Raw genomic sequence first — 54,871 nt, forward strand, 5'->3', positions numbered from 1 at the left:
GTGGTGCTGTACGGCGTCTACACCATCTATCCGATCATCGCGAGCTATTGGTACTCCCTGGTCGAGTGGAACGGTTTCGACTCCGGTCAACAGTTCGTCGGAGTGAGCAACTATCGCGAGGTCTTCGCCGATCCGCTGTTCTGGAACTCGTTCAAGGTCACGTTGCTCTTCATGGTGCTGGTGGTGCCGGCCCGGGTGCTGCTCACGCTGCTGGTGGCGATGGTCCTCAACTCCCCGAAGCTGCCGTTGATCGGGGTCCTGCGATCGGCGTTCTTCATCCCGGTGGTGACCACGACGGCGATCATCGGCGTGGTGATGCGCTTCGTCCTGGATCCGGGCACCGGACCGATCAACACCCTGTTGATGAAGCTCGGCTTCGGCGGCGTCGACTTCCTGGGTGATCAGCACCTGGCGCTGCCGACGGCAGCCGTGCTGTACATCTGGAAGTTCTTCGGCGTCACGATGATCTACTGGCTCGCGGCGCTGCAGACCATCCCGTACGAGTTGTACGAGGCGGCTCGGATCGACGGCGCCGGCACCTGGCAGCTCTTCCGGTACATCACGGTGCCGATGCTCAAGCCGTTCCTGATCATCATCACCGTGCTGACGGTCGAGGAGACCTTCCACAACTTCGATCTGATGTACACGCTGACCGCGGGTGGGCCGTACTTCCACACCGAGATCATCGAGATCTACATCTACCGGTGGGCGTTCGCCGCCCCGATCCCCCAACTCGGGCACGCGTCCGCGGCCGCTGTGGTCTTCGGGCTGCTGGTCGCGATCGTCGGCGCCATCCAGTTGTGGGGCGTGTACGCCGGCCGCCGGCTGAGAGGAGAACAGCGATGACCGCGGAACTGGCCGTACGCACGGACCGGCAGCGGCGCTTGTTGAGTCGACTGCCCTGGTGGATCGCCGCGCTCTTCCTGGTGGGTATCGCGGTGCTGTGGATCTTTCCGTTCCTGTGGATGCTGTCGGCATCGCTCAAGGACAACATGGAGATGTTCACCGGCGGCCTCAAGCTGTGGCCGGACAAGTTCGTCTGGGACAACTACGCGCGGGCGTGGAACGACGCGCACTTCGGCCGGTACCTGATCAACACCGTACTGGTCACCGTGTTCACCGTCGTGATCGTCACCATCCGCTGCGCGACCGCCGGCTATGTCCTTGCCCGCTACCGGTTCCGCGGATCCAAACTCTTCCTCGGGGTCCTGGTCGCGACGCTCTTCGTACCCACCGGCTACACGATCATCCCGGTCGTCAAGATCTCGATGCAGCTGCACCTGATCGACTCCCTCAGCGGAATGATCCTGGCACTCAGCGGTGGGGCGTACGTGTCGGCGATCCTCATCTACTACGGCTACTTCCGGCAGATCCCGCGGGAGCTGGAGGAAGCGGCGATGGTCGACGGCGCCGGCTTCGTTCGTACCTTCTTCTCGGTGATGCTGCCACTGGCGATGCCGGTCACGGCGACCGTCGCGGTCCTCACCTTCATCACCACGTGGAACGCCTTCTTCCTGCCACTGGTGTTCACCTTCAGCCGGCCCGATCTGCGGACGGTGAGCGTCGGCATGCAGGCGTTCGTCGGAGAGACCGCTACCGACTGGTCCGGAATGGCCGCGGCCGGCGTGATCTCGATCCTGCCGGTGGTCGTGCTCTTCGTCTTCATGCAGCGCTACTTCGTCGAGGGAATCTCCGGAGCAGTCAAGTCTTAGTCACACCCGAAGGAGTGGAAAATCATGACCGGAATGACACGTCGCAGTCTGCTCGGCGCATCGGTACTTGCTGTCGCCGGCGCGGCGGTGGGATGCAGCAGCTCGACCGACAAGGCCGGCAGCGCGAGTGGTGGCACCACTGGATCGCTGGACTGGTGGGACCACTTCAGTTCGTTCAAGCGTCTCAACGACGACTGGGCGAAGACGCAGTCGCCGTCGCTGAAGACCAACGTCGCCCACACCTACTACGACGCATCCAAAGCACCCCAGGCCTTCCAGTTGGCGCATCAGGCCAACAAGATGCCTGACGTCTACTCCAACGTGGTCGGGTTGCCGTTGCCGGCCCTGGTCAGTGGCAACTGGGTGCACGAGATCACGCTGCCCGAGGACATCAAGTCCAAGCTTCCCAAGGACGCGTTCACCGAGGGCATCACCCAGCTGGACGGCAAGCTGTACGGGTTCCCGATGTTCAGCTTCCGGCAGAGCTCGACGCTGGTGTGGGTGAACAAAGATCATTGGAGCAAGGCCGGACTCGATCCGAACAACGTGCCCGCGGACTACGCGGGCTTCAAGGACGCCCTCGACAAGCTGAAGTCGGCGGGGATCCAGCCGCTGACCCTGGCGATCGGTGCCGACGGCGGGCGAATCCGTGACCAGGTCGACGACATGGCGCAGACAGCCGGCTTCCCCGGCTATCAGGGCCTGCAGTTCGCCACCGGTGAGTATTCGTACGACCACGACGCCTACGTCACCGTGATCGAGTTCCTCAAGGAGCTGAGCGACGCCAAGCTGATCATGCCCGGCTCGAACAACTTCGGTGTGGTCGACGCCCGGACCCGCTTCGCGTCCGGCGCGGTCGCGACCTTCATCGACGGCATCTGGTGCGCCGGTGGATCGAAGGCGCTGGCGCCCCCGATCGTCGACAAGCTCGCGTCCGGACAGGTGCTGGTGCCGACCGCAGGGACGAATCCCTGGTGTTACCGCGGCCGGCCGAGTTCGGGGTACTTCGTGTCCGCGGACAGCAAGAACCCTGACGCGGCCGGGAAACTGCTCGCGTCCTTCATGTCCGAGGACTACCAGAACGGGATGATCGAGGCGATGGATCAGCCGCCGCTGAATCTTGATCTTGTCGCGTCGTCGAAGGCGATCGACGCGTACAAGAAGGGGGTCGACTTCTGCAAGACGAACGTGTTCCAGATGCCGCAGGCGATCGTGAAGAACCCCCAGCAGGCCAAGGTGGACGCGCTCCGCAAGCCGGTCACCCCGCACGTCGGCAACATCGTCCAGGGCTACCTGGGCGGATCGATCAAGGACCTCAAGGCCGAGCTGAAGAAATTGAGCGACACCACGGCTGCTGATCGGGCCCGGGCGATCCAGAAGGCGAAGGCGGCCGGGGCCAAGGTCTCGGAGGACGACTACGCCTTCAGCGACTGGAAGCCCGGACAGGACTACGGGGCCGCGAAGTGAATCGCAGCGCGGTTGTGACCGGGGCGGCGTCACCCCGCGGCATCGGACGCGCGACGGCACTGCTGCTCGCCGAACGAGGGTGGAGCATCGGCATCATCGACATCGACGCCGACGGCGGCCGGGCGCTCGCAGCGGAGATCGCCGAGAAGCACAACGTCAGGACCTACGCCGTCGTGGCCGATGTGTCGAACGAAGAGGACGTTCGGACGGCGATCGACGAGCTCGAGGCCGCGCTGCCACCGCTGGCAGCGCTGGCCAACATCGCCGGCGTCAGCTCACCGGTCCCCTACCTCGAACTGACTCCTGACGAGTGGCACCGGGTGATCGACATCAACCTGAACGGCGTGCACTACGTCACCCGGCGGGTCGCCGAAAGCATGGTGCGGCACGGCTACGGCCGGATCGTCAGTGTCTCCTCGACGTCGGCTCAGCGAGGCGGCGGCACCTACAGCAAAACCCCATATTCCGTTGCGAAAGCGGGCGTGATCGGACTGACCCGGGCGCTCGCGCGAGAGCTCGGTCCGTACGGGATCACGGTCAACGCCGTGGCTCCCGGTCCGATCGACACCGACATCATGGGCGGCCCGCTGACTCCCGAGCGGCGGGCGGCCCTGGTCGACGACCTCCTGGTCAATCGCGTCGGGGAGCCGTACGACGTTGCGTCCGCGATCGCGTTCCTGATGTCCGAGGAGTCCGGCTATATCTCCGGACATACGCTCAATGTCGACGGAGGGCTGTACATGCATTGAGTGCGGGCAGCCCCTCACCCACGGACGGCGGGCAGTGTTCGGGGCAGCCCACATCTGGCCAGGAACATCTTCTCGAACCGGGTCAGCGCGCTGATCTGCTCACCCTCGACCGTGATCACGAACAGGCCGGTGCCACGGAAGATGCCGTCAGCACCGCGGACGTAGGTGCCGAATGCCGGCTGACCGTTGGCGCGGGTGGGCACCAGGCGGTATTCGCGCGCGGTGAACAGCGTCCGCCAGAACTCGGCGACGATCGGCTTTCCCTCGTACTCGAACGGCATCGGCGGCATCGAGAGGAACACGTCGTCGGTGAGGAGCGCGATGACCCCGTCGACGTCGCTCGCCTCGTACGCCCGGACGAACTGGGCGACGAGCCTCGCTTCGGCAGGCGAGCCAGGCTGTGGTGCCGCCTGCCGCGCGGGGTCCTTGAGCAGCGCGGCCCGCGCTCGTTTGAGGGCGCTCGTCACCGAGTCTGTCGTGGTCTGCAGCATGTCGGCCACGTCATGAGCCCGATAGCCGAGGACGTCACGCAGGACGAGCACGGCGAGCTGACGTGGTGGCAGCAACTGCAGGGCGGTCACGAACGCGAGTGATATCGACTCGCTCTGTTCGTACTGCGCCTCCGGTCCGGGCGCCGTGCCGACATCGGCCGACAGGTGTTCGGGTAGTGGCTCGAGCCAAACGACCTCGCCGATGCGCGTCGCGGCCGGTGGTTGCACTCCGGGCACGTCCCACTCCTTCGCCGGCCGGCGACGGATCGCTCGCCGCGCGTTGAGGCACCGATTGGTCGCGATCGTGTAGAGCCAGGTGCGGACCGACGACCGGGCCTCGAAGCCCGGGATCGCCCGCCAGGCGGCCAGCAGGGTCTCCTGCAGCGTGTCCTCCGCGTCCTGCAGCGAGCCGAGCATCCGGTAGCAGTGCACCAGCAGCTCGCGCTGATACGGCTCGCTGAGCTCCCGGAACGCGTCACCGTCCCCGGCCTGCGCCAGTACCAGCAAGTCGTCCTCGATCGGTCGCATGCGCACCACCTCCTTTGCCGGTACAGACACCCCCGGAGTCGAGAACTGGGCGGTGCTCCGCCGCCCAATTCCGGAGCCGCCCGGTGCCTACCTCAACCGAACGTACCGAAGACGACAGGAGAGTTCGATGGGACGCATCGTGATCAGCACCAACGCCACGCTGGACGGGATCAGCCAGGACCCGACCGGCGAAGAGGGCTTCGAGTTCGGGGGCTGGTTCACCCGGATCCCCGGCGCGGACCGCGAGGCCTGGGCCAAGGTGGAGTTCGAGGAGGCACTGAACACGGCTGCGCTGCTGATCGGTGGCCGCAGCTACGAATGGTTCGCGCAGCGTTGGGTGGGACGGCCCGGCGAGTGGGCAGCAACCTTGGCCCGGCTGCCCAAGTACGTCGTCCGTTCCACCGCGGGACGGACGGACTGGGGCCCGACCACCGTCCTCACCGGCGACCTCGCCGCCGAGATCGCGAACCTGCGGCAGCGGATCGACGGCGACATCGTCGTGTATGCGAGTTACCAGCTCGTACGCACGCTCGCCGAGCACGACCTGATCGACGAGGTGCGGCTGATCGTGTTCCCGCACATCGTGGGCTCGGGCGGACGGGTGTTCGGCGACCTCACAACTCCCCGCGCGCTCCGGCTGTCCGGTGTCGCGACCGTGGGTGCAGGACTCGTCCAGCTGACGTACGAGCGGAGCGCCTGATGCGGAGCAGATCCGGACTTGTCCTGCTGCTGTGCTGCCTTGCGCAGTTCATGGTCGTGCTCGACGTCGCGATCGTGAACGTCGCGCTGCCGACGATCCAGCGCGACCTGCACATCACGCAGGACTCGGTGCAGTGGATCGTCACGGCATACGGGCTGATGCTCGGCGGTTTCCTGTTGCTCGGCGGCAGAATCGCCGACTTGTGGGGACGGCGCCGTACCCTGCTCGCCGGGTTGGCGGTCTTCACCACGGCCTCGGTCCTCGCCGGGTTCGCCGGCTCGTCCGGGATACTCGTTGCCGCGCGTGCCCTGGAGGGCCTGGGGGCTGCGATGATCCCGCCGGCCGCGCTGGCGATCCTCGCCGTGACCTTCGCCGAAGGCACCCAACGCAACCGGGCGCTCGGCGTCTTCGGCGCCACCACCGGCATCTCGGCCTCGATCGGCGTACTCGCGAGCGGTCTGCTCACCGCCGGTCCGGGCTGGCGCTGGATCTTCTTCATCAACGCGCCGGTGGGGGTGGGGCTGATCGCTCTTGCTTTGCTGATCCTTCCTGGCCGAGCTCCTGGGCGCGTGGTGCGGCAGCGCTTCGACCTCGGCGGCGCGGTCACGGCGACCGGTGGCCTGCTGTTGCTGGTGTACGCCGTGAGCCGGTCGAGCGCCCACGGGTGGGGATCGGCCGGCACCCTGGGACTGCTCGCCGGGGCGGCCGTGGCGTTCGCGGTGTTCCTGGTCATCGAGACCCGATCGTCCGCCCCGCTGGTACCGGCGGCAGCGATCCGGAACCGGTCGCTGGTTGCTGCCAACCTGGCCGCGTTCCTGCTGTTCGGCGCGATCTTCGCGTCCATCTTCCTGGGGTCGCTGTTCATGCAGCAGGCGCTCGGCTACTCGCCCACGCGCACGGGTCTGGCCTGGCTGGCGACCACCGTCACGTCCTTCGTGACCGCGGCGACGAGCGGCGCGAAACTCGTGGGAATCGTCGGGCCGCGGCGCCTGATCGCAGCGGGCTTCGGGGTGCTCGCCGTCGCCGCGTACCTACTGACCCGGGTCCCCGCACATCCGCACTACGCGAGCGACCTGATGCCGATGTTGCTGCTGACCGGGTTCGCCGGAGGCCTGGCCGCACCGGCCATCCAGATCAGCGCCCTCACCGGGGTGCACCACGACATGGCCGGGCTGGCCGGCGGCCTCGTCGAGACAATGCGAGAGGTCGGCGGAGGCATCAGCGTCGCGGTCGTGGCCACGGTCCTCGCGTCCCGCGGTCTGGATGTGGACGCGTTCCACCGCGCGTACCGGGGCGTACTCGCGGCGGCGTGCCTGGGGTTGCTCGTGACACTCGTGGCGTTCCCTCGCCGCAGTCGTCCGCTACTTGACCGCGATGACGTCGATCGTGCGGATGTCCGGATCGGCGGCTAGCAGATCGGGACCGAACTGTCCGAGGGCGGCCGGGATCTCACCGTTGAGGTGAGCCTGCCGGCCGTCCTCGTCGGCGAACGTGTCGAAGATCCCGAACGTCGTCGGCCCGAGCCGGAACGCGTACCAGGTGACGGTCCCCGCTTCGGCGGCCGCCAGCTCCCGCCCCTTCTCGAGGAACGCGCGCACTTCCTCTTCCTTGCCCGGCTTGGCCTCCAGCGTCGCCAGCAGTCCCCGGTCGATACTCATCTCGGTGGTCCCCTTTCCTGAGTTCCCACCTTCGACCGTACTGCGATCTCCCGGCGTAGTGGGTGCCATGGTGGCCGTCGCCGAAGGCAGGGAGGGGCAGAGATGGTGTCGAGACGACGTTTGCTGGCAGTGGCCATCGCGATCGGCATGGCGGTGACCCCGTCCGGCAGTGTCGGCGACCGTGACGGGCACGATCAGGCCGGCCGACGTGATCGGCCCGGCCGCCCAGAGCCTGACCGCCGGCCAGTTCGCCGACTTCGTCAAGGCCCTCCGGAACGGAACCACCTACGTCAACGTCCACAGCGGAGCCTTCCCCGGCGGTGAGATCAGAGCCCAACTCGGCCACCAGCACTGACCGTGAGAGCCCGGCGGGTCAGAGAGACGACATCCTTCGGTCCATGCGCTGCAGTGTGGAGTCGGAGATCTCAACACCCCAACCGGGTGCCTCGGACAGGACTACCTCGCCGTTCTGCGCGACCGGGAACGGCTCGTAGACCCGCATGGCCGAGGAGTCTTCGATGGTCCACTCGTGGAAGAGGTTGCACGCCGGCATCGCCGTCACCAGATGCGCGGTGAAGATCGCGGTCAGCGATCTCCCCGACGAGTGCGGTACGCACGGGAGCCCGGCAAGGTTGGCCAGATCCGCAACCTGCCGGGCCCGCGTGAGGCCGCCGATGTAACAGACGTCGGGCTGGATGACATCGCCGATACCGTCCTGCATGATCCGCCGTAGAGTGTCGACCGAGAACTCCTGCTCCCCCAGTCCGACGGGGATGTCGAGGGTTGCCGCGACACTCCTGGTGTTCTCGTACTCCCAGAACGGCACCGGCTCCTCGAAGTGCAGGTAGTCGTACTCCTCGAGCAGTCGCCCGATCCGGACCGCCTGCCCCGGGGAGTAGGCGCCGTTGGCATCCGCGCTGATCTCGATGTCGTCACCGAGTTCCTTGCGCAGCAAGGGAACCAGCCGCCAGGTCCGGCCGGACCGCGACTCCGCGTCGCGACCGTTGCGCTCCCCGATCTTGACCTTCACCGCGCGGAAGCCGTGTGCGGCGACGGCGGCGACGATCCGATCGACCTCCTCCTCGGGCGTCGTGTCGCGACGCATGGCCGAACCGTAGACGGGCACCGACGGCCGGAACTTTCCACCGAGCAGCTGGTACACCGGCTGCGACTTCGCCTTGCCCACCAGGTCCCACAGTGCGGTGTCCACGCCGGCCAGCGCCCGGAACAGGAAGCTGCCGAAGTACTTGTACTCCGCACGTGCGCACTCCTCAGCGAGGGTCATGACATCGAACGGGTCTCGATCCAGGTAGTTCCGCGCGACCAGAGTGTGCAGCACCTCCCCCGTGATCCGGGCCTCGGAATGCGCCGTCTGCCCGTACCCGACCAGGCCGTCGTCAGTACGAACGCGGACGATGCAGCCGTGGCCGTCGAACGTCTCGATCGAGCTGATCTTGGTCAATGCGACCCCTCAGCTCTAGCCGGCAGCTTGTAGAAGGCCCGGGCGTTCTCGGTGTAGATGCTGTCCCGCTGCGCCGCGGGCAACCGGACCTGGAACGCGTGCGCGGGATGGTCGAAGTCCCAGTGCGGATAGTCCGTGGAGAACATCACCTTGCCGGTTCCGCCGAGGTGCTCGAACACCTTGTGCAGATCGGCCGGCCGATGCGGTTCCTCGATCGGCTGAGTCGTCATCCAGAAGTGCTCACGCACGTACTCCGACGGCCTACGACGTACCTCCGGAATCTCCGCGCGGAAGCGCTCCCAATGGGTATCCATCCGCCAGGCCAGGGACGGCAGCCAGGCGAACCCGCCCTCGATCAGCGCGATGCGCAGGTTCGGAAGCCGCTCGAAGATTCCGCCGAAGACCAGGCTCGCCACATGCGCCTGGAACGCGGCGGACATCCCCGCGTGATCCTCCAGGTAGTACGACGGCCACCCCGCACTGCTGATCGGTACGCCGCGAACGCCACCACCGTAGTGAATGCCGACGGGCAGGTCGTGCCGGGCGGCAGCCTCGTACATCTTCCAGTACCGGCGGTCGCCGAGCGGTGCGGCACTGCGGGCCACCAGGAGCACCTGCACGAAACCCGGATGGCCTGCGAGCCGCTCGATCTCGGCGACCGCCTGCTCGCTGTGTTCCGCCGGCACGATCATGCCCGCTCGCAACCGCGGCTCCGGCTCCAGCCACTCTTTGATCTGCCAGTCGTTGGTTGCCGCCGACAACGCCGCGGAGAACTCCGGATCGAGCTGGCTGCCGGAGCCACTGAGCGGACCGAGGATCCCGAACTCGACGTTCAGTCCGTCGAGATGTTGTCTCTGCATGAACCCCAGATCGGCACCCGCGGGCAGTCCGGACGGCGGAAAGGCGTCGTAGCGGGCCGGCGATCCCTTGGGATACACGTTCCCCGAGTGCTGGCGCGAGCCGAAGGTCTTCAGATGGCTGAGCCAGCGGTTCGAGAGGTAGGGCTCCAGGGCTCCGGGTGCCATCACGTTGTGGATGTCGCAGTCGATGATCATCTGCTTCGCAGCGGTACGGCGTACGGTCCGCGGCTGCGTCTGTGTTTCGGTCATGTCTCTCCTCATCCCAGCCGGTACGTCGCCTGCGCGTTGCCGGACATGATCTTGGTCCGTAGATCCCCGGAGATCCCCTCGGGCAGCGCGTCGGCGGAATTCGCGAAATGCGCCTGCGGGTAGTCGGTGGAGAACATCAGCATGTCGTCACAGAGAAGCTGATCGATGACCTCGACCAGGAACTCCGGGGTGTCGGGCCGGTCGAGCGGCGCGATCGTCATCCGGACGTGATCGCGGATCACCTCCGACGGAGGACGTTCCACCCACGGAACCTCGCGTCGCAAGCCTTTCCAGTCCTTGTCGAACCGCCACATCAGCGGCGGTAGCCAGGCGAAGCCGCCCTCGATCGTCGCGACGGTCAGCTCGGGGAACTCGACGAAGACACCTTCGGTGACGAAGCTCATCAGCTGTGTCTGGAACGCCAGCGGAACATTCACGTAGTCCTCGACGAAGTACGTCGGCCAGCCGACTGGCGTCACCGGGTTGCCGCTCAGCCCGCCGGCCTGGACGCCGACGACCAGGCCGGCGCTTTGCGCGGCTTCGTAGATCGGCCAGAACCCGCGCCGGCCGAGCGGCTCACGGCTGCGCGACGGGACGGTCACCTGGACGAACTGACTGTGCTGCGCGGCCCATTCGACCTCTTTGGCCGCGAACGCCGGATTCTGCAGCGGAAGCACCGCCGATCCGCGCAACCGGGGATCCTGCTCCAGCCACTCGTGCAACTGCCAGCGATTCAGCGCGCGGGCGAGCGCAGCCGCCAGGTCGTCGTTGTGGATGGAGTCGATGGCGTAGGTGCAGTTGAGGATCGCGTACTGCAGCTGCCACGGGTCGAGTAACTGACTCCGGAGCAGCTCGAGCCTGGATCCGGGCGGTCCCTGCTCCGGCCGCGAGCCCTCGAGGAAGAGATTCGGCGCGTTGGACGGATAGAGGTTCGAGGCCAGCCCGCCCATACCGGACTCGGTGATGTAGTCGCGCCACCGCGCCTCGAGATAAGGGAAGAGGCTCTTCAGTCCGTCCAGATTGATATGCACGTCGGTGTCGACCAGCTCGAGGCCGGCCCAGTGCCGGGGACGTGCGTAATTCTCACGTTGTTGTACAGCCACTTGTGATCTCACCTTTCACAGGTCGAGGACCAATCGGGAGGACAGGGCGCGCGAAACGCAGATCATCATCGTGTCGTTGGCAGCGCGTTCGTCCTCGTCGAGGACGGAGTCCCGATGGTCCGGAACGCCTTCCAGTACGGTCGTTCGGCAGGTCCCACAGGTGCCTTCTTCGCAGTTGGACAAGACATAGATGCCCGCCTCGTCCACGACTTCGAGGATGGACTTGCCGGGCGGCACGACGAGTACTTCGTCACTGTCGACCAGTTCGATCTCGAAGGAGGTGTTGGGGGCGACCTCGGTGAGAGGTCTCGGCGCGAACCGCTCGACCTGGAGCGTCCGGTGCGGCCAGGGCGCGCTCCTCGCCTCGACGGCCGCGATCAGAGGTTCGGGACCGCAGCAGTAGATCAATGTCCCGGGCTGTGGTTCGCCCAGGAGTTGATCGAGTTCGATCAGGCCGCGACGGTCCTGCGGCCACTCGAGAACGCGCTCCGGATCGAAACTCCCGACCTCGTCCCGGTAGGCCATCGACGCCTCGCTGCGACCGCCGTAGACCAGGCGCCAGTCGGCACCCGCCGCGTGCGCGGCGGCGATCATCGGGATGATCGGGGTGATTCCGATCCCGCCGGCGATGAACAGGTACCGCGGGGACTCGTGGAGCGGGAAGTGGTTGCGCGGACCGGTGGCCGTGAGTACATCGCCGGACCGGACGTTCTCGCACAACGCGATGGAGCCACCTCGGCTCTCGGGCTCGCGCAGTACGGCGATGCGCCACTGGCTGCGATCCTCGGGATCGCCACACAGCGAGTACTGCCGAACGAGCCCGGGGCGAACCTGCACGTCGATGTGACTCCCCGGGGCCCACGACGGCAGCTCCGAGCCGTCATCGGCGACGAGCACGAGTTCCGTCACGCCGACCGAGACCTGCCGGGTCGACTTCACCCGCAACGGAATGGTCGTCTCGGCCACCATCCCGGGGGCGTCAGATATTGACAATGACATAGTCGCGATCGACCTCGACCTCGTACGTCTCCCCGGAGTACGGGCCGGGCTGGAATCCGGCCGCGGACAGTTCCGGGTTCTTGGCCAGCGCCGCACCGGACTCCACCCCGGTGGGATACGCCTTGACCTTGGTCTTCGCGGGGTCGAACCAGGATTGCCCGGTGGCGATCTCGAACTCCCAGCCGTGCCAGGGACAGCGGATGATCTCCCCACGCATGATGTAGTCGTAGTTCCCGGGCTTGTCCGAACGGACCAGTCCGGACGTCACGCCCTCACACATCGGTCCGCCGCCGTGCGGGCACTGGTTGCGGATCGCGTAGTAGTTGCCCTTGACGTTGAAGACGCCGATCGACCGGTTGGCAATCTCGACCACCTTCCGCCGGCCGGGTGGAATCTCGTCGACCGTCGCCACCACGTACTTCGTCACGTTGTCTCCCTTGCGCAGAAGGCATTGTCAGAAGGCATCATTTGATTCCGGTCATCGAGATTCCGCGGGTGAAGTACTTCTGCGCGAAGACGAAGACCAGGACGGTCGGGATGATGGCCAGCGTCGCTCCGGCCATCAGCGGGCCGTACTGGGTACTGTCCTGGGTCTGGAAGAACGCCAGCCCGACCGGGACGGTGAACTTGTTGACATCACTGAGGTAGACCAACGGGCCGAAGAAGTCGTTCCACACGTTGACGAAGGTCAGCACCGCCAGGGTGGCCAGGGCCGGCTTCGACAGCGGCAGGATGATGCTCACGAAGATCCGGAAATGGCTCGCACCGTCGACGAGGGCGGCTTCGTCGTACTCCTTGGGGATGGTCAGGAAGAACTGCCGGAGCAGGAAGGTGCCGAACGTGTTGGCGACGATCGGCGGGATGATCAACGGGAAGTGGGTGTCGATCAGACCGGCCTTGACATACGCCGAGTACAGCGGCAGCACCATCAGCATGTCCGGGATCATCAGCGACGCGAGCAACAGCCCGAACGCGGCGTCCCGGCCGCGGAACTGCAGTCTCGCGAAGCCATAGGCACCCAGTGCACAGACCAGCAACCGGCCGATGATCACCAGCACCGTGATGTAGGCGCTGTTCCCGAGGAACCGGATGAAGGGCAGTACGCCGTTGTTGATCAGATAGGCGTAGTTCTCGCCGGTGAATGGGTGTGGGAACAGGCGCGGCGTCAGGCTGATCACGTCGCCCGGCTCCTTGAACGAGCTCGACAGCATCCACAGGAACGGGCCGATGGCAACCAACGCCACGATCACGCAGACGACGTACGTCGCCGTGGGTGCCACGATCCGGCGCGGCCGGCGTCGCCGTACGACGCCGGGATCGTCCTGCGGCACCGGCGGTGCGAGCTCTTGAGGAGCACGAGTGTCTTCGAGGGTCATTGGTAGAACACCCACCTCTTCGAAAGCCTGTTCTGGATCCAGGTGACCGCGAGAAGCACAGCGAAGAGCACGATCGCCAGGGCGGAGGCGTAGCCCATCCGTCGCAGCGTGAACGCCTCGTACCAGAGGTGGTAGATGTAGACGTACGTGCCGTCGCCCGGTCCGCCGCCCGTCATCACCAGGATGAGCGCGAAGACCTGGAACGAGCCGATCGTCTGCAGGATCAGCAACAGGAAGATCGTCGGCGTGAGGAACGGGAGCGTCACGTGGACGAAGCGTGAGAACCGGCCGGCCCCATCGAGCGTGGCCGCTTCGATCAGCGTCTCCGGGACCCCTTGCAGGCCGGCCAGGACGATGATCATGTTGAAGCCCATGTTCGCCCAGATCGCTGTCGCGATCACTGCGGCCATGGCCGATCCGGGTTCACCCAGCCAGTGCGGTCCGGTGATGCCGAACGACGCCAGTACCGCGTTGATGACGCCGTACTGATCGCTGAACACCCACCGGCTGACGACGCCGACGGCGACCAGGGACGTCACGTACGGCAGGAAGATCAGCGCCCGGATGACGGCCATGCCCCGAAGCCGGTTGTTGACCAGCAGGGCCAGGGCGATCCCGATGATGATCCCGACCGGTACGTACCCGACCGTATAGATGGCCGTGTTGATCAGGCTCTTGCCGAACAGCGGATCCTGCCCGGAGAACATCTCCCGGTAGTTGGCCACGCCGGTGAACTTCGGCGCGGCCAGGCCGTCCCAGTCGGTGAAGCTCGTCACCAGCGTCGGCAGGACCGGGATGACGTTGAAGAGCAGTGTCCCGAGGACGACCGGACCGATGAACATCCAGCCGCGGAGGTTGCGGCGCCTCGCTCCGCGGCGCCGTACCTGCCGGTCGGCGGCCCCGCGGTCCGGCGCCTGGATGGTCTGTGTGGCCGTCACTTCGCCGCGACCTTCAGGTCGGGATCGGTGAGCGCTCCTCCCTTCTCGAGCAACTCCTTGCCCTTGTTCCCGTTCCAGCCGCGTTTCTTGATCTCGGCGTTGACCGCGGCCCGTCCACGACTGATGTAGTCGGCCGTCGCGAGCTTGCCGCTCATCAGATTGTTGGCATTGGTGCCTTCGACGAAGGAGTCGGCGAGTGCCGTCCCGATCGGCCCCCGCGGGAACGGCACGTCGACCGGGTGGCCCGCGGCGGTGCCCAGCGCTTCGGCCCAGACGTTCGCGGTCTTCGGTCGCTCATGGTCGGTGAACGCGGCGCTCTTGGCGACCTCGGTCAGTGCCGGCACGGCGAACTGCGCCTTGGCCATGACCTCCGAGGCGGCCTTGCCGCACAGCGCCTTCATCGCCAGGAAGGCGGCCTGCGGATCCTTCGCGGTCTTCGGGATGACCCAGGTACGGGCGTAGTTCTTGGTCATCGCGAAGAGCGGTGTCTTGGGCCAGGGCATCACGTCCCAGTCGACGCTCTTGCTGATCTGCGCGCTGATGTCCATGGCCTGCCACGTCATCGCGAGCTTTCCCGCGTTGAACAACGGCAGGTACTCCACGTCGACGGTGGGGGCGTAGCCGTCGCGGATGTAGGAGACCTGCTTGTCGATCGCGTCCGCCGTCTCCGGCTTGCCGTAACCGCATTCGGTCTGGTTGTCGTAGAGCGCGGTGTCACCAGCACCGTACGCCGTGGCCTGGACCGTGTTGACGGCGTACTGCAGACCGTAGGTATCGGTCCGGCTGCCGTTCTTCTTCGTCAGCTGCTTGACCGCCGCGTCGAACTCGTCCCAGCTCCACGCCTCGGCCCACGACGTGGGCGCCGTGAGTCCGGCATCGGCGAACAACTTCTTGTTGTAGTACAGCGCGTTGGCGCTCATGCCGGGCGTGACGGAGAACTGGTACCCCTCGACAGCGACCTTGGTCGTGAACGTCGGGCTGTACTTGGTCAGGTCGAACCCGGTGCCGGTGTCCTGCATCATCTTGTCCAGCTGCAGGATCTTGCCGTTCGTCGCCAGGTCGTACACCCGGTCGTCGTCGATGCGCTGCAGATCGGCCGCCGTACCGGAGGCGAACTGCAGCATGACGCTGGCCCAGTCGTCTCCAGGGGCGGGCTTCCACACGATCCTGATCTTGTGCTCGTCGAGGCTCTCCTGCTGAGCAGCCGCGATCATGTCCTTGAACATCTTCTGGGTCGTGGGATCACCGACGGAACTGAAGGTCACCTCGGTCCAGCCTGACGGCGAACCGGATGACGACGAGCCGCACGCGGTCAGCGAGGTGCCGGCGACGCCGGCGGCAGCCAGCCCAAGGCCCCCTTGGAGCAATCGGCGGCGGGTGAGCAACGAGCCGGAGGTCATGGTGATCGTCTCCCTTGACAGGCGGTTCGCCCGGCACAGACCCCCAGAAGTCTGCGCAACGACAGCTCTCTACACCGATGTACAACCACGGCGACCGATAGCTGCGGGCTGTTGATCTTGGGTGTGTCCCAAGTGTTCGCCTACCGAACCAGGGGTGTCAACACTATGTGGAAGATCAATTCCAGTATCCGGAAGCTCTAGCAGGCACCCCGGCCGTGGTCCAGGGCCAATTCGCCTTGGGAGGACCACTTATGCTTGGGGTCCGTGGTGGCAACGACAGAGAGCAGGACGGTGGAGAACAGGACGTCGGGGAGTGTCCAGTCAGTCGAACGGGCCTTCCACCTTCTCGAGCTACTCGCCGACAGCGGCGATTCGTCGCTGACCGACCTCTCGGCCGCGATCGATGTGCCGGCCCCGACGACGCACCGGTTCCTGAAGACGCTGGTCGCACTCGGGTACGTACGCCAGCTGCCGAACCGCCATTACGGGCTCGGGCTCAGGCTGGCGATGCTGGCGGACCGGGTCGACTCGCAGTTCGGCCCGATCGTGAAACCGCACCTGGACACGCTCGCCCGCGAGATCGGCGAATCGGCGAACCTGGCGGTGCTGGAAGGCGACATGGTCGTCTACACCGCCCAGTCCCCCTCCCCGCACGCGATGCGGATGTTCACCGAGGTCGGGCACCGCGCGCACACCCATTCGACGGGGGTCGGCAAGGCGATCCTCGCCGGACTGCCCGACGACCAGGTCGCCCGCATCATCAGCCGGACCGGCATGCCGGCCGCGACCAAGCACAGCATCACCGACCCGGCCAAGCTCCGCACCGAACTGAACCGGATCCGCCGCACGGGCTACGCGAGGGACAACGGCGAACAGGAGATCGGTGTCGTCTGCTACGCCGTCCGGATCCCTGATGTGCCGGTCTCGATGGCGATCTCGGTCTCCGGGCCGGCATTCCGGATGACGCAGGAACTCGGCAAGGCGGCGGTCCCGCTGCTGATCAGCGAGGCACAAGCGATCTCCGACGAGTTGCTCGGCGTCCTGTGATCCTCTGGGTGGGTGGTCCGGCGGCGGCAGGCAAGACCACGGTGAGCCGTCTACTCGCGCGAAAGCATGGATTTCTCTGGTACAGCGTCGATGCCTCTGCATTCGCTCACGAGGAGCGCGCCGCTGCGGCCGGGCTCCATGTCATGGGCACCGGTCCAGGAGACTTCGATCGCAGGCCGATGATCATGGAAGATATCCAGTCACTGTCCCTGGATACATCGGTTGTTGTCGAAGGTGCATTCGTCACTCCCGCGATGGCCGGGGTTGCCGAGAACGCAGTGTGGCTGATGCCATCCAAAGCGGAACAGCTCGCAAGACTGGAACACAGAAATCCAGGCGGTGTGCATGATGGTCTGATCTGGGGCTGGGACCTAGTGCGAAGCCAACTCGAGGGAACTACCGCAAGCATCATCGTCGTCGACGGTCAAACAATCGAACAAACCCTCACAGCGGTCGAGCAGAAGTTCGGCTTGCACTGAGGTCATCGAGCCTGCCATCGAGGAGATGGCAACTGAGGGGGCACCCGTGACAGATGATGTGCGTTCGGTTCCGCGTGTGCTGCTGGGAACGTGGCCCACGCCGCTGGAGCCGGTTCCGCGGCTGGCGGAGGCGCTTGGTCTCCAGCCGGAGGATCTGTGGATCAAGCGTGATGACCTGACGGGCATCGGGGGCGGCGGCAACAAACTGCGCAAACTCGAGTGGACCTGCGGTGCCGCGCAGGCCGAGGGCGGCACCACGTTGATCACCACCGGCGCCGCCCAGAGCAATCACGCCCGGCTGACCGCAGCCGCGGGGGCACGGCTCGGTCTCGAGGTGGTGCTGGTGCTGGCAGGCACGCCTGGATCCTCGACCTCAGGCAACCTCGCGCTGGATGGTCTGTTCGGTGCGACGATCGTCTGGGCAGGGGCCGCCGGGGACGAAGAGCTGGCCATCGCCGCTGAGGAGGTCGCCGCCGGCCTGCGACGCCGGGGCGCTGTTCCGGTCGTCATCCCGTTCGGTGGCTCGAGCGTGACCGGCGCCCGAGGCTATGTCGAGTGCGCGAAGGAGATGCTGGAGCAGGCGCCGGATCTGGGGACCGTCGTCTGCGCAGTTGGTTCGGGAGGCACGATGGCAGGCTTGGTCGCGGCCCTCGGGCCTCCTCGCGTGCTCGGCGTCGACTGCGGTGCCATCGCGGATCCGGCAACGACCATCGCGACCCTCGTCTCCGGTCTCTCCGACGAGCCCGTCAGCCCTGACTCCTTGCGGCTGGACAGAAACCAGATCGGAGCGGGCTACGGCACGCTGACGGAGCCGGTCAAGTCCGCGCTCGCCTTGACCGCCCGCACCGCCGGCATCATTCTCGACCCGATCTACACCGGGCGTGCGATGGCCGGACTGATCGCGGCGGCAGGCACGGGGACGCTGACCCCGGGCCATCGGACCATCTTCCTTCACTCCGGCGGACTACCCGGCTTCTTCGGGCACCCAGCGACCGTGGCGTGGGCCCAGAAACAGTCACAAAACTCAGCCGCCGGCTGAAGCGAGGAGCCTCGATGGCTGGCCTTCAAGATGGCCGTCGGCACTGGTGACGCACTGGACTCGGCACCGGCCCTGCTGGTCCAGGTCCGTGCCGCTGGGCGCTGGCGGAGGTGCGTTGACGATGCTGCGCTTCTTCGGCGCAGGATCCGAACTCGTCCGCATCACCAAACAAGCCCCCCGCCAAGGCGCTTAGAGCTCGCTTTGGTCTCGGACCGGGTCGTCGGCGTGTTGGGTGGCCCAGCTGGCCAGGAACCGGAGTGCTTCGGTGGCGGGGCTGGCGGGTTGTGCGGTGTAGGTGATGATGACCAGGCCGTCGCCGGGCAGTTCCATGGCTTCGCCGGTGAGGTCGATGTCGCCGACAAGCGAGTTATGGAGCCGTTTGGCCGCGGTGCGGTGGTACTTGACGTTGTGCCGTGCCCACCGCGTGCGGAACTCGTCGCTTCTGGTCGCGAGTTCGCCGACGAGGTCGCTGAGGCTCCGGTCGTGCGGGCTGCGGCCTGCCTCTGCGCGCAGCGCGGCGACGGAGTCGTCGGCGACGGTCTCCCAATCGAGGAAGAATGCGGGCGCGCGGTGATCGAGGAAGAGGAATCTGGCCAGGTTCAACGGCAGGTGGTCGCGGGCGAGGATGCCGTCGTACAAGGCAAAGGCGAGGTCGTTGGCAGCGAGGATGTCGGTACGGGCGTTGCGGACATAGGCCGGTGTGGTGAGTGAGTCCAGGATCAGCTGTACGCCGGGCCGGACCTTGGAGACCGCCGTACGGCGTGAGCCGCGCACCGGGCCGGTCGAAGCGCGCGCGAGGTCGAGCAGGTGGGATCGCTCGGCGTCGTCGAGGTGTAGTGCTCGTGCGAGCGCTTCGAGGACCTGTTCGGAGACGCCGGACAGGTTGCCGCGTTCGAGGCGGGTGTAGTAGTCGGCGCTGACGCCCGCGAGCAACGCGACCTCCTCACGACGGAGCCCGGTGACGCGGCGCTTGTCGCCGAACGTCGGGAGACCGGCCTGCTCAGGCGTCACGTTCGCGCGCCGGCTGGTCAGGAACTCCCGTACGTCGTCCTTGATGCTCACAGCCTTCACGGTACGAGCCGGTGCGTTCGCGGTGGGAGGGTCTGCTGGTACCTGTTACACCGGAAACTCCCACCTGTGACACGAATGAGTGTTCGCTGGGCTCATGACCTCCCAGGCTTGAAAGGTGGACAACTCATGCAGACGGTCAGGTTGAACAACGGCGTCACGATGCCCATCATCGGTTTCGGCGTCTTCCAGATCCCGCTGGAGGAGACCCAGGCCGCCGTCGAGGCAGCGCTCGAGGCCGGCTACCGCCATCTCGACACGGCCGCGTCGTACGGCAACGAGGAAGCCGTCGGCGCCGCGATCGCCGCCAGCGGCCTGCCCCGCGACGACCTGTTCGTCACCACCAAGCTGTGGATCCAGCACGCCCCGACCGGCAGCGTCGAGGACGACACCAAACGCGCCTTCGGCATCTCACTACGGCGCCTCGGCCTCGACCACCTCGACCTGTATCTGATCCACCAACCACTCGGCGACTACTACAGCGAGTGGCGCGCGATGCAGCAGCTCCACACCGAAGGCCTGATCCGGGCCATCGGCGTGTCGAACTTCCACTCCGACCGGCTCGTCGACCTCATCGACCACAACGAGATCCCGCCCGCGGTGAACCAGATCGAGACCCATCCCTTCCACCAGCGCGTCGCCGACCAGGAACTGATGCGCGAACGCGGTGTACAGCTCGAATCCTGGGGACCATTCGCCGAATGCCGCAACGACCTGTTCACCGACCCAGTCCTCAGCGCCATCGCCGAGGCACACACCACATCGGTCGCTCAGGTCGTGCTCCGCTGGCTCATCCAGCGCGACGTCGTCGTCATCCCCAAATCCGTGCGCCCCGACCGGATGGCCCAGAACCTGGACATCTTCGACTTCGCCCTGACCGACGACCAGATGAAGCAGATCGCCTCCCTCGACACCGGCGCCAGCCTCTTCTTCGACCACCGCGACCCCGCCATGGTCTCCCGCCTCGGCGGCCGGCGAACCGACTTCGACGCCTGACCGGAGGAATCACCATGTCCGAACCCACCCCGGCCCAACGAGCCATCGGCGACTTCGCCCCCAAGCTCGTCGAACTCACCGACGACGTCCTGTTCGGCGATGTCTGGAAGCGCACCGAACTACCCGCGCGTGACCGCAGCCTCATCACCGTGGCGAGCCTGATCACCTCGAGCAGCTTCGAACAGCTCCCCAACCACCTACGCCTCGCCCAACAGAACGGCCTCACCGAAACCGAACTCAAAGAGGCGCTCATCCACCTCGCGTTCTACGCCGGCTGGCCGAAGGCAATGTCCGCCATCCAAGTTGCCAAGACCGTATTCGCTGAAGGTCGGTAGGACTTTCGCGCGGCGGTCACGGTGTGTGGTGGGGTGGCGTTGTTTGGGTGATCTTTGGTGTTCATCTTGTGCACATCTGGGGGGCTTGTGGGGTTCGGGCCTTGGGGGGTGGGCGGGGCAGAGGATGTGCGGCGGCCCTGGCGGTGGTCGGGGCCGGCCCATCCTGTGAGGAGGATTCGTGATACGTAAGCGCATTGCGGCCGCGGTCGTGGTGGTGGCGGCTCTCATCGGTTCGGCGACGGCTATCGGTACCGCCACCTCGTCGACCGCGCAGGCGGCGGCGAGCGTGCCGGTGTTCGATCACATCGTGCTGGTGATGTTCGAGAACCACGCGTACTCGCAGATCAACGGCAGCTCCAGTGCCCCCACCTTCAACAGTCTGGCCGCCCAGGGTGCGAAGTTCACCCAGGCGTACGGCGTCACCCACCCCAGCGAACCCAACTACCTGGCGATCTTCTCCGGGGCGACCCAAGGCGTCACCGACGACAGCTGCCCGCACACCTACGGCGGCAACAACCTCGGCAAGCAGTTGATCACCGCGGGCAAGACCTTCAAGGGCTACTCCGAGAGCATGCCCTCCGACGGCTACACCGGCTGCTCGAGCGGCCAGTACAGGCGCAAGCACAACGGCTGGGTCAACTTCTCCAGCGTGCCCGCGGCCGGCAACCTGCAGTTCAGCGACTTCCCGAGCTCGGCGAACTACGCCAGCCTCCCGACCGTCTCGTTCGTCACCCCGAACATGTGCAACGACATGCACGACTGCTCGGTCGGCACGGGTGACACCTGGCTGACGAACAACCTGAACGCGTACGCGCAGTGGGCCAAGACGCACAACAGCCTGCTGATCGTCACGTTCGACGAGGACAACGGCGGTTCGTCGAACCACATCTTCACCGCGTTCGTCGGCGCCCACACCCAGGTCGGCTCGTTCTCCAACCAGGTCAACCACTACAACGTGCTGAGCACCATCGAGAGCGCGTACGGGCTGTCCCACCTCAACTCGGCTTCAGAGATCACCAACGTCTGGAACTGACCCGTTCCGCTCGCGGGCGTACGCCGTACGTCCGCGAGCGGACTCACGCCCGGAGGTGGCCCCATGTACCTGTCCACGATCGACCAGCCGCACGCGGGCAAACCGCTCCGCCGGCGCGCGATGCTGCTGGTGAGCGGCAACGTCTTCGCCCTCGGCACTGTCAGCCTGATCACTGACATCTCGTCGGAGATGGTCACCGCGGTGCTGCCGGTATACCTCGTGCTCGGCCTGCATCTGAGCCCCGCCCTGTACGGCGTGATCGACGGCACGTACACCGGCGCGACCGCTCTGCTGCGGCTTGTCGGCGGGTACGTCGCCGACCGGGCTCGCCGCCGCAAGTTCATCGCCGGGCTCGGCTACGGGCTGTCGGCGGTGGCCAAACTGGGATTGTTTGCCGCAGGCAACGCTGTCGGCGCGCTCGGCGCGGTGATCGCGATCGACCGTACCGGCAAGGGTCTGCGTACGGCGCCCCGCGACGCACTGATCACCTTGTCCACTCCACCGCAGCTGTACGGCCGCGCGTTCGGCGTCCACCGGATGATGGACACCATCGGGGCCTTCACCGGGCCGCTGGTCGCCCTCGGCATCCTGGCTGCGACCGGGCAGGCGTACGACGCGGTGTTCGTGGCCAGCTTCTGCATCGCCGCCTTCGGAGTGCTGGTGCTCGTCCTGTTCGTGCGAGACCGCCGCGACGAACCGCCTGCCAAGGGCACGGTGGCGCCCTCCGCTCTCCGTGGCTTACTGCGGATGGCGCCCGTACGGCGACTGGTGCTGGCCGCCGGCCTGGCTGGGATGGTGACCATCGGCGATGGCTTCGTCTACCTGCTGCTGCAGCGGCGGGAGGAGCTGAGCATCGGCTGGTTCCCATTGCTTGCCGTTGGCACCAATCTGTCTTACCTACTGCTGGCCACGCCGCTGGGTGTGCTGGCCGACAAGATCGGCCGGCTGAAGGTCGTACTCGGCGGCTACACGCCGGTGGCCGCCGCGGCCAATGGGCTGAGCCTCGCGACCGGGCCGCGGATCCTGTTCCGCAGTACTGCGGCGGACAGCAAGGGTCACCTCGCGATAGTGGCCAAAGACCGTCCGGACGGGCCGCGCTCGGTGTCCGCGCTGACCTGTCTGCGGGTGTACGCCGCCGGAGGCACCGGCGCGTGTCTGCGCCAGGACGGCGCGCTCAGCACCTTCCAAGTCGCAATCCTCGACCAGAATCTCACCGTGGAGAAGGCGATTCCGCTCGTCGGCGTCCCGAACCGTACGCGCGTCTCCGCGGACGGCCGCCTGGTGGCCTGGACAGTCTTCGTCGCCGGCGACTCCTACAACCACGGACGGTTCTCCACCCGCGCCGGACTGATCGACCTCGAGAACGAGGAGACCCTCGACTCGCTCGAGTTCCTGTCGGTCACGCTGGACGGCCATCCCTACACCGCCGCCGACCTCAACTTCTGGGGCATCACCTTCGCCGCCGACGACAACCACTTCTACGCCACGATGTCCACCGCCGGACACCGCTACCTCGTGCAGGGCGACATCGCCGCCAAGACCGTACGCACGATCGCGCAGAACGTGGAATGCCCATCGCTGTCCCCCGACGGCAAAAGCATCGCCTTCAAATCCGCGATCAACGGGGACCCCACCAAGGGCTGGCACCTGTCCGTCCTCGACCTCGCGTCCGGCACGCGCACCCCGCTAGCCGAAACCCGCAGCGTAGACGACCAGCCCGCCTGGCTGGACCCAAACACCATCGCCTACGCCATCCCCTCCAACCCCACCGACTCCGACGTCTGGACAGTCCCAGCCGACGGCACAGGAACCCCACACCTCCTCATCCCCCACGCCGAGTCCCCAGCCCCGCTCAACTGACTGCAACGCTAATTGGCTTGCCTGCGATCGCGTGCGTTGCGATGCTCGGCCGGGTAGGGAGAGGAACCGCGACGTGGCCGACACCGCATCCAGCAAGCAGTCCGAGCCGGAAGTCCGGACCCCGGCCGGCGTCCTGCGCGGCAGTCGGGAGGCAGGCCTGGCAGTCTTCCGCGGCATCCGGTACGCCGAGCCGCCGGTCGGCGCCCTCCGTTTCGCCGCACCGGAGCCGGTGCGCGGCTGGGACGGCGTACGCCCGGCGGTCGCGTACGGCCCGCCACCCCCGCAGTCCGGTCTGCTCGGGGTGTCCGAAGACACCTCCGGCGACGACTGGTTGACGCTCAACGTCTGGACACCGGACCCCGATCCGGCGGCCGGGCTCCCGGTGATGGTGTGGATCCCCGGTGGCGGTTATGCCATCGGCAACTCCAGCCTCCCGGAATACGACGGCGGACACCTGGCCAGGAACGGAGCCGTGGTCCTGACCCTCAACTACCGCCTAGGTATCGAGGGTTTCGGGCAGCTCGACGCAGCCCCCGCCAACCGGGGACTGCTCGACCAGGTCGCGGCCTTGCACTGGGTGCAGGACAACATCCGGATGTTCGGCGGCGACCCCGACCGGGTCACGATCTTCGGGGAGTCGGCCGGCGGCGGATCGGTCGCCGCGCTGCTCGCCATGCCGCGCGCCGCCGGGCTCTTCCACCGAGCGATCGCCCAGAGCGTGCCGGGGACGTTCTTCTCCCCCGAACTGGCTGCCGACATCGCCGCCGCATGCGCCGCCGAACTGGGGGTACCTCCCACCGTCTCCGGCCTGTCAACGGTGGCCCCGGCCCGGCTACCCGCCGCGGGCGACGCGGTCTCCGCGAAGATCATCCAGTGGCGGGAGCGCTGGGGGCAGATCACCCACCGGCCGATCCCGTACGCGCCGATTGTCGACGGTGACGTCCTGCCGGCAACCCCTTGGCAGGCACTGGCCGACGGCGCCGCCCGGGACGTCGTACTCGTCGTCGGCCACACCCGTGACGAGCACCGGTTGTTCAGCCTGATCGACGGCGTACTCGGCCAGGTCACGCACGAGCAGACCGAGACAGCACTGCACATGCTCGCCCCCGATCCGGACGGCGTACGCCGGTACCGCGAGGTATTCCCAGTCCTGGCCGATGAAGACCTGTACGAACTCGTCAACGCAGACTGGCTGTTCCGCATGCCAAGCCTCCACCTGGCCGACGCCCAGATCGCGGGCGGCGGCCAGGCCCACCTGTACGAACTGACCTGGCCCGCCCCCGGGTTAGGCGGCGGCCTGGGCGCCTGCCACGGCCTGGACGTGCCGCTCGTCTTCGGCAACCTGACCAGCGGACAGCCCGCCGTGCTGATCGGCGACCCGCCGTCCCCGGCGGCCGAAGAGCTGTCCGCGCAGATGCGCACGGCGTGGACGGCGTTCGCCACTCACGGCGACCCGGGCTGGCCGCTGTACGACGCCGACCACCGCCGCACCCAACTCTTCGACACGCCATCGACCGTCACCGCCTACCCAGAGGAAGCCTCGCGACTCCTGTGGCAGGACCACTCCTTCCCGGCACTCCCGCTACTCGAGCCGTAGCCGGTCAACGCGAGAGGACCTTGGCCACGATCCCCGCCCCGGCATCGGTCGCGCGACCGGCCAGGCCCGCGTCGACGAGCGCGACCCGGGCCCCCTTCCGCACACCGGCCAGCGCGGCGCTCGCTCCGACGATGCCGCCGCCGATGATGATCAGGTCAAAGTCCGGCATCGCTGTTCCTCGGCGGGGTGGCCGCGAGAGCCGGGATGAACGCGCGGGCGTTGTCTCCTTCGACCTGAGCTGCCAGCGCGTCCGGCAGCCCGAGACCCGAGATCGTCCAGCGTCCGGTCGGCGGTGGTTCTTCCGACGAGTAGGCGAAGGCCTCGTCGGTACTGGCCAGGAAGCGCAGGTACATCCGATAGTCGTCGATCTCCGGTGGCGCACAGTCGGTTCCGAGCAGCACCCGGTCGGGATGGCGCTCGATCAGTGCCCGGGTTCGCCTCGGCTGGCGGCCGAGCTCGGCGATCCGCGCCGCGATGTCGATGCGATATTTCGGGTAGCGATCGAGCATCCCCTCCACCCAGTCGAGGTTCTCCGCCAGGCAGCCGACGTGGGCGCCGATGAAGCGCACCTGCGGGTGTGCGGCAACAACCGCCTCGAACGCGTCCAACAGCCGCCCGAGTGGCGGGAACTCAGGTCCGTGGAAGTGCCAGTCGGGATGCCGCAGCAGCTCCTCGAGCCTCTCGTTGCGATGGTCGAGAGGCTGGAAGAATGCCGCCGGATCCACGGTGTGGATCAGTGCCGGCACACCCGACTCGGCCAACGCGGCCCACAACGGTTCGAGCCGATCGTCATCGAGGAAGACCAGCTCCGAGTTCTCATCGCGGATCCGGAGCCCGATGTCCTTCCAGAGCTTGAGACCTGCCGCGCCACGGCGTACCGAATCCGTCAGCGAGGCCGCCATCCGGTCGCCCCAGCCCGGCGTCGAGGTATCGGACCAGTCGACGCGCGCGAAGGTCACGAAACGCCCTGGATAGCGGCGGTCGTAGCGATCGAGGTTCGCCTCGAGCTCATCGGTCCACTCACCGTCGAGATTGACGATGGTCGCCACGCCCGCCGCGTCCATCGTCTCGATCAGGGCGGCCGGGTCGGGCGCCCGCCAGACGCCGGTGGTGCGCCGCCCGAGATGGTTGTGTACGTCGACGATCGGCGCGGCCGGATCGGTCACGGTGGTGGTGGCAGTGGTCAGCATCGAGACCGGAGCGAAGTCGCGCAGCCGGATCTCAGCCAGTGGCTCGGGCATTCATCCTCGATTCGCAGTTCAGGAAGGGAACCAGCGAGTTTCGGGATGACGGTAGGACCGGCGATCGACCCTCGCCGAGGATCTGATCAGTCCGACTGAGCGCTGCACCGAGTTTGGTCCCGGTGCATGCACACTTGATCAAGATCCTCGGTGTCGGATGACATCCCACGAAAGGACACAATGAACGCTCTGCAGAAGTTTTCGCTCGAGGGCAAGGTCGCCCTTGTTACCGGTGGGAGCCGGGGGCTTGGGCGCGCGATGGCTGAAGCGCTTGGCGATGCGGGTGCGGCGGTCGCAGTGACGGCGCGAACACTTGCGTCGGCCGAGGCTGCCGCCGCGGAGCTGAGTGCGCTCGGCATTCGCGCGTACGGCGTCCAGCTCGAGGTGTCCGATGTCGAGGACGTCGAACGTGCGGTCGAGCAGGTGAGCACCGAGTTCGGTGAGATCGATGTGCTGCTCAACAACGCCGGCATCGGTGTCGCCGGCCGGGCCTTCGAGACGCCCGATACCGCGTGGCATGAGGTGTTCTCCGTCAACGTCGACGGCGTCTGGTACTGCAGTCGTGCGGTCGCACGCCGGATGGCCGAGCGGGGTGGCGGCACGATCGTCAATGTCGGCTCGATGTCGGCCGAGATCGTCAACCAGCCCCGGTGGCAGGCGTCGTACCTGTCGTCGAAGGCCGCCGTCCATCAGTTGACCAAGGCGCTGGCGGCCGAGTGGGCGCCGCACGGAATCCGCGTGAACGCGATGGCGCCGGGGTATTTCCTCACCGAGATGTCGCCCGTCGACCAGCCGGAGTTCAAGGAGTGGTGCGTGGATCCCGCTGCCATGAAGCGCTACGGGTTGCCGCCGGAGCTGGGACCGGTGGCGATCTTCCTGGCGAGTGAGGCGTCCAGCTTCATGACCGGCTCGATCGTCAAGGTCGACGGCGGCTTCACCCTGTTCTGATCACCTTCCTGAAGGGTCTTGCATGGTAACCATCGGCATTGTCGGCGCCGGCCTGCGCGGAAGGCTGTTCGCCGAGGCTCTCCAGGCCCAGTCGGACGCCACCGTCGTCGGCCTCGCGGAACCCTCGGCCACGGTGGCCGAGGAGGCGCGGGACGCCACGGGTCTGCCCGTCACCGCGTCGCACTCCGAGTTGCTCGAGGCATTCGATCCGGACGCTGTGATCGTGGCGACCCCTGACTTCGCCCACCGCCAGATCGCCGTCGACGTCGCCGAGGCCGGTAAGCATCTCCTGATCGAGAAACCGGTCGCCACCACCCTGGACGACGCCCAGGCCATTGCCGAGGCGGTGCACCGCTCGGGCGTTCGATGCCTCGTCGGCTTCGAGAACCGGTGGAACCCGCACGTGGTGCAAGCCAAGGCGGCGATGGCGTCACTTGGCGAGCCGATCACGGCATCAGCCACCCTGAGCAACTCGTTCTTCGTGCCGACCACCATGCTGTCGTGGGCGGCTCAATCGTCGCCGGCCTGGTTTCTCATGCCGCACACCGTCGACCTCGTCCTGTGGCTCACCGGCAGAAGGCCCGTGTCGGTCAGCGCGGTGGGATCTCGTGGTGTCCTCGCCCAGCGCGGCATCGACACCTGGGACGTGGTGCACGCCCTGCTCACCTTCGACGACGGATCGACCGCGACGCTCTCCTCCGCGTGGACCCTCCCGGACGCCGGTGACGGCATCGTCGACTTCCGCTTCCAGGTCATCGGCACCGAGGGCTCGGTCACCGCGGACCTCTCACACCAGGGCCTGACCGTGGTCAGCGACAAGTACCGATCGACGTGGCCGGTCTCCGGCCGAATCGGCCGCTCCCAGGTCGGCCCCGCCGTGTGGATGGTCCAAGACTTCGCCGCGGGCCTCGTCGACGGCGGCGACCTCGGCCCCGGCATCGACCACGGCGTACTGGTCACCGAGATCATCTGCGCCGTCGAGGACTCAATCACCACCGGCCAAACCAAGCACATCACCGAGCCCGGAGCTCATGCGAGACCTTAGCCAACGGCCCCGCTATCGCCGGTCATCCGGTTGCTGGCGAGCTTGGCGGCGGCCAGCGGTACGCCGATCCGCTCGACGTTTGGCATCCCTTGCTCCAACAGACTCGTTTGAATGGCTTCGTACAGGGTGTGGAACGTCAGGGCGCGGTTCGGATCGAGAAGGCTGGTGATCCGCTCATCGGCGAGACCCCAGGTCGCGAGCGCTCGGCGGACGTCGCCGGCCAGCTGGATCGCTCCGGCGCCGGCGCTGGGGAGCTCGGACTTTGCGACCGCGTCGACGACACGCTGATCGGAGCAGCATTGCAGTTGGTCGAGGATGCTGATCGTTCGCAAGTAGTCGACGGGCTGCGAGGACTGGACGTCGCGCGCTGCGGCATACCGCTCCCAGTCGAAGGGCCGCGCTGACTCGGAGAAGTCGGACGACTCCTCGGTCGCGGTGATGAAGGTACCGATGAAGTTCTCGGCGTAAGACTTCAACTCCGGGCTCACCTGCTGCAGGAGGTACGACGATCTCGCGGCGGCAGCGGGATGGGTGACGCCACGGCGCACGAACAGCGCCTGCTCGGTGGACTGGATGGCCAGCATCGCCATCAGTGCTCCGGTGAGTGCGGATCGGTCAGCTCGCCCAGAGGATCCGAAGCTCTCCTGCTCAGCCGCCCGTCGCACAGTTCGGAAGGCGAACTCGTCGGCCTCCATCTCCTGACGCTGGCTGTCCGAGCACACCGGCAGATGCTCGCCGGGCGAGAAGCCGCTCAGTGCCGAGGTATGGCCGAGCACGTGATGACTCAGCTCGTGCGCTACAACAAAACGAGCCGCACTGAGTCCAACCAGGTGACTCGTGAACCTCGCGCGGCGCGACGTACGCCAACCGAGCTTGCCGGCGAGACCGAAGACACGCTGGTTGACGTTGTAGTACCGCAGCAGACCTGTTAGGAGCGTCTCGTCGCTACCTGCCTTGTCCCGGCGGAACCAGCCGACCTTCGGCCGTAGGACCACCCCGGCGTACTGGCAGTACAGGAACGCGAGGGTCAGCACCGCGTCGGAGACCATCGCACAACCGGAGCCGTCGCTGAACGGTGTCATCTTCGCGGAGACGTCTTCCTGCAGAGTCGACCCGACCCGAGCCACCTTCAACCTGTCGGCGTCGACTCCGAGCTCGCGCATCGCCGTCTTGACCTGATCTGCGGCTGACATCAGCAGACCCGCCGCCGGGTTGCCATACTGACCCTTGTCGAACCGGTTGAAGCCGCGCTCCATCTTGTCGAGCGCCTTGAGGCCCGCTGTATCGCCGAGTTCGGCCAGCTTTGCTCGCATCTCTTCCAGCTGCACCGACCGATCCGGCTCGCGGACCCGGTACCAGCGGTCCGCCATCGTCTCGTCGGTCATGGCTTCGGTGGTGCGGAAGCGCAGAAGGTGCCCAGTCCGATCCTCACGATCAGTACGGCGAGGATGGCCGCGTCGACCGGGTCGTGCCCATGGCCTTGCAGGACCTCGTAGACGGCGCCGGCGTCGATGATCCGGTCCGAGGTTGACGTACCGAGGACACCTTGCACGATCTCGGCGTGGCAGACGATCCGCTGCAGCTCGCGCTTCTTGTTGGCGAACCAGGACCGGCCGAACTTGCGGTTGCTGTCCCGATCATCCGGAGAGACTCCCGGCCCCTCCCCCAGGAGCGCCGCTCCCAAGGCCTCGTACAACTCGTCGTCAGTGCTGTCCCAGTACGCCTCGACAGTCATCCATCACCCTCCGACTCGTAGCCTGCGCCGAGCCGGACTCCCCCCGGAACGACAGTCGTTACATCGCGCCGTACGACGCAGCGTTACGACGCGCTCTTGCGGGTGGATTGGTAGTGGCGGGCGGCTCGGGTGCGGTTGCCGCAGGTGATGGAGCACCACTCGCGGCGGGGGTGGGTTTTCGAGAAGTAGAGGACGCAGCCGGGCGCGTAGCAGGCGCGGAGACTTGTGCCGTTGCCGGTCAGGAGGTGTTGGGTCTCGCGGGCGAGCTGGGCGAGGGCTGTGGTGATCGGGGATGCGGTGGGAGTGGCGGCCAGTTGCAGGCCGTGCTTGGTGAGCTCGAGTTGAGTACGCGGCAGTTTGGTGGCTGCGGTGTTGATCGTGTCGACTGCCTGCTCGACGGTCATCGAGGTGATTGCGGGGCGTTCGTCTTCGGTGACGTGGGCGACCAGGCGGCGTACGGCGTCGCGGAGGTGCACGGCGCGGCGGAACTCGGCAGGCCTGGTTTCGGCGCCTTGACGGTCGAGGCCTACTGCGTCCAGCCACGCGTCGACGTCGGACGGGTTTGTGAAGTCGTCGTGGAGGCCTGTGGTGTCGGCCCAGATCGTCGCCGTCAGGCGGATCGGGGCCGGCTCCTCGGGGAGCGGCCAGGTGCGTGCTGTGACTCGGGGCACGGAGCGTAGATTATCACGGATAAACCGGCTTGCATCCGTGAGAAGAATCGGCTACAACTTCTAACGGATAGATACTTGTTCATCCGTGAGGGAGAGCGCATGACCGACGTGGGCTTTCATGCCGGGGAGCTGGCGGTGCAGCGCAAGGCCGGCACGGGGCAGGAGGCGGCCCGGTTGTCGCCGATGCTCGATCCGGTGCAGCTGTCGCGCGGGATCACCGGGTTCCTCGCCGAGCGGACGTTCCTCGTCATCACCGGTCGCGACGGTGACGGCCGGCTGTGGACGTCACCGGTGACGGGGCCGGCTGGGTTCATCGAGGTGCGATCGGCGACCGAGCTCGCCGTCCGAGCGTCGCCGCCTGAGGGCGACCCGCTGCACGGGCTCGCGGCGGGTCAGAAGGTCGGCATGACCGCGATCGAGTTCGCCGCGAGACGGCGGGTGAGGCTCAACGGCACGTTGACCATGGCCGACGACGAGGTGCTTGTCGTCGAGATCGAGCAGGCGTTCGGCAACTGTCCGCAGTACATCCAGCAGCGTCTCCTCACGCCCGACACCGTCCGTTCGGGCGAGGCCGACGTACGACGTGACACGACGCTCGCACCGGAGGACGTCGAGCTGATCGGCCACGCGGACACGTTCTTCCTGGGGACGATCAACCCCGAGCGCGGCGCCGACACCTCACACCGCGGCGGCCCGCGCGGCTTCGTCCGCGTCGACGACGGTGGCTTGTGGTGGCCGGACTACCAGGGCAACAACCTCTTCAACAGCTTCGGCAACCTCGAGGTCAACCCCGAGGCCGCGCTGCTCTTCTTCGACTTCCCTACCGGCCGCACCCTTCACCTGTCCGGCACGACCAGGATCGAGTGGGGTCCCAAGGGCCGCCCCGGCGACGATGCCCAGACCGGCCGCATCGCCCGCTTCACACCAGAGCGCCTGGTCGCCGGCCGCCTCCTGCCCGCGCACGAGATCGCCCACGTCCCCTACCCCCGCAACCCCGCCCTCACTCCCCACACTCAGCGTCTGCGTTAGGCGGCTGCGGAGCTTTTGGTGAGGGGGCGTGGTGGGTTCAAGGGGACGACGAGGTTGAGGCTGGCGGCGTGGCGGGCAGTTGCCAGGCGGGCGCCGTCAAGGGTCAGGGTTGCTGTGATCGTGCACTCGCCGGTGCGGATCGCCAGCTTGCCGGAACGGACGACCGCGTCCAGGGCGGTGAGCTCGGCGACGATTTCGAGGACGAACTTGAAGCAGTGGACCAGGGTCTTCTTCACTGCCAGGTCTACGTGGGGCGAGTAGGTCGCGTGAATGGTGTGCGACGCCAAGGGGACGATCTCCTCGGCGTCGGTGATGGCGAGGGTGCGGCGAGCGGCGTCGACCAGCTTCGGGTGCTGCTGCCAGGCGGCGGTGAGGACGTCGCCGAGATCCAGTTCCAGGAGGCCGTCGATCGCGGCGGCGACCTCGCGGTCGACCTGGCCGGCTGTCGACTTGGACAGTCGGCGGATCGGCCGCAGGGCTGTGCGGGTGGCGTGGCGCTCGCTGATCGCCTGGACGAGCGCCTCGGCCGATCCGGCTCCGAACAGGAGTGCGTTGGGCGTCAGCGCCTTGGGTGCAGGTTGATCGTCGACAATCGGCGTACTGGTCATCGGTCAGTCCCCCTTGTGAATGTGGATACCTGCGTCAGCGAGCGGCGTCGGCGGCGCTGTTTCGTACTCGGTGATCTTTGGATCGACCGCGGGCGCCGGGGGCACGACGACCTTGAGTTTGTTGCGAACCCATCGCTTGTCCAGGCGTCGCCGCGCCACGCGGTAAGTGACAGCGCCGAACGCCAGTACGCCGAGCGCCAGGAGGCCCGCGCGCAACCAGGGGAACGGTTCGACCGAGCGAGCGGGAGTTGCCTGCTCGCCGACCGGTTGGGCGACGCCGACCGGTTTGGCGACAGGGATCGGCGGAAGAGCCACAACCGCCGACTTGGTGGTGATGCGTACGGCGTGGCCGACGCCGACCATCGAACCGGCTGATGGGGACTGGCTGGCGATGACATCTCCCTTACCGGGCGTCACCCGCAGCACCAGCCCGAGGGCGGACACCTTCGCGGTGGCTTCGGCGACCTTCAAGCCGAGCACCCTGGGAACGCGGACCAATCGCGGCGCCGCTGTTGCCGGTGTCACCTTTTCCGACGGAACAACCCTCGACGGGGTGACCGCCGGTGGCGAGGCCGTCCTCGGCGTGGCCGTCGGCGGGATCACGGCCGGCTTCTCCGAGCCGGTCACCACGAACAGGTCGTCGTCCGTCAGCTTCGAGTCGGTCGTGCACCGGGCCACGATCGAGTACTTCTGCGCCGATGCGTCCGCGGGAACGGTGAACGGCACCTCGACCACCCCGCTCGCGGGGACCACGGCCGACCCGACTTCCTCGTCGAGGCCCGCCCAGAAGATCTGGACCACGCCGCCGCCGGCCCCTGAGCGCGTCGCGCCGGGCGCATGGCAGTCGTCATACCCCCAGGCTGTGGCGATCACCTTGGTGCCAGGCGGGCCGTCGGATGGATCGAGCCAGAGCGTCACCGTGGCGTCACTTGTCGCGCTGGCAGACCCGGCCGCAGTCGGAGCGACGACAAGCACGAGGGCACCCGCCAAGGCGCCAACGAACCAGCGGGCCCCCGTGGCCGCGCGTGAACCGACCATCTTCGTACCTTCCTCGCGCCCGCAACCGTTCGCCGGAACGGTTCCACCCGAGGTGCGGACTCACCAGTACGGAGACACAGCCCACCCACTTGATACGGCCGAACGGGAAGTTCGATGGCAGGAGGCCGCCGACCAACACGGTGCGTGACCGGTGTGCCCAGTTCTTGACACTGTCTGGGAGGGCGGGGAGGGTCGGAGGAGGTCGAGGGGTGGCTCACGCGATGGGGGTGTCGCGACAACGTCATCGCGGCCGACACCTTCTCCGCCACACTGCGAGCCCGCTTCGACATCGTCGGCGTCGATCCGCGAGGCGTCGGCGGGAGTACGCCGATCACTTGCGGTGTGCCGCCGCTGACCCCCGAATACACGTTCTTCCCGCGAACGCAGGCGGAGTTCGACGCGACGGTCGCCCACAATCGCGCGGTCGCGAAGAGCTGCCTGCAAGAGACCGGACCGCTGCGGGGCCAGGATGTCCGCGCTGTCTACGACAAGCTCGTCCGGGACGCCGACGCGAATCCGATCCCCGTCGAAGGAGCCCTGCGCCCCGTCAGCGGTGACGACATCCGGATGAACACCCCGAACTGGCTCGCTGCGAAGACGCCCAACGTCCTGGCGGGCGAGCTGTCGTGGCCGGTGTTCTCGGAGGTCTTGCGGCGAGCTGTCGCCGGGGACGCCCAGTTCTTCGCTTTCCCACCGCCTCATGGGCCGACCGACTTCCTCTTCGCCCGGATCGCGAATCACTGCGGTGACTATGTAGCCGATATCCACACCTTCGCCGAGATGCAGCAGCGGATCGAGATGGGCCGGCAGTTGGCGCCGCACCTGCAGGGAGGTTCGGAGTTCTGGCAGGGCGGCTTCTGCATCGGCTGGCCCTTCAAGGTCGCCAATCCGCAGCGCAGCCTGGACGTGAAGGGCGTGCCCACGCTGATCGTCCACTCGACGCACGACCCGTCGGTCTCGTACCAGTGGGCCTTCGGCCTGGCCGCCCAGATCCGCGGCAGCAGCGTGCTGTCCCGCATCGGTGACGGACACACGTCGTACTACACCTCGGACTGCGCGCTGGACGCGACAGACCAGTTCCTGCTCACCACGCGGCCCACGCCGGCCCCCGTCTGCGCTACCTGACGGTTGAAGCTGCTCAGGGGAGGACCGTGACGCGTAGGTCGTGTTGTGCGGCCGGCGGGCCTGGGTCGAAGGGGCGGCGCAGGGTCAGACGGTAGAGCGTGGACCCGGCGGAGCGGCCGGTGATCGTCAGCCTCTCCGGGACGAGGACCAGGTCCGGGGGCTCGGTGACGCCGGGCTCCTGCGGGGGTGGTCCCGCAGGAGCGCTGCCGAGCGACCGGAGCACCGCGTCGGCGATCTCCGTGCCGGTCGGAGCTTCGACGGACCACGAGTAGCCACCACCGGCGTACGACGGCAGTTCGAGGTCTACCGAGTGACCTGTCCGCACGGTGATCTCGTCCGGCAGGTCCGGCGAGGGGAAGCTCATGCCGGACCGATCACCGGCCCTTCGTGCCAGCCCGCGCCATCGCGCCAGTAATGCTGCAACTGCCCGTCGTAGCGCAGCACGATGACCTCGAGATTCATCCCCCACGAACCCTCACAGAGCCCGGCGACGGCCGCGACATCGTGACCGAAGTCGGCGCTGTGCCGCCACTGCAGGTCGCCGCCCGCGTTCCAGCGCCACCAGTGCTGGACGACGCCGTTGACCGCGACGCAGAGCTCGAAGTTGCCGTTCGGCCCCTGCTCGTCGGCCATCCCGTACTGGCCCTGGATCATCACCGGCGGGCTGCTGACGCCCGCGCCGAAGATCCCGTCCTCGTACCAGGTGAACGTCGGCTCGTAGCGCCAGAAGTGCTGCATGGTGCCGTCGTTCCGGACCGCGACGCACTCCATGTTGCCGTGCGGAGCGCCGTACGTCCCTTGGACGAGGGTCGATCCGGAGGACCTGATGTTGGAGCCGAACAACGGACCGTCGTGCCAGCCACCGCCGTCACGCCACAGGTGCCTGAGCTGCCCGCCTTGCGACACGACCACTTCGAAGTTGCCTGGAGCGTTGTAGTCGCCTTGAACAAAACCGGGTACGCCGTTACAGCCGGACGGCCCGAACACACCACCGTCGTTCCAAGGCCCGCCACCACCGCCGCCGGTCCACCAGTGGTGCAGGCGCCCGCCGGTGGTCAGGTACACGACCTCCAGATTGCGGTTGTACGTCGTCCCGATCAGTGTCGGGCAGACGGCGGCGTCGTTCGCGAACGATGCCGCGGTGCCCCATTTCCAGCCGGGTCCACCCTCACGCCACACGTGCTGGACCCGGGAGCCGTTCGAGCCGACGACCTCCAGGTTGCGATGCAGGGCGCCGTTGCCGCTCTCGTACAGGTTGCCGTTGTGCAGCCGGCGCTTGGTCCACGGATCGGGGTTGACGTTACGGACGCCGTACCGGCCGAAGTCGTCGATCCGGCACTCGCCGTACGCGATCCAGCCGATCCCGTTCATGCCCCAGTTCGGGCCCCAGGAGTTCTTGCACAGCCACGCGCCGAGGCTGTCGTCGTACCCGATGATGAGGAACAGGTGGCCGCCGCGGTACACGTTCGACGGATCGGTCGAACGCCGGTACACGCCCGTGCCGACCCCGCTGAAGTCGGCGTAGACATCGATGAACGTGACCAGCGGCCCGACGGTGTCGAGCCAGTTCTTCGAGTCGGCCACCGACACCACGTCGAACGCGGGACCGCGGACAGATCTGCCATTGCGGTCAGGAGTCGGTGTGTACGGCGGTGAGTCGGTGCGCCACGGCCAGGAGCCCGGGTCGCAGAACCCGTTGCCGGCGAAGAAGGTCGAGACCTCGCCCTCGTTGCCCAGGTCCGGACAGGTCTTGCCCACGCCGCGGTGTGGATCGCCCTCCGACAACCGCGTCCACATCGCGTGCTCGATCCGCACCATCGACTCGACCAACGCCACACCCGCGAACGCCCAGCAGGCGTTGCACCCGTTCTGGTCCCTGGTACTGGTGATCCAGTTCTGGCCCCACCGAGACCGCCAGTCCACGCTGCTCGGGACCCCGGCATCGGGCGGCGTCGCCCCAGCCTCGCCCGCCTCGTCCAGCCCGAGCCTGCGCAGCAGCCCCTCGGAGAAGAGCTCCGTGAGCTCGTACCGCGAGATGATCCCCCGCTCGACCTGGCGGACGGCGAGGTACGGGTTCGGCGAAACCCCCAGCGACGCGAGCTCCAGCTCCGCCACCTCTGAGGTCGGTACGACGCTCTCCGGATCGGCACCGAGGCCGTGGTGCTCCACCACCTCGTCGTCGCCTCGATCGTGCGGTGGCAGCCATCCCAGCTGCTCCGCCGCGATCATCGACCGCAAGCGGCCGAACGTCAATGCACCCTCGTTTTCCGGCATGACTCTTCTCCCCCGGTCGGTTGGCACCAGGCAGTGGTTGTGCCTAATTTGTCGGACAGCAGGAGCAGTTCGAGAAATACAAGGAGCGTCAGATGAAGATCGGCATCGGACTTCCGTCGACCATCCCCGGCGTGCGAGGCCAGGTGGTCCTGGACTGGGCCAGAGGCGCCGAGCAGGCCGGCTTCTCGACTCTGGGGACGCTCGATCGTCTCGTGTACGGCAACCTGGAGACGGTGCCGACGCTGGCGGCCGCGGCAGCGGTGACCGAACGGATCGGGTTGACGACCGCGATCATGATCGGCCCGTACCGGGGCAACGGCGCGCTGCTGGCCAAGCAACTGGCCACCGTGGACGTGATCTCCGGCGGACGGCTGACGGTCGGTATCGCGGTCGGCGGCCGTCCGGACGACTTCGAAGCGACGGCATCGCCGTACGACCGGCGCGGGAAGGCGTTCGACGCCCAGCTCGCCGAGATGCGCGCCGTGTGGGCCGGTGAGCCGCGAGGGTACGCCGGTCCGATCGGACCCGCCCCTGTCCAGCCAGGTGGTCCCCCACTGTTGATCGGCGGCGGCTCGCCCGCCGCCTACCGCCGGATGACCGAGTACGGCGCGGGCTGGATCCTGGGCGCGGGCGGGCCGGAGGTTTTCGCGGCCGCGGCAACGAAGGCGCGCGAGTCCTGGCGTACGGCGGGACGCGAAGGCGAGCCGCGCCTGGTCTCCATCGGCTACGTCAGCCTCGGCGAGGATGCCACCCAGCATGCCGAGCAGTACCTCGGCACTTACTACGCCTTCGCCGGCGACTACGTCAGCCGCATCATGGCCGGCGCCCTCACCACCCCACAACAGGTCTCCGACACCGTCGCCGGCTTCACCGCGGCAGGCTGCGACGAGCTGATCCTCTTCCCCTGCAACCCCGATCTCCAGCAGATCACGCTGATCGCAACCGCCGCCGGCCTGAACTGAAGCCGAACAGATGGGGATGCTGCTCTTTCGCGGTGGGGGTTTGCGTCGTAGGGTCGGGCGCTAACCGGGTGTCGTGGGGGCGGCCGGACCTTTCGCTGCAGTGCTGGGGGATCACCAATGCAGATCCAGGGCAGTCTGACAATTGACGGCGTACTGGTAGTACCTGTCGAGGCGTACACGTTCTCGGTGACCGGGACCGTCGCGGTCGCGACCGGGAAGTCGCGGATCTATCTGGAAGGCGACTACGTCGTCGAGACGGTGCGGGCCGCGGTGCACACGGCGCCGGCCGGGGCCGCGCTCGTCGTCGACGTGAACAAGAACGGCACCACCATCTACACCACCCAGGCGAACCGGCCGGGTATCGCCGCCGGCACGAACAGTGCCACCGGCAACAATCCGGCCGTGACCACGTTCGCGGCCGGTGACTACCTGACCGTCGATGTCGACCAGGTCGGATCGTCTGCCGCCGGTGCCGACCTGACGGTGACCGTCCGGGTCCGCCGGGCCAGTTAGGGGGCGGCCGTGGCGCAGTCAGCGGGGTACACCTTCAATGCGGACACGGTCAGCGGTACGACGGTACGGGACGTCGCGGGGTACTTCCTGCACGGCTCGATCGTCGGATCGGCGACCCTCGTCGCGGGCAAGTACGGCAATGGCCTGAACTGCACGGGTGGCGCGATGCACGTCGTCGTACGTCCGCCGAAGGCCGGAGACTCCTTCTACCCGCTCAACACCGACGGCGGCCTGTCGATCGCCGCCTGGGTCGAGCTCAACGACAACACCGCGGCGGCCCGCTGTATCGCGTCCGCGAGCAGCGGCAGCACGCTGAACTGGGCTGTGTACGCCTCGAACGCCAGCGGCAACGTGGAGGCGAAGATCGCCGGGGCGACGTACAGCACGACCACGAGCATCCGTGACGGGGAACCGCATCACGTCCTCGTCGTGTACGATGCCACGCCGTCGACCGACACCGTGAAGATCGCCGTGGACGGTGTCCAGGTGTTGTCCGTCAACGCCTCCGCCGCCCTCGCGTACTCCGGCACCGAGGTCACCATGGAGGCCGGGCGAAACACGCTCACCGGTTCCGAGGCGCTCAACGGGATCGTCGACGACCTGCGCTGGTGGAACGACCCGGTCGAGGCGGCGTACTGGCCGGCCCTGGTCGCCGCCGAGCAGATCGATCACCAACTGGCGATCTATCCCTTCGACCTGGACACCGCCGAGGATTTCGGCACCTACAATCGCGACCTCACGCTCGCTCCGTCCGCGAGCTTCACCACGGGCATCTACGGACGCGCACTGGTTTCCGGTACGGCGGCAGCCGGGGTGAGCGGCGTGGTCGACTTCCCGGACTGCGACCGGCTCGCCATCTGCGGCTGGCTCCGGCTCGACACCGCACCGGTCGGCTCGGCCGCCCCGATCCTCGCGATCGACAACAGCTCGAACAGCGCGCGGGTCCGGGTCGTGGTGAACACCAATCGGACTGTCACCACGACCTGGACCACCATCGACGACGGGACCGTCTCGGTGACGAGTACGGCGACGCTGACCGTCGGCCAGTGGACCCGATTCCAGTTCGCGATCAACCCGACGTACGTACAGGTCCGGCTCGACGACAGCCAGGTGACCGAGAACATCGGCGACGGTGTCCCGCACGTGACACCGGCCATCGACGGCCTGTTCCGGCTGCACATCGGCGGTGACGCGAGCGGCGGCGGCCAGGTCTCGTACGACTACGTGACCTTGACGAAGAACTTCCTCGCCGAGGTGACGTCCGGCTACTGGAGTGGCGCGCCGGTCGTCACGCCGTACCGGCCGGTCAATGTGGCACGCGGCGTGTACCACTTCAACGAGAGCACCGGGACCGTCGTCGACGACAAGTCGCCGTCCGCGAACGACCTGACCTTGACAGCGGCCGGTACCTGGGTCGCCGGCATCGAGGGGTCCGCGCTCGGTGCCAGCGGGACGGGTCCGGGTGCGTCGAGGACCTCCCTGACGTGGCCGGCGTCGCCACTGGGTTGGGCGTTCTCGGCGTGGGTGAAGTGCCGCTCGAGCAGCAGTGGTGCGCGGTTCCTCGTACTGCGCAACAGGACGGACGAGGTCGCGCACGCGGGCCGGCTGGACGGGCTGTTCTGGGTCCGGCTGTTCGGCACCGGAGGCACCACCGGCATCGTCAGCTCGTCGCGTACGCCGATCTCCGCTGAGACCTGGACCCACGTGGCGGCGTCGTGCGATCAGAAGACGATCCAGCTCTTCCTCAACGGGGAAGTGTTCTCCGTCGAGCCGTACGGCGCGGGGGCACCTTTGCAGCCGAACGAGTTGAACGTGGGCGGCGACAATCCGGATTCGTCGGTCGCCGATGTCGATGACCTGTGCCTGTTCGACGCTCCGATCAGCGCGGCCAACGTCCGCTGGATCTACGAGAACCCCGGCCAGTTCTACGAGCCCACGCCGCCCGCTTTCGCCGCCTGGGGAGTGCCCCTCTAGCAAGATGTATGCCATGACTTCTGAGCTGTGCGACCTGACTGCCCTCGAACAGCTGGACGCTCTGCGGAGCCGCGCCGTGTCAGCTCGCGAGCTCCTGGGCGCGCACTTCGAGCGGATCGAACAGACCAATCCCGAGGTCAACGCAATCGTCACTCTGGTTCCCGAGCAGGCCATGGCGGCCGCGGCGGCGGCCGACGACCTCGCCGCCGCGGGCGGCTCGCTCGGTCCGCTGCACGGGCTCCCGGTCGCGCACAAAGACACCCACTCGACCGCCGGCATCCGCACCACCTTCGGCTCTCGCATCCACGCCGGGAACGTGCCGGACATCGACGATCTGATCATCGCCCGGATGAAGGCCGCCGGTGTCATCACGATCGGCAAGACGAACACTCCGGAGTTCGCCGCCGGATCGCATACCTTCAACGAGATCTTCGGCGTCACCCGCAACCCGTACGACCTGACCCGCTCGGCGGGAGGCAGCAGTGGCGGCGCGGCCGCGGCGCTCGCATGCGGGATGCATCCGATCGCCGACGGCAGCGACATGGGCGGCTCGCTCCGCAACCCGGCGGCCTGGTGCAACGTGGTCGGCTTTCGCCCCTCCCCCGGGCGAGTTCCCACCTATCCGTCGGCGCTGCCGTGGGGGACGCTGGGTGTGCAGGGACCGATGGCGCGGACCGTCGCGGACGCCGCCCTCTTGCTGTCGGTCATTGCCGGTCCAGACCGCCGCAGCCCGCTCTCCCTGCAGGATCCGGGCAGCGACTTCGCGGTCCCCCTCGACCGCGACCTCACCGGACTGCGAGTCGCCTGGTCGCCGGATCTTGGTGGCGCGGTCCCGGTCGACGCCGAGATCACCGACGTACTCACCCAGCAGGTCGGCGTCTTCGAGGACCTCGGCTGCATCGTCGAGGAGGCGTGCCCTGACTTCACCGGCGCGGAGGAAGTGTTCCGCACCCTGCGCGCCTGGCAGTTCGAGGCAATGCTCGGCGCGGCGCAGGCCGCGCATCCCGATCTGTTCAAGTCGTCGCTCGCGTGGAACATCGACGAGGGACGCCGGCTCACCGGCCCCGGCATCGGCCGCGCCGAACGCCTCCACGCCGAGCTGTTCCACCGGGTCCGCGAGTTCTTCGAGCAGTACGACGTACTCCTGCTGCCGGTCACCCAGGTCTCGCCGTTCCCCGTCGAGCAGGAATACCCGGCCGAGATCGCAGGAGTTCCCCAGACCACCTACCTGGACTGGATGCGCTCCGTGTACTTCGTCTCCACCACCGGCGCCCCGGCCTTGTCGGTACCGGCGGGATTCACCCCCGCGGGCCTCCCCGTCGGCCTCCAACTCGTCGGCCGCCACCGCGACGACCTGGGCGTGCTCCAGGTCGGCCACACCTTCGAGCAGGCAACCAACGTCTGGCGCATCCGCCCCACCCTCTAGGCGCCAGAGAGGTCTGCGGCGTAGGCGGCGTCGAGGTCTTCGGTCCAGGGTTCGGATTCTGCGGCGAGGGAGTCGAGGACTGTTTCGGGGCGGGTTGCGCCGGAGACGACCGAGAGGACGGGCGATGATGCCAGGAGGGCTCGCAGCTGGAGGCGTTGTAGGGAAATGCCGCGCGCGTCTGCCATCGCCGCTAGGTGTGGAGCTGCAGCCGAGTGGCGGAGGGGTGAGTAGGCGAAGAAGGGCACAGTGTTGGCTTCGCACCACGCTAGTACGTCGATCGACTCGCGTCCCATCGCACTGTGCTGGTTCTGCACGGCGTCGATGCGCGCGACTGCGGCCGCCCGCTCGAGCGCGGCTACGCTGACGTTCGACAGGCCGATCCGGGCCACGCTCCCCTCGTCGCGCAGGAACGCGAGAGCGGAAACGCCTTCCTCCACGGGCTGTTCGGCGAGGTCGACCCGGTGCAGGTAGTAGAGATCGAGACGTTCGCCACCGAACACACGCAGGCTCGTCTCGACGTCCGATCGAATCCGGGACGCACTGATGTCCGCATCCCAGGTCGTCGCGCCGGTTCGCGAATGACCACCCTTGGTTCCCACCACGACACCCGTGCCACGGGCAGCCTCCGCCGCCAGCTCCTCGCCGTACAGAGGTGCGTCGACGTGGGCGTAGGCGCGCGCGGTGTCGAGAATCGTCGTGCCCGCGGCGATACCGGCTCGGATCGTTGCGAGATCGGCGGAGCGGTCACGGGGTGCGAAAGAGAGGGCCGCAACGCCAAGCGCGACCCGTCCGACAAGTTCCGTCACCATGCTCCTTGTCGCCGAGATGTGGTGACGGCTCAGATGTCACCTGGGGACGCCGCAGCCGCGGCGCCCCCAGGTTACTGCTTCAGCAGATGGCTCGAACCCCTCGGTTCACTCGCCGAACAGCTGATCGTAGTACGTCGTGAAGGACACGTGGTTCGTGCCGTTGAAGACCGCCGGCACCTTGCCGTACGACGTGATCGCGGTCGCGGTCCCGTTCGCGTGGCTGAAGGCGTACTGGTACCCGGACTGTGTGTCGTGGTCGACACCGACGACGAGCGTCCCGCCGCGAGTACCGCAGCTCTGGGTCGCCAACGATTCGTAGGCCGCCCAGCCGGAGGAACGGATCAACTTGACGACCGGCTTGGCCGACGCGGTGATCGGGATCCGGATGGTGTAGAGCGCACCGGCCTTGGTGGTCATCAGCAACGTGTCGTACGTCGCCGTCTCACTGATCACCGTCATCGCCTTGAAGCTCTGGAACCCGGCGAACGAGCCGAGCGCCTTGAAGCCGCCGTTGACCTGCGACCAGCGGTAGAGGCTGCCGTTGGTGTTCAGGCCGTACAGGTACGCGTGCCGCGGCTGCGCGACGCTGTAGTTGGACGTGGCAATGGACTTGAAGCTCGACCAGCCGGTCCCGACCTTCTTGAAGGTGGCTTCCGTGCCGGTCTCCCGGATGTAGGTCGTGTGCCGGTACAGATTCGCGCCCTGCAGGAGCAGACCGGAGAAGAAGAACTGGGTGCCCGAGGCGTTCTGCGCCAGGTACCAGGTCGCGGAGGTACGAGTGGCGACGAAGTTGATCGGTTCGTACGCCTCCGCCGTCGGCGGCTTGGCCGGCGAGATGTCGACCGACTCCACGACGTTCGTGGCGGTCGGCCATCCGACCGACTGGATGCAGGCCGCCGCGGCCGCTTTGGCCGTCAGCGGCTGCCCCTTCAGCTGGGCGGCCTTGGCCGCCCAGGACGGCGCCGGGTCGGCCTGCCCACCAGCCACGGCCGGCCCTGACGCCGCGGTCGCGGCCAGCATCCCCAGCCCGGCCGCAGCCAGCGCAAGGCGCTGTAATTTCAGCATTGGAATCCCCCTCAAGGTCAAAGAATCTCTGTCGATCCCCCGAGATTCCCGGCGACTATAGCCGCATCCAGGGCCACAACGCGCCGATTTGCCACAACCTGCAACCTCAACGCGCTACTGGTGGCTGTGCGGACGGGCTCGGGCTGCCTCGATGTCGGGGACGTGCTGTTCGGCCCAGAGCCGCACGGCGCGGAGCGGGATGAGCAGGGAGCGACCCAGCGGTGTCAGGGCGTACTCGACGCGCGGCGGGTTCTCGTCGTACTCGTGCCGGCTGATCAGGCCGTCGGCTTCCAGCGAACGCAGGGTTTCGGTCAGGACCTTAGGGGTGATGCCCTGGATGTGCGCCTTCAGTTCGGTGAAGCGCCGAGGCCCGTCGTCCAGGGCGTTGACGACGAACACGGTCCAGCGGGCTCCGATGCGGTGCAGCACGGTGCGGCTCGGGCAGGTCGCTGCCATCACGTTGTACGCCTTGCCCATGGGTGCTCCCAGTTCCGTTGAAGATACCGGTATCAAATCCATACCGTTACTCCCGATCCTACGAGAGGGAGTGACACACATGGAGCGGATCCTGGTCATCGGCGGTGCACGGGCGCTCGGCGCGGCCGTGGCGAGGCGTGCGGCGAAGGACGGGTACGACGTCGTTGTCGGTGCGCGTGATCTGGCGGCGGCCGACGTACTGGCGCGCGAGATCGGCGCCAGCGCGCTGCGGGTCGATCTGCAGGACGAGTCGACGATCGCGGCCGCGGCGGAGCGGCTGAAGGACGGGATCGATCACCTCGTGACGACCGGTTCGGCGCCACACGACGTACGCGCGACCGAGCTGGATCGTGACAAGCTGCTGGCTGCGTTCACGGCGAAGGTGGTCGGCCCCCTGCTGGTCGCCAAGCACTTCGCCCCGCTACTGCGGCCGACCGGGTCGATGGTGATGTTCTCCGGCGTCGTCGGCTGGCGGCCCGGGCCGGGCTCACTGGTCAAGGGGATCACGAACGGTGCCGTCGAGTACGCCGCGCGCCACCTGGCGGCGGATCTCGCGCCGGTGCGGGTCAATGCCGTCTCGCCTGGTGTCGTGGACTCGGGCGCCTGGGATCGCCTTGGTGACAACAAGGCCGGGTTGCTGAGCAAGAGTGCGGCCGGCACCTTCGTCGGACGCCACGGCGAGACCGAGGACGTCGTCGACACGGTGATGTGGCTTCTCCGCGCGGGCTTCGTCTCCGGCGAGACGATCCACATCGAGGGCGGCGCCCGCCATAAGTCCGCCTGATGACCAGCCAGGCGTAGGTCAGGTGTCGAGGCCTACGTACTTGGTTTCGAGGAACTCCTCGATCCCTTCGTGGCCTCCTTCGCGGCCGAAGCCGGAGTGCTTCACGCCGCCGAAGGGGGCGGCGGCGTTCGAGATCACGCCTCGGTTCAGGCCGACCATGCCGGTGTCCAGCTCCTCGGCGAGGCGCAGGGCGGTGGAAAGGTCGCGTGTGTAGGCGTAGGCAACCAGGCCGTACTCCGTGTCGTTGGCCAGGCTGATCGCTTCGTCGATGGTGGCGAAGCGGGTGATGGGAGCGACCGGGCCGAAGATCTCCTCCCGGAGACATGCCGCGTCGGGTGCGACGTCGGTGAGCACGGTCGGTTGGAAGAACCAGCCGGGCGGGCTGGTCGGCTGGCCGCCGGTGAGGACCTTCGCGCCGCCGTCCAGGGCATCCTGCACGAGCTCGGACACCTTGTCCTGCGCGGGTGCGTCGATGAGGGGCCCGACCTCGACACCTGGTTCGGTGCCGCGGCCGACCCGGAGCGCGGCCATCCGGTTCGCCAACCGTCCGGCGAACTCGTCGGCGACGGACTCGTGGACGAGGATCCGGTTGGCGGCAGTACAGGCCTCGCCCATGTTGCGCATCTTCGCCACCATCGCTCCCTCGACGGCGGCGTCGAGGTCGGCGTCGGCGAGCACCAGGAACGGCGCGTTGCCACCGAGTTCCATCGAGACCCGCAGCAGTTGGGTGGCCGACTGCTCGACGAGCCGGCGGCCGACGCCGGTGGATCCGGTGAAGGTGAGCTTGCGGAGCCGGGGATCGCGGATGAGCGGTTCCATCACCTCGCCACTGCGGGACGTAGTGACCACGTTCAGTACGCCATCCGGGAGGCCCGCCTCCTGCATCAGCGCGGCGAAAGCGTACATGGACAACGGCGTCTGCGCGGCCGGCTTGACCACCATCGTGCAGCCGGCGGCGACCGCGGGCCCGACCTTGCGCGTGCCCATGGCCAACGGGAAGTTCCACGGCGTGATCATCAGGCTCGGCCCGACCGGCTGCTTCATGGTCAGGAGCCGGCTGTTCCCATCCGGTGCCACCGACCAGCGGCCGGAGATCCGCACCGCCTCCTCGCCGTACCAGCGCAGGAACTCGGCGGCGTACGCGACCTCGGCGCGCGCGTCGGCCAGCGGCTTGCCCATCTCCAGCGTCATCAACAGGGCAAGGGAATCCGCCCGCGCGGTCATCAACTCGTAGGCCCGTCGCAGGATCTCGCCGCGCTCACGAGGAACGGTCCGAGCCCAGTCGGTCCTGGCCGCGACCGCAACGTCGAGCGCGACCATGGCATCGGCGGCGTCCGCATCGGCGACCTCCGTGAGTACGTCGCCCGTCGCCGGATCGTGGACCGCCAGCGTGCCGCGGGAACCCGGTACGACGTCACCGCCGATCCACAAGCCGGCCGGTACGGCGGAGACCACGGTCCGTTCGTGCGTGCTCATCGTGCAACCTCCTGAATGCCCGGGCCGGGGTTCTCGAGCCGGGACTTGACCGACGTCAGGTAGCGCGCGGCATCAGCGCCGTCCACGAGCTGGTGGTCGTAGGTGAGGGACAGGTACGCCATCGAGCGGATCCCGATCAGGTCGTCGCCGTTCCCGCTGGGCAGGACGACAGGACGCCGTACGACGGCGCCGAGGCCGAGGATGGCCGATTGGGGCGCGTTGAGGATCGGGGTGTCGAACAGCGCACCACGGCTGCCGGTGTTGGTGATCGTGAACGACCCACCGGCGAAGTCGTCGGCGGTCGCCGTACCGTTCCGGGCGCGGGCCGCGAGCCCGGCGATCCGGCGGGCGAGCGCGCCGACGGTCAGGTCGCCGGCGTCCCGGATCACCGGGACGACGAGCCCTTCGTCGGTGTCCACCGCGATGCCCAGACCGACGGAGGCCGGGTAGGTGATCGTTCCCGCGGCCAGATCCAGCTCGGCGTTGATCACCGGATGGTTGCCGAGAGCCCGTACTGCGGCCTCGGCGACGAACGCGAGGACGGACAAGGGTGCGCCGTACCGGGCCCGGAACTCGTCCTTGGCCGCCTCGCGGGCCGCGACCACGTGGCTGAGGTCGACCTCGACGACCGTGGTGAGCTGCGCGGACTCCTGGAGCGACCGATGCATCCGCTCCGCGATCACCTTCCGCCGCCGCGACAGCCGCTCGACCCGCGCCGGCGTCGCGGCGGGTGTTGTGGCGGCGATCCCGGCGTGGGTAACGGCGGGCGTTATGGCGGGGGTAATGGCGGGGGTCTCGGCGAGCGCCTGTTCCCGGGCCAGGCGGCGCGCTCGAGGGCTGTCCCAGTGGCGGCGGGTGGTGACGGTCACGTCTGCATCGCCTTCTCGATCTCGGTGGCGATCCGATCGACCGACGGGATCACGAGATCCTCCAGTGAATCCGCCGACGGCAGCGGCACATGCGGGCTGGTGATCCGGACCACCGGCCCGTCGAGATTCCAGAAGCCCTCGTCGCTGACGATCGACGCGATCTCGGCACCCCAGCCGAGCGCCCGCGGGTTCTCCTCGACGGTGAACAATCGCCCGGTCCGGCCGACCGACTCCAAGATGGTCCGGGCGTCGAGCGGGATCAGCGACCGTACGTCGATGACCTCGCAGCTGATCCCCCGCTCCGCGAGTCGCTCGGCGGCCTCGAGAGCCCTGGGCACCATCAGCCCGAGTGCGGTAATGGTCGCGTCGGTGCCGGGCCGTCGTACCTTCGCCATGCCGAGAACGTCCTCGATGACCCCGTCGGGCACTTCGCCCTTGCTGGCATAGAGGCCCTTGTGCTCGAAGAACAGCACCGGATCGTCGCTGCGTACGGCGGCCGCCATCAACCCGACCACATCCTCCGGGCACGACGGCGTGACCACCTTGATCCCGGGCACCGCCATCGCCCAGTTCTCGATCGACTGCGAGTGCTGCGCACCGAAGCGGAGCGCTCCCCCGTTCCCGCTCTTCACCACCAGCGGGATGGTGACCTGCCCGTTGGTCATGTAGCGGGTCTTCGCCATCTGGTTCACCACCAGGTCCCAGCAGACCGCGAAGAAGTCGGAGAACATGATCTCCGCGATCGGCCGCAGCCCGGTCATCGCGGCGCCCATCGCCGCACCGAGGATGGCCTGCTCCGAGATCGGGGTGTCGATCACCCGGCGCGGCCCGAACTGGTCGAGCAGTCCGGCGGTGGTCTTGAAGACGCCGCCGGAGCCGGCCACGTCCTCGCCGAAGAGGACCACGCGCTCGTCGCGTCGCATCTCCTGGGCGATGCCGCGGGCCACCGCCTCCCGATAGGTCAGTTGCGCCACGAGTGTCCTCCGTCTGCCCATACGTCGGTGTACGCCGAAGCCGGGTCCGGCACCGGTCCGTTCTTGGCCGCCTCGGTCGCCGCGTTCACGGCCCCGCCGACCTGCCGATCGATCTCGTCCAGTTCCGCGTCGGCGTATCCGAGCCGGCTGAGTCGGCCGCGGTAGACCTTGAGCGGGTCGTGGTCCAGCCAGGCTTCGAGCTCCCCGGATGGCTTGTACTTGCCGGGATCGGCCCGCGAATGGCCGCCGTGCCGGTAGGTCAGTGCCTCGATGAGCACCGGCCCCTGCCCGGAACGAGCCTGCGCGAAGGCATCGCGCGCCGCGAGGTAGCAGGCGTCCGCGTCGTTGCCATCGACAACTATCGGATCGAGACCGTACGCGCCGGCCCGGTCCGCCGCCGGACGTCGGACGGCGGTGATGTCGGCGATCGCGGTGTACTCCATGTACTGGTTGTTCTCACACACGAAGACGACCGGCAGGCTGAAGACCGCCGCGTAGTTCAGCGCCTCGTGGAACGCGCCGATGTTGGTGGTGCCGTCGCCGAAGAAGCAGACCGCGACCTGACCGCTGTCCCGGTACTGGGCGGACCACGCGGCGCCGTTCGCGATGGTCAGGTGCGCACCGATGATGGCGTACGAACCCATCACGCCGTGCTCGACGCTGGTGAGATGCATCGATCCACCCTTGCCGCCGAGCAATCCGTTGGAGCGCCCAAGGAGTTCCGCGAGGACGCCTTCCATCGGGACACCACGGGCGAGTGTGTGCGCGTGGCCGCGGTACGTCGCGAACGTGTAGTCATCGGCACGCATCGCCGTACCGAATCCGGTCGCCACTGCCTCCATCCCGAGGGACAGGTGCGTGGTGCCCTTGACCAGGTTCTGCATGAACAGGTCGTACGCACGCTTCTCGAACTGGCGCATCTCCTGCAACCGCCGGTACATCAGCAGCCGCGTGTCCCGGTCGATCGCCGCGTCGTCGTACCTGGTCTGGTTTCCGGCCGGCAGCACGATGTCGTGCTCGCCGTACGCGTGCCGTTCGAGTGGCAGCGTCATACCAGTTCTCCGTTGAAAGCAGGCGTGTTCAGGTGCGACTGCGACTCCCGCCGGGTCGGCAACATCCCGCCGGTGGTGTAGTACCGCTTGCCGGCGACGAGCAGATCCTCGGCCGGGAACTTCGTGATCACCTCGCAGCCGTCGGCGGTGACGACGAGCTCCTCCTCGATCCGGGCCGCGGACCAGCCGTCCTTGGCCGGCCAGTAGGTCTCGAGGGCGAAGACCATGCCCTCCTCGAGGACCTCAGGGTGGTCGAGGGAGACCAGCCGGCTGAAGATCGGCTTCTCCCAGATCGACAGCCCGACGCCGTGCCCGTACTGCAGCGCGAACGCGGCCTCCTCGTCGGCGAAACCGAACTCCTGCGCGGTCGGCCAGACCGAGACGATGTCGGCGGTCGTCGAACCGGGTTTCACCAACGAGATCGCCTGATCCATGTACTCGCGGCAGATCTTGTACGCGTCGTGCTGGGCCGGGGAGGCACTGCCGACCGCGAAGGTGCGGTAATAGCAGGTCCGGTAGCCCAGGTAGCTGTGCAGGATGTCGAAGAACGCCGGGTCACCCGGCCGGATGATCCGGTCGGAGTACACATGGGGATGCGGTGCACACCGCTCACCGCTGATCGCGTTCACGCCCTCGACGAACTCCGAACCCATGTCGTAGAGCGCCTTGCTGACAAGGCCAACAGCCTCGTTCTCCCGAACCCCGGGCCGGAGGAACTCGTACAGCTGGTCGTACGCGGCGTCGACCATCGAGGCCGCCTGGGCGAGCAGCCCGATCTCGTCCGGCGTCTTGATCCGCCGCGCCTCGAGGAAGACCTGCTGGCCGTCGACGACCTGGATGCCCGCCTGCTGCAGGGCGGCGAGGATGGGCAGCTCGATGACGTCGACACCGAGCGGTTCACCGAGCAACCCGTGCTGCTCGAGCTCGGCCTTGATCTTGCGGGCGACCTCCTCGGCGATGCCCGCGCCCGGGTGGAAGGCGCCGCGCAGCGTGGAGATCCCCGCGCGGGCTCCGCCTTGCGGCCTGGTCGCGCCGTGATGCGGTCCGTGGACCGCGTCGGCGGACTCGGGTCCGGCATGGTCGAGCCAGGGGTTGTAGAGCTGGTGGTGCTTGGCCGCCGAACCGAAGTCCCAGATGACCGGCTCGGCGTCCCGCACGAGGAGTGCGAACCGGATCAGCTTATCGTTCGCCCAGGTGCCGATGTGAGTGGCTGTCATGTAGCGGATATTGGGGAAGTCGAACGCGAGGAGTGCGCCGAGCGAGGAGCGGTTCAGCTCGTCCTGGAGCTTGGCCAGCCGCTCGGTGCGCAGCCGGTCGAGATCCAGCCGCTGCTCCCAGTCGACGGCGTTCGTTCCATAGGTGTGGATACCCACGTCAGTTCCTTTCTGTTCGGCCGGTCGGATCGGCGATGGCCGCGAACCAGGCCGTCATCGCGGCCATGTCCCGGTCACCGAGCCCGTCGTCCAGCGCGTGCCGGTGCAGTTCCAGGGCCCGCCGTACGACGGACTCCCGCAGGCCGGCGTCATCGGCGGCGCGGGCTGCGAGTCCGAGGTCCTTGGTGGCGGTGCGGAGGTCGAAGGCGACCGCCGTCCCCTCGGGATCGCTGAAGGCTGGTCTCTTGTAGTCGAGGAAGCGATTCCAGAGCACGCCGACCGCGAGGACATCGAAGAGCGCGGTGGTCGAGACTCCGGCGGCGCGAGCGGTGACAAGGCACTCGGCCAGGGCTGTGCTGAAGGTGTGCAGCAGTGCGTTGATCGACACCTTGGCGGCGGCGCCGGCGCCGGTCGGCCCGACGTGCACGACCGTGCCGAGGGCATCGAGCACCGGGCGGACCCGGTCGATCGCGGCGGTGTCCCCGCCGGCCATCAGTCCGAGCTTGCCTTCGCGGGCGACGACCGTACTGCCGCTCACCGGGCAGTCGACGAAGCCGACGCCCACGGCCGCGCACAGGTCAGCGGCCTCTCGGGCAGCGCGTACGCCGGTGGTTGAACAGTCCACCACAATCAGCCCCGCCCGGGCGCTGGGCAGTAGCTCAGCGAGAGTCCGGAGTACGGCGTCGCCGTCGGTGAGCATGGTGATCACGACGTCCGCGTCCTTGGCCGCGAGCGCCGGAGTGCCGGCCACCTCGGCGCCGGTCTGCTCGGCGGCCGCCAGAGCACGCGCCGCGGTCCGGTTCCAGACGGTCACCACAAACCCCTGCCGGGCAAGGGCAACGACCATCTCGGTACCCATCCGGCCGACGCCGCAGAATCCGACCCGCAGTGTCATGACAACCCCTGAGGATCGACGAGGAGCTTGCCGCGCGCGGTACCGCCGGCCATTGCTGTGAACGCGTCTTCGACCACCCGATCGAGAGGTACGACGCGTTCGACCAGCAGCGACGCCAGGTCGCGCTGCGCGAGAAGAGCCAGCGCGGCCGGCAGGTTCCGGTCGCACACGTGGGCCACGGTGGTCATGACGTCGATCTCGCGGAGGATGAGGTCGGTGGCGACGAACGACACCTGACCCTTGGGCAGGCCGACCAGAAGAACAGTGCCGCCACGCCGGGTGAGCCGCTGCACGCGCGTCAGTCCGTCGCAGACGCCGCTGGCCTCCACGGTCACGTCGGCCAGCGCGGATCCGGTCAGCTCACGGACGACGTCGAGCGGGTCCGTCGACGACGCGTTCACCGTGACGTCGGCACCGAGCTTCGCTGCCGTCTCGAGCCTGGTGTCATCGATGTCCACGGCAACGATCACTCCGGCTCCGGAGGCCTTCAGGCCGGCGATGACGAAGGATCCGATCGCTCCCGCGCCGTGCACGACCACCACATCGCCGCGGCGGACCCGGCTGCGATCGACGGCGTGCAGTCCGACCGCCAGCGGCTGGGCCAGTGCGGCGTTGTCGTCGGCAACGTTCGGCGCGATGGGGTGCAGCATCGTCTCGGGGACGGTGACGCGCTCGGTGAGCCCGCCGTCGGCGGACAGGCCGTAGGTCCAGTAGGACTGGCAGAGGTTGGTCTGGCCGCGCTCGCACCAGGAGCACTGCCCACACCAGACGCCGGCTCCGGCCGCGACCCGGTCACCGACGGCGAAGCGTTCGCCTTCGCTTTCCACAACCCCGATGAACTCGTGCCCGAGCACCACCGGCCCGAGCACCCCGGAGTTGGGATGCCGCGTTGTCAGCGGAGTCATCATCGGTCCGGCTGTGTACTCGCTGACATCGGTGCCGCACAGTCCGACCCGCGTGACGCGCAGCCGCACCTCACCCCGACCGGGAGTCGGTGGTTCGGGACGGTCCTCGATGCGGACGTCCCCGGCGGCATGCAGGACCACGGCCTTCATGCGGCACCACCGTTCTCGATGTGCACCTTGACGTTCTCCGCGGTACGGCGGGCGGCGGCGTACGCCTCCGGGGCGCGATCCAGCGGATACCTGCTGGTGATCATCGGAGTGAGGTCGAGTCCCGTCCGGGCCAGGAACCGCAGGGTCTCCGGCCAGACGCCTGGCGACCCGATCGTGCCCCGGATCTGCAACTGCTTGGACTGGATCAGCCCGAGCTTCGCGGTGGCGCTACGACCGACGTCGATACCGATGTTGACCAGCCGACCGTTGAACCCGGCAACTTCCAGGGTCGCGGCCATCGCGGCCGGCTGACCGGACGCCTCCATGACGACATCGGCTCCCCGGCCCTCGGTCAACTCCAGCACCTGGTCGGCGAACTCGTCGGACGTCGGGTCGATCACCTCCTCCGCGCCGAGCTGACGAGCCAGGTCGCCGCGGGTCTTGTCGGGCTCGGCCGCGACGACCCGGGCGCCCAGGGTGGCGGCGACCGCCACGCAGCTCAGCCCGATCGGGCCCGCACCGAAGACCACGACGGTGTCGCTCGCGTTGACGTTGCCGGCCCGCATCGCCGCGAAGTACGCGCAACTGAAGGGCTCCACGAGCGCCGCCTGGCTGTCGGTCAGCTCATCCGGAACCTTGTGCAACCACTCCGGGCGTACGACGAAGTACTCGGCGGCCGCCCCGGAGATCGAGAAGCCGAAGTGCTCCTGGCCGATCACGCACTCGCCCAGCACCCGGTCACCAGGCTTGAACCCGGTCACCTCCCAGCCGACGTCCGCGACCACGCCGGACCACTCGTGCCCGGGGACGATCGGGTAACCGAACGGGATGATGTAGCGCCCCTCGAGCAGCTCGAAGTCGGAGTGACAGATCCCCACCGACCGCAGCGCGACCAGGATCTCGCCGGCGCCGATGGACGGTACGTCGACCTCGGCCAGCGCCAGCGTGTCGACGCCCTGGAACTGGACAGCCTTCATGCCGACACCTCCGGGATGACGCCTTCGGCCCGGAGCCGGTCGAACAGGTCGAGGAACGACCGGCCGCTGTCCTGGGTCCGGGTGAAGCCCGCTTCCCGGCTCTTGGTCATCGCGGCATGGGTCTCGACCGTCCGGCCGAGATCGCTGTCGGTGTGCCACCAGGAGACGAGTCGGTCGATATCAAGCTCGACGAGTGCGTCTCGCTCGGCGATCCGCCGCCAGGTCGCCGCGGCTTCGCCCATCCGGTCGTCGAGAGGCGTCGGGTGTCCCGGGTACGGAGCCGGTTCCACACCGAGACCGTCCGCGACCACTTCCCACATCTGCCGCCAGTGGAACGTGTCGCCGTTGGTGACGTTGAACGCCTCGTTGGCCGCCTCGGGCGTGGTCGCCGCCCAGACCAAGTGCTCGGCCAGCAGCCGGGCATCGGTGATGTCGGTCGTGCCGTCGTACTGCTCGGGCGAACCAGGAAACACGAACGGGAGGCCTGCCTCGCGGGCGAGGGTGCCGTAGACCGCCAGGGTCACACCCATGTTCATGGCGTTGCCGAGGGTGTATCCGATGACGGTGTGCGGCCGGTGCACGGTCCAGCTGAAGCCGAACCGCTCGGCGGCCTCCCAGAGGATGTCCTCCTGGGTGTAGTAGAAGTTCTCATGCGCCAGCCGTGGCTGGCTCTCGTGGAACGGCGGCTGGGCCGGGTTCTGTGCGTAGGCCTCGAACGGGCCGAGGTAGTGCTTGAGCCCGGTCACCAGGCAGACGTGCTCGAGCGTGTCGGTACGGCCGGCTGTCTCGAGGACGTTGCGTAGCATCGCCCCGTTGACGTCGATGTTGCGGGCCTCGGTCTCCTGCCGCGACCACGTGCAGTAGAAGAGATGTGTGGCGCGCACCTCGCGGGCGACCGCGGCGATCGAGACCGGGTCGGAGATGTCCGCGCTGACATTGCGCACACCGTCGGTGTCCATGCCCTGCTTACGGGACACACCGGTCACCTCCCAGCCGGATCGGGCCAGCTGCTCGGCGGCGTTGCGGCCGGTCAGACCGGTGGCACCGACGACCAGCGCTCGTCGTTCACTCATGCGTGCTGCTCCTTGGGGGTCGGTCAGTGCCCGTGGCCGTTGCTCTGGAAGAGCTCGAGCGTCACGCCGTTGGGATCCTTGAAGTAGACGAAGGCACAGCCCTCAAGCGGCCCGTCGTCGATGTGCAGCGGCGGCGCCAGGAATTCCACGCCCTTGCCGCGCAGGTCGTCGTACGCCGCCTGCAGGTCGGGCACGTCGATGCAGACGTGGGCGCTGCCGACGTCGGCGTTGGAGCGGTCGAAGGTGTCCTCCCGCTC

At 67.6% G+C, this 54,871-nt stretch carries 57 protein-coding genes (2 of these 57 only partly in view); 24 read left to right on the forward strand and 33 right to left on the reverse strand.

Features of this window, described 5'->3' with window-relative positions; all coding sequences use genetic code 11:
* The 4 genes in view from ACZ3HV_RS18030 to ACZ3HV_RS18045 are tightly spaced (at most 24 nt apart) and all read left to right on the forward strand, a layout consistent with a single transcriptional unit that may run on beyond the window.
* On the forward strand, positions 1–846 hold the 3' portion of the coding sequence (locus ACZ3HV_RS18030; protein WP_465685645.1) for a carbohydrate ABC transporter permease. The gene continues 138 nt to the left of window position 1, outside the view; the window shows 846 of its 984 coding nt (coding positions 139–984); its start codon lies beyond the left edge, outside the window; the stop codon is at positions 844–846.
* Entirely contained in the window at positions 843–1,712 is an 870-nt protein-coding gene (locus ACZ3HV_RS18035) for a carbohydrate ABC transporter permease (protein ID WP_465685646.1), read from the forward strand. The genes ACZ3HV_RS18030 and ACZ3HV_RS18035 overlap by 4 nt, the downstream gene beginning before the upstream one ends.
* Positions 1,713–1,736: 24 nt before the next feature.
* Positions 1,737–3,179, forward strand: coding sequence for an ABC transporter substrate-binding protein (locus tag ACZ3HV_RS18040; protein WP_465685648.1), 1,443 nt, complete (start codon positions 1,737–1,739; stop codon positions 3,177–3,179).
* Positions 3,176–3,928, forward strand: coding sequence for an SDR family NAD(P)-dependent oxidoreductase (locus tag ACZ3HV_RS18045; RefSeq protein ID WP_465685650.1), 753 nt, complete (start codon positions 3,176–3,178; stop codon positions 3,926–3,928). The genes ACZ3HV_RS18040 and ACZ3HV_RS18045 overlap by 4 nt, the downstream gene beginning before the upstream one ends.
* 14 nt (positions 3,929–3,942) lie before the next feature.
* Here ACZ3HV_RS18045 and ACZ3HV_RS18050 read toward each other — a convergent pair whose 3' ends face one another.
* Positions 3,943–4,947, reverse strand: coding sequence for an RNA polymerase subunit sigma-70 (locus ACZ3HV_RS18050; RefSeq protein ID WP_465685652.1), 1,005 nt, complete (start codon positions 4,945–4,947; stop codon positions 3,943–3,945).
* 127 nt (positions 4,948–5,074) lie between these two features.
* Between ACZ3HV_RS18050 and ACZ3HV_RS18055 the strand changes: the two genes are divergently transcribed.
* Both ACZ3HV_RS18055 and ACZ3HV_RS18060 read left to right on the forward strand, forming a co-directional pair.
* The gene (locus tag ACZ3HV_RS18055; RefSeq protein ID WP_465685654.1) at positions 5,075–5,647 is read left to right on the forward strand and encodes a dihydrofolate reductase family protein; all 573 of its coding nucleotides are present in this window, start codon (positions 5,075–5,077) and stop codon (positions 5,645–5,647) included.
* Positions 5,647–7,059, forward strand: a complete 1,413-nt coding sequence (locus ACZ3HV_RS18060; RefSeq protein ID WP_465685656.1) for an MFS transporter — start codon at positions 5,647–5,649, stop codon at positions 7,057–7,059. The genes ACZ3HV_RS18055 and ACZ3HV_RS18060 overlap by 1 nt, the downstream gene beginning before the upstream one ends.
* On the opposite strand, the gene ACZ3HV_RS18065 is transcribed toward ACZ3HV_RS18060, so the two are convergent.
* A complete protein-coding gene (locus tag ACZ3HV_RS18065; protein WP_360359554.1) occupies positions 7,009–7,305 on the reverse strand; it encodes a putative quinol monooxygenase in 297 nt (98 codons plus the stop codon). The genes ACZ3HV_RS18060 and ACZ3HV_RS18065 overlap by 51 nt on opposite strands.
* 181 nt (positions 7,306–7,486) lie before the next feature.
* Between ACZ3HV_RS18065 and ACZ3HV_RS18070 the strand changes: the two genes are divergently transcribed.
* On the forward strand, positions 7,487–7,660 hold the full coding sequence (locus tag ACZ3HV_RS18070; RefSeq protein WP_465685658.1) for a CHRD domain-containing protein: 174 nt from the start codon (positions 7,487–7,489) through the stop codon (positions 7,658–7,660).
* Positions 7,661–7,678: 18 nt separating this feature from the next.
* On the opposite strand, the gene ACZ3HV_RS18075 is transcribed toward ACZ3HV_RS18070, so the two are convergent.
* Genes ACZ3HV_RS18075 through ACZ3HV_RS18110 form a run of 8 tightly spaced genes read right to left on the reverse strand, consistent with a single transcriptional unit; the run spans position 7,679 to position 15,692 of the window.
* The gene (locus ACZ3HV_RS18075) at positions 7,679–8,767 is read right to left on the reverse strand and encodes a mandelate racemase/muconate lactonizing enzyme family protein (RefSeq protein ID WP_465685660.1); all 1,089 of its coding nucleotides are present in this window, start codon (positions 8,765–8,767) and stop codon (positions 7,679–7,681) included.
* Complete coding sequence (locus ACZ3HV_RS18080) at positions 8,764–9,876, reverse strand: amidohydrolase family protein (RefSeq protein WP_465685662.1); 1,113 nt, start codon at positions 9,874–9,876, stop codon at positions 8,764–8,766. The genes ACZ3HV_RS18075 and ACZ3HV_RS18080 overlap by 4 nt, the downstream gene beginning before the upstream one ends.
* 8 nt (positions 9,877–9,884) lie before the next feature.
* Entirely contained in the window at positions 9,885–10,979 is a 1,095-nt protein-coding gene (locus ACZ3HV_RS18085) for an amidohydrolase family protein (protein WP_465685664.1), read from the reverse strand.
* A gap of 15 nt (positions 10,980–10,994) precedes the next feature.
* Entirely contained in the window at positions 10,995–11,948 is a 954-nt protein-coding gene (locus tag ACZ3HV_RS18090; protein WP_465685666.1) for a PDR/VanB family oxidoreductase, read from the reverse strand.
* Positions 11,949–11,958: 10 nt separating this feature from the next.
* Positions 11,959–12,405, reverse strand: coding sequence for a Rieske (2Fe-2S) protein (locus tag ACZ3HV_RS18095; protein ID WP_360359534.1), 447 nt, complete (start codon positions 12,403–12,405; stop codon positions 11,959–11,961).
* 37 nt (positions 12,406–12,442) lie between these two features.
* Positions 12,443–13,354, reverse strand: a complete 912-nt coding sequence (locus ACZ3HV_RS18100) for a carbohydrate ABC transporter permease (protein ID WP_465685668.1) — start codon at positions 13,352–13,354, stop codon at positions 12,443–12,445.
* Entirely contained in the window at positions 13,351–14,292 is a 942-nt protein-coding gene (locus tag ACZ3HV_RS18105) for a carbohydrate ABC transporter permease (protein ID WP_465685670.1), read from the reverse strand. The genes ACZ3HV_RS18100 and ACZ3HV_RS18105 overlap by 4 nt, the downstream gene beginning before the upstream one ends.
* Positions 14,289–15,692 carry an extracellular solute-binding protein gene (locus tag ACZ3HV_RS18110; RefSeq protein WP_465685672.1) on the reverse strand — a complete coding sequence of 468 codons (1,404 nt, stop codon included), beginning with the start codon at positions 15,690–15,692 and terminating at the stop codon, positions 14,289–14,291. The genes ACZ3HV_RS18105 and ACZ3HV_RS18110 overlap by 4 nt, the downstream gene beginning before the upstream one ends.
* A 291-nt stretch (positions 15,693–15,983) precedes the next feature.
* Here ACZ3HV_RS18110 and ACZ3HV_RS18115 point away from each other — a divergent pair, with 291 nt between their 5' ends.
* From ACZ3HV_RS18115 to ACZ3HV_RS18125, 3 genes are read left to right on the forward strand one after another with little or no spacing between them, the layout of a single operon-like run.
* Positions 15,984–16,739 carry an IclR family transcriptional regulator gene (locus tag ACZ3HV_RS18115; RefSeq protein WP_465685674.1) on the forward strand — a complete coding sequence of 252 codons (756 nt, stop codon included), beginning with the start codon at positions 15,984–15,986 and terminating at the stop codon, positions 16,737–16,739.
* An 8-nt stretch (positions 16,740–16,747) separates the two neighbouring features.
* Entirely contained in the window at positions 16,748–17,218 is a 471-nt protein-coding gene (locus tag ACZ3HV_RS18120) for a P-loop nucleotide/nucleoside kinase family protein (protein ID WP_465685676.1), read from the forward strand.
* A 46-nt stretch (positions 17,219–17,264) separates the two neighbouring features.
* The gene (locus tag ACZ3HV_RS18125) at positions 17,265–18,257 is read left to right on the forward strand and encodes a D-cysteine desulfhydrase family protein (RefSeq protein WP_465685678.1); all 993 of its coding nucleotides are present in this window, start codon (positions 17,265–17,267) and stop codon (positions 18,255–18,257) included.
* Positions 18,258–18,446: 189 nt separating this feature from the next.
* Here the strand turns inward: ACZ3HV_RS18125 and ACZ3HV_RS18130 are convergent, their stop codons facing one another.
* A complete protein-coding gene (locus ACZ3HV_RS18130; protein WP_465685680.1) occupies positions 18,447–19,319 on the reverse strand; it encodes a helix-turn-helix transcriptional regulator in 873 nt (290 codons plus the stop codon).
* A gap of 135 nt (positions 19,320–19,454) precedes the next feature.
* Here ACZ3HV_RS18130 and ACZ3HV_RS18135 point away from each other — a divergent pair, with 135 nt between their 5' ends.
* The 5 genes from ACZ3HV_RS18135 (at position 19,455) to ACZ3HV_RS18155 (ending at position 25,146) form a co-directional block, all read left to right on the forward strand.
* Positions 19,455–20,321: an aldo/keto reductase gene (locus tag ACZ3HV_RS18135; RefSeq protein WP_465685682.1), complete on the forward strand. Its 867-nt coding sequence runs from the start codon at positions 19,455–19,457 to the stop codon at positions 20,319–20,321.
* 14 nt (positions 20,322–20,335) lie between these two features.
* Positions 20,336–20,656, forward strand: a complete 321-nt coding sequence (locus ACZ3HV_RS18140; RefSeq protein ID WP_465685684.1) for a carboxymuconolactone decarboxylase family protein — start codon at positions 20,336–20,338, stop codon at positions 20,654–20,656.
* A gap of 178 nt (positions 20,657–20,834) precedes the next feature.
* On the forward strand, positions 20,835–21,689 hold the full coding sequence (locus ACZ3HV_RS18145) for an alkaline phosphatase family protein (protein ID WP_465685686.1): 855 nt from the start codon (positions 20,835–20,837) through the stop codon (positions 21,687–21,689).
* A gap of 63 nt (positions 21,690–21,752) precedes the next feature.
* Positions 21,753–23,549 carry an MFS transporter gene (locus ACZ3HV_RS18150; protein WP_465685688.1) on the forward strand — a complete coding sequence of 599 codons (1,797 nt, stop codon included), beginning with the start codon at positions 21,753–21,755 and terminating at the stop codon, positions 23,547–23,549.
* A gap of 73 nt (positions 23,550–23,622) precedes the next feature.
* Entirely contained in the window at positions 23,623–25,146 is a 1,524-nt protein-coding gene (locus ACZ3HV_RS18155; protein WP_465685690.1) for a carboxylesterase/lipase family protein, read from the forward strand.
* 4 nt (positions 25,147–25,150) lie between these two features.
* Here ACZ3HV_RS18155 and ACZ3HV_RS18160 read toward each other — a convergent pair whose 3' ends face one another.
* On the reverse strand, positions 25,151–25,315 hold the full coding sequence (locus ACZ3HV_RS18160) for an FAD-dependent oxidoreductase (protein WP_465685692.1): 165 nt from the start codon (positions 25,313–25,315) through the stop codon (positions 25,151–25,153).
* Positions 25,302–26,387 (reverse strand): amidohydrolase family protein, encoded by a 1,086-nt coding sequence (locus ACZ3HV_RS18165; protein WP_465685694.1) that lies wholly within the window; start codon positions 26,385–26,387, stop codon positions 25,302–25,304. The genes ACZ3HV_RS18160 and ACZ3HV_RS18165 overlap by 14 nt, the downstream gene beginning before the upstream one ends.
* Positions 26,388–26,567: 180 nt before the next feature.
* Between ACZ3HV_RS18165 and ACZ3HV_RS18170 the strand changes: the two genes are divergently transcribed.
* Complete coding sequence (locus ACZ3HV_RS18170) at positions 26,568–27,335, forward strand: SDR family NAD(P)-dependent oxidoreductase (RefSeq protein WP_360359481.1); 768 nt, start codon at positions 26,568–26,570, stop codon at positions 27,333–27,335.
* Positions 27,336–27,357: 22 nt separating this feature from the next.
* The gene (locus ACZ3HV_RS18175; protein WP_465685696.1) at positions 27,358–28,380 is read left to right on the forward strand and encodes a Gfo/Idh/MocA family protein; all 1,023 of its coding nucleotides are present in this window, start codon (positions 27,358–27,360) and stop codon (positions 28,378–28,380) included.
* On the opposite strand, the gene ACZ3HV_RS18180 is transcribed toward ACZ3HV_RS18175, so the two are convergent.
* The 3 genes from ACZ3HV_RS18180 to ACZ3HV_RS18190 all read right to left on the reverse strand — a co-directional run bounded on the left by ACZ3HV_RS18180 (position 28,377) and on the right by ACZ3HV_RS18190 (position 30,786).
* Positions 28,377–29,765, reverse strand: coding sequence for a hypothetical protein (locus ACZ3HV_RS18180; RefSeq protein WP_465685698.1), 1,389 nt, complete (start codon positions 29,763–29,765; stop codon positions 28,377–28,379). The two genes, ACZ3HV_RS18175 and ACZ3HV_RS18180, sit on opposite strands and share 4 nt — an antisense overlap.
* Entirely contained in the window at positions 29,762–30,115 is a 354-nt protein-coding gene (locus ACZ3HV_RS18185; RefSeq protein ID WP_465685700.1) for a hypothetical protein, read from the reverse strand. Before ACZ3HV_RS18185 ends, ACZ3HV_RS18180 begins: the two co-directional genes overlap by 4 nt.
* Before the next feature lie 83 nt (positions 30,116–30,198).
* Positions 30,199–30,786, reverse strand: a complete 588-nt coding sequence (locus ACZ3HV_RS18190; protein WP_465685702.1) for a CGNR zinc finger domain-containing protein — start codon at positions 30,784–30,786, stop codon at positions 30,199–30,201.
* A gap of 99 nt (positions 30,787–30,885) precedes the next feature.
* Here ACZ3HV_RS18190 and ACZ3HV_RS18195 point away from each other — a divergent pair, with 99 nt between their 5' ends.
* On the forward strand, positions 30,886–31,815 hold the full coding sequence (locus ACZ3HV_RS18195; protein WP_465685704.1) for a pyridoxamine 5'-phosphate oxidase family protein: 930 nt from the start codon (positions 30,886–30,888) through the stop codon (positions 31,813–31,815).
* Here ACZ3HV_RS18195 and ACZ3HV_RS18200 read toward each other — a convergent pair.
* Complete coding sequence (locus tag ACZ3HV_RS18200) at positions 31,812–32,423, reverse strand: hypothetical protein (protein WP_465685706.1); 612 nt, start codon at positions 32,421–32,423, stop codon at positions 31,812–31,814. The two genes, ACZ3HV_RS18195 and ACZ3HV_RS18200, sit on opposite strands and share 4 nt — an antisense overlap.
* 3 nt (positions 32,424–32,426) lie before the next feature.
* Positions 32,427–33,461, reverse strand: coding sequence for a PASTA domain-containing protein (locus ACZ3HV_RS18205; RefSeq protein ID WP_465685708.1), 1,035 nt, complete (start codon positions 33,459–33,461; stop codon positions 32,427–32,429).
* Between the two features lie 342 nt (positions 33,462–33,803).
* On the opposite strand from ACZ3HV_RS18205, the gene ACZ3HV_RS18210 reads away from it, so the two are divergent.
* Positions 33,804–34,586 carry an alpha/beta hydrolase gene (locus tag ACZ3HV_RS18210; protein WP_465685710.1) on the forward strand — a complete coding sequence of 261 codons (783 nt, stop codon included), beginning with the start codon at positions 33,804–33,806 and terminating at the stop codon, positions 34,584–34,586.
* A 13-nt stretch (positions 34,587–34,599) separates the two neighbouring features.
* On the opposite strand, the gene ACZ3HV_RS18215 is transcribed toward ACZ3HV_RS18210, so the two are convergent.
* Together ACZ3HV_RS18215 and ACZ3HV_RS18220 are read right to left on the reverse strand one after the other, a co-directional pair.
* Positions 34,600–34,950, reverse strand: coding sequence for a hypothetical protein (locus tag ACZ3HV_RS18215; RefSeq protein WP_465685712.1), 351 nt, complete (start codon positions 34,948–34,950; stop codon positions 34,600–34,602).
* Positions 34,947–36,860 carry a C1 family peptidase gene (locus ACZ3HV_RS18220; RefSeq protein WP_465685714.1) on the reverse strand — a complete coding sequence of 638 codons (1,914 nt, stop codon included), beginning with the start codon at positions 36,858–36,860 and terminating at the stop codon, positions 34,947–34,949. Before ACZ3HV_RS18220 ends, ACZ3HV_RS18215 begins: the two co-directional genes overlap by 4 nt.
* Positions 36,861–36,952: 92 nt before the next feature.
* Between ACZ3HV_RS18220 and ACZ3HV_RS18225 the strand changes: the two genes are divergently transcribed.
* The 4 genes from ACZ3HV_RS18225 to ACZ3HV_RS18240 all read left to right on the forward strand — a co-directional run bounded on the left by ACZ3HV_RS18225 (position 36,953) and on the right by ACZ3HV_RS18240 (position 41,735).
* The gene (locus tag ACZ3HV_RS18225) at positions 36,953–37,822 is read left to right on the forward strand and encodes an LLM class flavin-dependent oxidoreductase (RefSeq protein ID WP_465685716.1); all 870 of its coding nucleotides are present in this window, start codon (positions 36,953–36,955) and stop codon (positions 37,820–37,822) included.
* A 117-nt stretch (positions 37,823–37,939) separates the two neighbouring features.
* Positions 37,940–38,335 (forward strand): hypothetical protein, encoded by a 396-nt coding sequence (locus ACZ3HV_RS18230; RefSeq protein WP_465685718.1) that lies wholly within the window; start codon positions 37,940–37,942, stop codon positions 38,333–38,335.
* A gap of 9 nt (positions 38,336–38,344) precedes the next feature.
* Positions 38,345–40,309 carry a LamG-like jellyroll fold domain-containing protein gene (locus ACZ3HV_RS18235; RefSeq protein WP_465685720.1) on the forward strand — a complete coding sequence of 655 codons (1,965 nt, stop codon included), beginning with the start codon at positions 38,345–38,347 and terminating at the stop codon, positions 40,307–40,309.
* A gap of 13 nt (positions 40,310–40,322) precedes the next feature.
* Positions 40,323–41,735 (forward strand): amidase, encoded by a 1,413-nt coding sequence (locus ACZ3HV_RS18240; protein ID WP_465685722.1) that lies wholly within the window; start codon positions 40,323–40,325, stop codon positions 41,733–41,735.
* Here the strand turns inward: ACZ3HV_RS18240 and ACZ3HV_RS18245 are convergent.
* From ACZ3HV_RS18245 to ACZ3HV_RS18255, 3 genes are all read right to left on the reverse strand, one after another.
* On the reverse strand, positions 41,732–42,544 hold the full coding sequence (locus ACZ3HV_RS18245) for an aldo/keto reductase (protein ID WP_465685724.1): 813 nt from the start codon (positions 42,542–42,544) through the stop codon (positions 41,732–41,734). The two genes, ACZ3HV_RS18240 and ACZ3HV_RS18245, sit on opposite strands and share 4 nt — an antisense overlap.
* Positions 42,545–42,649: 105 nt before the next feature.
* A complete protein-coding gene (locus ACZ3HV_RS18250) occupies positions 42,650–43,609 on the reverse strand; it encodes a hypothetical protein (protein ID WP_465685726.1) in 960 nt (319 codons plus the stop codon).
* Positions 43,610–43,723: 114 nt separating this feature from the next.
* Positions 43,724–44,086 (reverse strand): winged helix-turn-helix transcriptional regulator, encoded by a 363-nt coding sequence (locus ACZ3HV_RS18255; RefSeq protein ID WP_360359439.1) that lies wholly within the window; start codon positions 44,084–44,086, stop codon positions 43,724–43,726.
* 79 nt (positions 44,087–44,165) lie between these two features.
* On the opposite strand from ACZ3HV_RS18255, the gene ACZ3HV_RS18260 reads away from it, so the two are divergent.
* The gene (locus ACZ3HV_RS18260; protein WP_465685728.1) at positions 44,166–44,870 is read left to right on the forward strand and encodes an SDR family NAD(P)-dependent oxidoreductase; all 705 of its coding nucleotides are present in this window, start codon (positions 44,166–44,168) and stop codon (positions 44,868–44,870) included.
* Between the two features lie 18 nt (positions 44,871–44,888).
* Here the strand turns inward: ACZ3HV_RS18260 and ACZ3HV_RS18265 are convergent, their stop codons facing one another.
* The 10 genes in view from ACZ3HV_RS18265 to ACZ3HV_RS18310 are tightly spaced (at most 23 nt apart) and all read right to left on the reverse strand, a layout consistent with a single transcriptional unit that may run on beyond the window.
* The gene (locus tag ACZ3HV_RS18265) at positions 44,889–46,346 is read right to left on the reverse strand and encodes an NAD-dependent succinate-semialdehyde dehydrogenase (RefSeq protein ID WP_465685730.1); all 1,458 of its coding nucleotides are present in this window, start codon (positions 46,344–46,346) and stop codon (positions 44,889–44,891) included.
* Complete coding sequence (locus tag ACZ3HV_RS18270) at positions 46,343–47,215, reverse strand: 2-oxo acid dehydrogenase subunit E2 (protein WP_465685732.1); 873 nt, start codon at positions 47,213–47,215, stop codon at positions 46,343–46,345. The genes ACZ3HV_RS18265 and ACZ3HV_RS18270 overlap by 4 nt, the downstream gene beginning before the upstream one ends.
* Complete coding sequence (locus ACZ3HV_RS18275) at positions 47,212–48,189, reverse strand: alpha-ketoacid dehydrogenase subunit beta (RefSeq protein WP_465685734.1); 978 nt, start codon at positions 48,187–48,189, stop codon at positions 47,212–47,214. The genes ACZ3HV_RS18270 and ACZ3HV_RS18275 overlap by 4 nt, the downstream gene beginning before the upstream one ends.
* A complete protein-coding gene (locus ACZ3HV_RS18280; RefSeq protein ID WP_465685736.1) occupies positions 48,177–49,241 on the reverse strand; it encodes a thiamine pyrophosphate-dependent dehydrogenase E1 component subunit alpha in 1,065 nt (354 codons plus the stop codon). The genes ACZ3HV_RS18275 and ACZ3HV_RS18280 overlap by 13 nt, the downstream gene beginning before the upstream one ends.
* A complete protein-coding gene (locus ACZ3HV_RS18285) occupies positions 49,238–50,614 on the reverse strand; it encodes a M24 family metallopeptidase (RefSeq protein ID WP_465685738.1) in 1,377 nt (458 codons plus the stop codon). The genes ACZ3HV_RS18280 and ACZ3HV_RS18285 overlap by 4 nt, the downstream gene beginning before the upstream one ends.
* A 1-nt stretch (position 50,615) precedes the next feature.
* Entirely contained in the window at positions 50,616–51,509 is an 894-nt protein-coding gene (locus ACZ3HV_RS18290) for an NAD(P)-dependent oxidoreductase (protein ID WP_465685740.1), read from the reverse strand.
* Positions 51,506–52,564 carry a zinc-dependent alcohol dehydrogenase gene (locus ACZ3HV_RS18295; RefSeq protein ID WP_465685742.1) on the reverse strand — a complete coding sequence of 353 codons (1,059 nt, stop codon included), beginning with the start codon at positions 52,562–52,564 and terminating at the stop codon, positions 51,506–51,508. The genes ACZ3HV_RS18290 and ACZ3HV_RS18295 overlap by 4 nt, the downstream gene beginning before the upstream one ends.
* The gene (locus tag ACZ3HV_RS18300) at positions 52,561–53,541 is read right to left on the reverse strand and encodes a zinc-dependent alcohol dehydrogenase (RefSeq protein ID WP_465685744.1); all 981 of its coding nucleotides are present in this window, start codon (positions 53,539–53,541) and stop codon (positions 52,561–52,563) included. The genes ACZ3HV_RS18295 and ACZ3HV_RS18300 overlap by 4 nt, the downstream gene beginning before the upstream one ends.
* Entirely contained in the window at positions 53,538–54,614 is a 1,077-nt protein-coding gene (locus tag ACZ3HV_RS18305; RefSeq protein ID WP_465685746.1) for an SDR family oxidoreductase, read from the reverse strand. Before ACZ3HV_RS18305 ends, ACZ3HV_RS18300 begins: the two co-directional genes overlap by 4 nt.
* 23 nt (positions 54,615–54,637) lie before the next feature.
* Positions 54,638–54,871 carry the 3' portion of a VOC family protein gene (locus ACZ3HV_RS18310; protein WP_465685748.1) on the reverse strand. Its footprint extends 219 nt past the window's final position, so only the last 234 of its 453 coding nucleotides appear in the window; its start codon lies off the right edge, out of view; it ends in the stop codon at positions 54,638–54,640.

The sequence above is a fragment of the Kribbella sp. NPDC020701 genome, from assembly GCF_055562215.1.

Bases quoted from the DNA above. Each gene is read 5' to 3' on its own strand.
- ACZ3HV_RS18060 (WP_465685656.1), top strand. From the start codon at position 5,647: ATGCGGAGCAGATCCGGACTTGTCCTGCTGCTGTGCTGCCTTGCGCAG.
- ACZ3HV_RS18140 (WP_465685684.1), top strand. From the start codon at position 20,336: ATGTCCGAACCCACCCCGGCCCAACGAGCCATCGGCGACTTCGCCCCC.
- ACZ3HV_RS18245 (WP_465685724.1), bottom strand. From the start codon at position 42,544: ATGGTGACGGAACTTGTCGGACGGGTCGCGCTTGGCGTTGCGGCCCTC.
- ACZ3HV_RS18290 (WP_465685740.1), bottom strand. From the start codon at position 51,509: ATGACACTGCGGGTCGGATTCTGCGGCGTCGGCCGGATGGGTACCGAG.
- ACZ3HV_RS18220 (WP_465685714.1), bottom strand. From the start codon at position 36,860: ATGCCGGAAAACGAGGGTGCATTGACGTTCGGCCGCTTGCGGTCGATG.
- ACZ3HV_RS18240 (WP_465685722.1), top strand. From the start codon at position 40,323: ATGACTTCTGAGCTGTGCGACCTGACTGCCCTCGAACAGCTGGACGCT.
- ACZ3HV_RS18250 (WP_465685726.1), bottom strand. From the start codon at position 43,609: ATGCTGAAATTACAGCGCCTTGCGCTGGCTGCGGCCGGGCTGGGGATG.
- ACZ3HV_RS18080 (WP_465685662.1), bottom strand. From the start codon at position 9,876: ATGACCGAAACACAGACGCAGCCGCGGACCGTACGCCGTACCGCTGCG.
- ACZ3HV_RS18225 (WP_465685716.1), top strand. From the start codon at position 36,953: ATGAAGATCGGCATCGGACTTCCGTCGACCATCCCCGGCGTGCGAGGC.
- ACZ3HV_RS18165 (WP_465685694.1), bottom strand. From the start codon at position 26,387: ATGCCCGAGCCACTGGCTGAGATCCGGCTGCGCGACTTCGCTCCGGTC.
- ACZ3HV_RS18135 (WP_465685682.1), top strand. From the start codon at position 19,455: ATGCAGACGGTCAGGTTGAACAACGGCGTCACGATGCCCATCATCGGT.
- ACZ3HV_RS18090 (WP_465685666.1), bottom strand. From the start codon at position 11,948: ATGGTGGCCGAGACGACCATTCCGTTGCGGGTGAAGTCGACCCGGCAG.
- ACZ3HV_RS18160 (WP_465685692.1), bottom strand. From the start codon at position 25,315: ATGCCGGACTTTGACCTGATCATCATCGGCGGCGGCATCGTCGGAGCG.
- ACZ3HV_RS18260 (WP_465685728.1), top strand. From the start codon at position 44,166: ATGGAGCGGATCCTGGTCATCGGCGGTGCACGGGCGCTCGGCGCGGCC.
- ACZ3HV_RS18175 (WP_465685696.1), top strand. From the start codon at position 27,358: ATGGTAACCATCGGCATTGTCGGCGCCGGCCTGCGCGGAAGGCTGTTC.
- ACZ3HV_RS18215 (WP_465685712.1), bottom strand. From the start codon at position 34,950: ATGAGCTTCCCCTCGCCGGACCTGCCGGACGAGATCACCGTGCGGACA.
- ACZ3HV_RS18110 (WP_465685672.1), bottom strand. From the start codon at position 15,692: ATGACCTCCGGCTCGTTGCTCACCCGCCGCCGATTGCTCCAAGGGGGC.
- ACZ3HV_RS18255 (WP_360359439.1), bottom strand. From the start codon at position 44,086: ATGGGCAAGGCGTACAACGTGATGGCAGCGACCTGCCCGAGCCGCACC.
- ACZ3HV_RS18185 (WP_465685700.1), bottom strand. From the start codon at position 30,115: ATGACTGTCGAGGCGTACTGGGACAGCACTGACGACGAGTTGTACGAG.
- ACZ3HV_RS18280 (WP_465685736.1), bottom strand. From the start codon at position 49,241: ATGACGCTGCCACTCGAACGGCACGCGTACGGCGAGCACGACATCGTG.
- ACZ3HV_RS18195 (WP_465685704.1), top strand. From the start codon at position 30,886: ATGACCGACGTGGGCTTTCATGCCGGGGAGCTGGCGGTGCAGCGCAAG.
- ACZ3HV_RS18200 (WP_465685706.1), bottom strand. From the start codon at position 32,423: ATGACCAGTACGCCGATTGTCGACGATCAACCTGCACCCAAGGCGCTG.
- ACZ3HV_RS18305 (WP_465685746.1), bottom strand. From the start codon at position 54,614: ATGAGTGAACGACGAGCGCTGGTCGTCGGTGCCACCGGTCTGACCGGC.
- ACZ3HV_RS18100 (WP_465685668.1), bottom strand. From the start codon at position 13,354: ATGACCCTCGAAGACACTCGTGCTCCTCAAGAGCTCGCACCGCCGGTG.
- ACZ3HV_RS18040 (WP_465685648.1), top strand. From the start codon at position 1,737: ATGACCGGAATGACACGTCGCAGTCTGCTCGGCGCATCGGTACTTGCT.
- ACZ3HV_RS18050 (WP_465685652.1), bottom strand. From the start codon at position 4,947: ATGCGACCGATCGAGGACGACTTGCTGGTACTGGCGCAGGCCGGGGAC.
- ACZ3HV_RS18295 (WP_465685742.1), bottom strand. From the start codon at position 52,564: ATGAAGGCCGTGGTCCTGCATGCCGCCGGGGACGTCCGCATCGAGGAC.
- ACZ3HV_RS18065 (WP_360359554.1), bottom strand. From the start codon at position 7,305: ATGAGTATCGACCGGGGACTGCTGGCGACGCTGGAGGCCAAGCCGGGC.
- ACZ3HV_RS18055 (WP_465685654.1), top strand. From the start codon at position 5,075: ATGGGACGCATCGTGATCAGCACCAACGCCACGCTGGACGGGATCAGC.
- ACZ3HV_RS18265 (WP_465685730.1), bottom strand. From the start codon at position 46,346: ATGAGCACGCACGAACGGACCGTGGTCTCCGCCGTACCGGCCGGCTTG.
- ACZ3HV_RS18150 (WP_465685688.1), top strand. From the start codon at position 21,753: ATGTACCTGTCCACGATCGACCAGCCGCACGCGGGCAAACCGCTCCGC.
- ACZ3HV_RS18035 (WP_465685646.1), top strand. From the start codon at position 843: ATGACCGCGGAACTGGCCGTACGCACGGACCGGCAGCGGCGCTTGTTG.
- ACZ3HV_RS18300 (WP_465685744.1), bottom strand. From the start codon at position 53,541: ATGAAGGCTGTCCAGTTCCAGGGCGTCGACACGCTGGCGCTGGCCGAG.
- ACZ3HV_RS18170 (WP_360359481.1), top strand. From the start codon at position 26,568: ATGAACGCTCTGCAGAAGTTTTCGCTCGAGGGCAAGGTCGCCCTTGTT.
- ACZ3HV_RS18180 (WP_465685698.1), bottom strand. From the start codon at position 29,765: ATGACCGACGAGACGATGGCGGACCGCTGGTACCGGGTCCGCGAGCCG.
- ACZ3HV_RS18205 (WP_465685708.1), bottom strand. From the start codon at position 33,461: ATGGTCGGTTCACGCGCGGCCACGGGGGCCCGCTGGTTCGTTGGCGCC.
- ACZ3HV_RS18230 (WP_465685718.1), top strand. From the start codon at position 37,940: ATGCAGATCCAGGGCAGTCTGACAATTGACGGCGTACTGGTAGTACCT.